We start from the raw sequence: 56,274 nt of genomic DNA, 5'->3' as shown, positions 1-56,274 counted from the left end.
CGGCGCCGCCTTGTCCGGGGTGCGGTTCCACGCCGCGACCCGGTAGCCGGCGCCGACGATGCGCCGCGCCATCGGCGAGCCCATGATGCCCGTGCCGATGAAGCCTACCGCGAGGCCGGCGCGCATCATGCAAACTCGCGCCAGCCGAAACGCACCGGGCGCTCCGTCACGATCAGCGCCGGAAAGCCGGCACGGAAGCGGTCGAGGTGCGGCGTCCGCAAGTGCGCATCGAACGCGGCGCGATCGTCGTAGACCTCGTAGAACATGACGCGCTCCGGCGTTTCCTCGATCTGCACGATGTCGAACTGCCGGCAACCGGGCTCGTCGGCGAGCGAGTGCCGCGCGTCGTCGCGTGCGAGCGCGAGGAAGTCGCGAACGCACTCGGCCTTCACTTCGAACTCCGCGACGACCACGAAGGCTTGCGTTGCGCTATGCATGCTGAAATGCTCCATCCGATGCCATGACGTGTGTCCTTCACGCCGCCTTTGCGGGCTTGCCGAGCGCACTTTGCTCCATCTCGCGACGCAGCGCGACCACATCGAGATCGCGTTCGAGCTCGACATCCTCGAAGCGTACGATGGTGTCCTTGGCGACCGGGCGCTTGAGCCTGACGTTATGCGCGAGCCCGATCGGCAAGCCGCCTATGGCAAGGCTCTTCGATGCCGGGATCGCATTGGCCCAGACCGCGTAACCGCCTTCGCCGTCGAGCATCTCGCCTGGCTTGAGGTCGCGCTTGGCGGTCGCCACGGCGTCGCCGCGGAATTCCTTCGACGAACCCGTCGCCTCGCCGCGAAGCACGGCCGACAGCACGCTCACGCTGGTTTCGAGGCCGATCATGTGGAACGGGCGCCACATCGAGCCATACCAGCCGGTCGGATCGACGAGCAGGCCGTACTGCTTGAAGCAGGCACGCGCGTATTCGTTTGGCGCCTTGAACGTGACGAACACGCCGTAGCGGATGTTGTTGAACACTTCGCGTCCGTCCGGTTCCTGGCTCGCGGCGATGTCCACGAGACCACTGCGCGAAAGACGTCCGCCATCTTCCGCTGGCCGGAAGACGCGCGCCAGATCATGCAGGCCGGCAGGAGGGAAGGCGAGGCCATTGTCCGGGCAATCGAGGCCCGTGCCGTTCGCGACCGCCGCCATTTCGATTGCGGCTTTGGTGCCGTCGGTGAACGAGTTGTACATCTTCGGGTTGAAGTCGCCCTTGGCCACTTCTTCCTCGGTCCAGCCGAAGAAGCCCCATACCGTGTCCGGTGTCGAATAGCGATAGCGCGGCTCGAAATTCATGCCCTTGCCGGCCGAGGTCAGCTCGAAGCCGCAAGAGCGCACCCAGTCCACCAGTTCGCAGATGATCGCGGGCTGGTCGCCGTATGCCATGCTGTAGACGAGACCGCGCTCGCGAGCGCGGGCGGCGAGCAGCGGGCCGCACATCGCGTCGGCCTCGACGTTGACCATCACCACATGCTTGTTGCCTTCGATCGCAGCGAGTGCGTGACGCACGCCGGCGATCGGATGGCCCGTCGCCTCGATGATGCATTCGATCTCATCGCAGGCGGCGAGTGCGGCGGCATCGTCGAGAACGCAGGTGGCGCCGGTCTTCATGGCATCGGCGAGCGTGCGCGCGCCATATTGCTCGGCCGACCAGCCGACTCGCGCGAGCGATGCACGTGCCTTGCCGACATCGAGATCGGCGACGCCCACCACGTGCAGCCCTTCGATATGACGTGCCTGCGACAGCACCATCGAGCCGAACTTGCCGGCGCCGATCAGGCCGACGCGTACGGGGCGCCCGGAAGCGTTGCGTGCCTGGAGCAGACTGGAGAGATTCATTTGCAATCCTTTGTGGTCGAGACTATGGATCGTGGCCGCGAGCGCGGCGCGCGGTGAGTGGCCGGGGAGGCGTGATCGAAGGCATGACAGCGGTGCGCCTTACTTGCGAGCAAGTGTAGTCAGGGGGTTCAGCCAGAACAATTAACATTTCCGAGGCGATTTGTTAGCCAGGCTTCAACGTCAGCGGGCGGCGGCAAGCTGAGAAGCGGCTTGCCAGGCGGCACGCTCGGCGCGCAGCCAATCGAGGAACAGGATCACTTTCTTCTTGTGCAGATGCTCGAACGGACAGACGATCCACTGCGTCGTCAGCCGGATCTCCGGAGGCTCGCGCACAGGGCAGATCAACGTGCCGTCGCGCAGCTCGCGCCACATCATGAGCGTGCTTTCTAGGGCGATGCCCATGCCGTCGACGGCGGCATCGATCGCCATATGGCTGCGGTCAAACAACACGCGCTGCCCCGGATCGAGCGGGTCTGCGTGCGCCACCGAGAACCAGTGCGGCCACTGGACCTGCGACTTGATCGAATAGATGAGCCGATTACGCCGCAGGTCGGCGGCATCGAGACTCGACGGTGCGCAGTACGCGGGCGAGCAGACCGGCAGAAACGATTCCTCGGTCAGCGGCTCGACATACAAGCCCGGCCATTGCCCGGTGCCATGACGGATCTCGATATCGACGGATTCCTGTGCGAAGTCGGTCATTTCATTGGTGCCGTTGAGACGCACTTCGAGATCGGGATGACCGTCGAGGAACGAGCGCAGGCGCGGCAGGAGAAACTTGGTGGACAGCGTTGGCGTCGCGCGCACGGTCAGGAGCGTGACGGAGCGCAACCCGCGTATACGCTGAGTCGCGTCGGCGATGCGGTCGATCTCTTCTGAAATCATCGCGAAGTAGCGTTCGCCTGCTTCGGTCAATGCCACACCACGTCCGACCTTCGTCATCAACGCCGTGCCCAGATGTGTCTCCAGAGACTGGATTTGCTGGCTGACGGCCGATGGTGTGACGTTCAGCTCCGCGGCCGCGCGAGAGATGCTCCCCGAACTCGCCGCAGCATGAAAAACACTGATGGCCCGCAATGGCAGATACATGATCACCCTTTAGATTGGCTACACCTTTGCGCAAAATAATTGAATTGTCCTTCACCAACAAGCCTCTTATATTTTGCACACGCAGGACCGGCGGCGCCTCGACAAGAGTCGAACAAGTGTCACCACGTGCCCGCGACGCCATGCAGACAAGTGGCGCGTGAACACGGAAGTTCATATAACAGGAGACAGCATCATGAGCACGTCGAACTCGCCGCGACGCATTTCGCGACGCGCGGTGTTGAAGGCTGCGGCAGCCCTTCCGCTGGTAACGATATGGACCCGGCCCGCACGCGCCGCCGAATTCACCTACAAGCTCGCTACCGGGCAATCCCTTAATCAGCCGATCAATACGCGTCTCAAGGAAGCCATCGACCGCATACGCGAGGCGAGCAGCGGCAGGCTCGAGATCCGCTTCTTCCCTGCATCGCAACTCGGCTCGGACACCGACCTGCTATCGCAGACGCGCTCGGGCGCTGTCGAGTTCCTCAACATCTCGGGCTCGGTCGCGTCGACGGTGATCCCGCTCGCGGCCATCACCAATCTCGGCTTCGCGTTCTCGGACTACGATCAGGTCTGGCGCGGCGTCGATGGCGATCTCGGCAAGATCATTCGCGCGCAGATCGACAAGAGCGGGTTCGTGTCGGTTTCGAAGGCGGCGGACAACGGCTTCCGGCAGATCACGTCCACCACGAAACCCATCAAGGCACCCGACGACTTGCGCGGATACCGCATTCGCGTGCCGGTCTCGCCGATGTTCACGTCGCTCTTCCAGACGCTTGGGGCGAACCCTACGTCGATCAACTTCAACGAGCTCTACACCGCGTTGCAGACGCATCTCGTGGACGGCCAGGAAAACGGCCTCGTCACGATCGAAGCGGGCAAGCTCTATGAAGTGCAAAAGTACGTGGCCGAGACCAATCACATCTGGGATCCGTTCTGGCTGCTCGGCAACCCGCGTGCATTCAACGCACTGCCCGACGATCTCAAGACGATCGTGAGGCGCGAATTCGACCGTGCGAGTGTCGAGCAGCGTGCGGATGTCGCGCGCTTGAACACGTCGCTGAAGTCGCAGCTCTCCGGTAAAGGCCTGACCTTCGTTCCTGCGGACAGGGACGCGTTTCGCGCAGCGCTCACGAAATCCGGCTTCTATGCGCAGTGGCGCGACAAGTTCGGCGCCGGTCCCTGGAGCGCCCTCGAAGCGGTAACGGGGAAAATATCATGAGCGCGGCACACAATCTGGAGGTGCCTGGGCCATCGCTCGTACGCGATCATCACGGCGAGAGCGGCATCGAACGGTGGTTGCGCCGTGGCATCGAGGTGCTCGCGGCAGCGGCGGTCGTCGGCGAGGTGGCGCTGTTGTTCGTCGGCATCGTGGCGCGTGCGGTGTTTCATCACCCGCTCATCTGGTCGGACGAACTCGCGTCCATCCTGTTCCTGTGGCTTGCAATGCTGGGCAGTGCGCTCGCGGTGCAGCGTTCATGTCACATGCGCCTGACCTTCTTCGTATCGCACATGACGCCGCGCGCGCAAGCGTGGGCCGAGACACTGGCGGTCGCTGCGGCGGCGGCTTTCTTCGCGCTCGTGATGCATCCCGCGTTCGACTATGTGCAGGATCAGGCATTCGTCGAAACACCGGCACTCGGCTGGTCGGGCTCGGTGAGAGCACTGGCGATTCCATTCGGCTGCGCGGCGGCATTGATCAGTTGCGGCCTGCGTCTTGCACGGCATGACCGGCGGCATATCCTCGGTGCGCTGGGGCTCATCCTGCTGATCGCGCTCGGCTGCTATCTCGCCAAGGCGCCATTGACGAACATGGGGCAGGGCGCGCTGCTCGTGTTCTTTGTCGGCGTGCTCGGCACGGCGGTGATGGCCGGCGTGCCGATCGCCTTCGCGTTCTCGCTCGCGACGAGCGCCTATTTACTGACGACCACGTCGACGCCGCTCAGCGTCGTGGTCGGGCGCATGGATGAAGGCATGAGCACGCTGATCCTGCTCGCCGTGCCGATGTTCGTGCTGCTCGGGCAACTCGTGCATGTGACGGGCGTGGCGCGCGTGATGGTCGCATTTCTCGCTTCGCTGCTCGGTCATGTTCGGGGCGGCATGTCGTATGTGCTGCTCGGGGCGATGCTGCTGATCTCGGGTATCTCCGGATCGAAGACGGCCGACATGGCGGCGGTTGCGCCCGTGCTTTTCCCCGAGATGCGCAAGCGCGGGATGAAGGACGGCGAGCTGGTATCGCTGCTCGCGGCGTCCGGTGCGATGAGCGAAACGATTCCGCCGTCGCTCGTGCTGATCGCGATCGCGTCGGTGACGGGTATTTCGATTGCGGCGCTTTTTACCGCGGGCATTCTGCCCGCGATCGTACTTGCTCTCGTGCTCGGTGTCGTCGCGTGGTGGCGTGCGGGACGCGACGAAAAAACGGACGCGAGCCGCGCGGGCGCGGTGAGGGCGCCGTGGTCGCAAGTGCGCCGCACGTTCGTCATCGCGCTGCCGGCGCTACTGCTGCCGTTTCTGATTCGCAGCGCGGTTGTCGAAGGCATCGCGACGGCGACGGAAGTATCGACGATCGGCATCGCGTATTCGCTCGTGATCGGCCTTCTGATCTATCGCGGCGGCCTCAAGTGGAAAGCGATCATGCCGATGCTGCTGCAGACGGCGGCATTGTCCGGCGCGATTCTGTTCATCGTCGGGGCGGCGAGTGCGATGGGCTGGGCGCTGACGCAATCCGGCTTCTCGCACGATCTTGCGAACATGATGACGAGGGTTCCGGGCGGTGCTGCCGGCTTCATGCTGGTATCGATCGTTGCGTTCATCGTGCTCGGCAGCGTGCTGGAGGGCATTCCGGCCATCGTCCTGTTCGGGCCGCTGCTGTTTCCGGTCGCACATCAGCTTGGCATCCACGAGGTGCACTATGCGATGGTCGTCGTGCTCGCGATGGGACTCGGCGTCTTCGCGCCGCCGTTCGGCTTGTGTTATTACGCGGCGTGCATCATCGGAGAGGTATCGCCGGAAGCGGGGCTCAGGCGGATCTGGATCTATCTGGGCATGCTGCTTCTCGGGCTGATAGCCATTGCTTTTATTCCCTGGATCTCGACGGCCTTTCTTTAAACAGCCTCGATCAACGAGAGCGCAGAGTCCGCCATTGCCTGCAGATCATCGACGTCGCGGAAGAGGCGCAGCCGCTGTTCTTCGTCTTCGATGAACTCGCCTCGCAAGCGGATTTTGGTCAGAGGCGTCCGCAAGATCGTGCGAAATGGCGGCGAGCATCGGCGTGCGGTCATCGACGAAATTTCGGCGTTGCGCCTGCAGCGCGTTGAATGCGTTGTTCTGCACGCAACTCTTTTGGACCCGCTTCACGCACGGGCCCGGCTCGCAGATCGCCTCCTCTCCGACGAAGCTCTTCGGCGAATTGCCTGATCGGCCTTGCCAGAAGATAAGTGGCAAGCATCGACGCCGCGAAGATCAACGACGCCACGGACGCCAGCGTCGTTGCCAGCCTGGCGGGAAGTAGATTCCCTCCGGGGTACGCTGGGTTTTCGCACGCTCGATCATTGCGAATCGTTGTCTTCGCCATCTGTTTTATTTATCGATGTTTCTAGCCGGGTTCGCGGACATTGACGCTCCGGATGTTCGCAATACGGCTTCGGAGCCTTATCGAGACTCGGTCTTCAGCGATGCGAGCAGCCTGGATCGCGACAGAAAACTCCGCTTCGAGTTCCAATATCTGGTTAACCCCGTCTTCAGCCTGTGCGGAGCTCTTTCTAGCATGACGAGAGTTCTGGATTAATCTGCGCAGCCAAGGAGATGGAACATGAGCAGTAACATTGATGTAAGAGGCAAGGAACTGGACCGACGTTCGCAAAATAACGCGGCGGCCAGGCCACCGCTTTCTCGCATCATCCACGCCGGTGCGGCGGGTGGATTGGCGGGCGCGATTGTTATCTGGATCTACGAAGCGCTGATCTGGGTGGGCGTGCAGCACCTCATGCCGCTCGCCGGCATTCCCCGGAACGCGACAGGGCTAGTTTTTGGTAAGGCTTTTCAAGAATCGATCGGCATCTGGGCCTACGTCATCGGCACCGCGATTCATTTTGTCTTCGCAATCGGTTGGGGCGTGTTGTTCGCCGCGATATGGCCGTACTTCCGTCGACGTGGCTATGAGGCCACTTTCGTCGCGCTCTTTTACGCAATCTTCGCCTGGATTGTGATGCACGTCGCCATCGCGATCGCGTCGGACAATCACCCGAACTATCTGGACCCGATCGTCATCATTGGCGGCTTCATGTCTCATTTCTGTTTCACTGTTCCGCTTGCGCTTATCGTCAAGCGAATGCTCGTGTCGGGTGCAGTTGAAAGCGCCAGCTAAAGACTGCATTTTGCTTTGGAGACGCTATGGGTGAGTTGACACAGAGTTCGCTCGCGCAGGAACTCGTTGTCGACGCCGGCCGTTATGCGCTTGCCATGACGCTTCCGATGTCGCCCGCGGTCGCTGTACTGTATGAGTGCCGTGCGGTCGGGAAGATAGAGATGACGCGCGCCCGATATGAACGGAACGTTCAAGAGGAGTATCGCTTCGTCTCGTTGTCCAGCCATGCTTCGATAGACTCGGCGGCACGCGCAAGTTCAATACTGACCGACTCATCGAGCGTGGCAGGTGGGTCAGTGAGAATCGCGGCCAGAATGGTGTCGGTGCGTTGCAGTTCCGTACATTGAATGCGTGCCGGTTCGATTTCGCGCATTTGCACGAGCCACGCCGCACCGGAAATCAGATACGCCAGTTCTTGCGCGCGCATGACAACGGATTCGATCTCCGGATGCACGTCCAGCGCGATCATTACCGAGAATGCTTCGTCCTGCAAACTTTGGCGCGAACGCAAGGCTTCGTCGCTTGTAACTGTTGCTGTCTGAAGGTAGCCCAGCACGGGACGCATGCATGCAATCAGCGAAAGCATCGCGGCGAGCGATGATCGCGTACGCCCTCCGATGTTTGACGCAGCACACACGAGTAGACCCACTGCACAACCGACCAGAGTATCGACGCCGCGCGCGATCAACAGTGCTTCAGGGTTTTTGATCGCATGACCGCCCGTCGCGATCGTGAGGGCTATCGCGGTCACGAATATGACGGCAAAAGCATACTTGCGCACCACTAGCAGTTCGACGATGAACTGCAGCGCCATGAGCGTCGCAATGAGCGACAGCCCGGTGGGATGCAGGACGAGCACGAGTGCCGCAAGGCCGATACCGACGAGCGTGCCTACGGTTCGATCGATGCTTCTTCGCAAAGACGCCTGAAGATTCAACCCCTGATGCAGTACTAGCGTGGCGGCGGCCATTGCCCAATAAGCGCGCGTGAGCCCGAGCATTTCGCCCAGCGAGCCTGCAATCGCCACTGCAATGCCGACCCGCAACGCGATGTTCCATGCCCTCGTTCCAAAGCGCGCGTCCCTTGCGATTCGCTCCACCGCGCGAAGCTGTCCTAGTGGAAGGCGTGACATGGTGGTATCGAGGGTCGTTTGCGTGCACGCCAGGGAAGCGATCTGTCGGACACGGTCTTGCTCGGCGGTTCCGTCACGCGAGCAGTTGCAACGGGCAAAGATCAGATGCAACTCGAGCCCGAGAGCACGGAGCGTAGTTATTGTCCCGTCGTCTGGAACATCCCTGGGTTGACGGTTCACCAGTGCAATCCACATTTCATGCAAGGCAAGTGCAGCCGAGTGGCGTGCGATCTCCCGCGCGGGTTCATCGGCCGTCGCGAGCAGGTGCGCAGTGGCATTCGCTGCATTCACGAGCGCGGCGCGTTCCGGACCTCTCGGCGCGACCAACGCGCCGGCCATGTGGGTTAGCCATGAGATCGCGCCTCCGGCGAGAATGAGAAGAAAAACATGGCTCAGGGGAAGACTGGTCACGGGCATCGCGGTCGCGGCGGCGCAGGCGAGAACGATCATATAGGCGCCTGGGGGACCGATCTTCAACGAAGCCGAGAAAAAGCTTGCAAGCATCGCGATGCCGACGACCAACGGAACCGCTGCATGCGGCAGACCTTGTACCGCGACGCCGGCCGTCACCGCTGCGGCGAAAGTTATCGCGATACCGGCAAGCACGAGCGCACGATTACGATAGGGCCGATCCGATGCATAGAGCGACGTGAATGAACCCAGCGTCGCAACAAGCCCGGCGGAGAGGTCGCCATTGATCAGCCACGAAAGCAATAGCGGGATGCCGAGGCTCAATGCTGCGCGGAAGGCGATCGGCCATCTCGGGTTGGCGAGGCTCAGCAGCGCAACGGTATTGGACTTGGCAGGGCGCATATCGGAACTCTCCCGTCGTGCGGCTAAGCTCGGCACGCTTGAGCAGTCGTCCGTCTCAGTGTGTCTATGTGAAGCGCTGGTCGCGCGTTTGGATAGCGAACGCCAGTCTTGAAGCTTTGCTCGCGCGACAAGCACCACAGCCATGTGTAGCTTCAGATACCACAACGTACCTTCCGTTGCCGATCCATCGCGGACCGCGACGGGGAAAATCGACGCTCCCACGGCCTTTTCACTAAGGACTTTGCTCTTCGCGCCGTAAACCAAGCAAGCGCCGAAGCGAATCGCTCGTCGCCTGTCGCTTCATCTTCCTGAGGCGCAAATCAATCCGACTCCGCCCGGTCGCGCACTTGTCATTCGAGGGAATTTTTCATGGCCTCGACTCGCTCCGATATTCCCAGCGCGATGCGTCGCAAATTCCTTTCGACGCTCGTCTTCGGCGCTGGCTCCCTTGCGCTGTCCGCTTGTGGAGGCGGCGGCGCGAATTCGTCGAATGCGGCCGATTCGTCGACCAAGACGAGCCCGAACACGAGCACGAGCACGAGCACCGGCTCGCAAGACACGAGCGAACCCACGCCAAGTACGGCCGCCGGTTCGCAGAGCGCGAGCGATGCCAGTCCAGGCATGGCCAGCGGCACTCACGGCGTAAGCGACACCGGCCCGAACGGCGTCCTCATCGACACGTCCTTCGGCGTGAAGGGCGACGGAACCACGAACGATCGCGTTGCACTGCAGGCCGCGATCGACGGATCGGTCGGGCAGATTCTCCTGATCACCGGGCAAAGCCGGATCGATACCACGGGCCTCACGCTGCGCTCGAACACCCACATACGCTTCGCGCAGGGCGCTTCGATCAAGCTGCTGGCTCACAATACCGATTCGTATCAGATGATGCGCATTTGGGACGTGAGCAACGTGAACATCGAGTCGCCGTACCTCGACGGCAGCAAGTCGCTCAATGCGGCTACGTCGGGGGAGTGGGGTATGGGCATCTCGATCGCCGGCAGCTCGAATGTCACGATTACGTCGCCGACGACCATCGACTGCTGGGGCGACGGCATTTACATCGCGAACAGCTATATCGAGGATGGTGTGACGAGCAAGGCCGTGACGATCACCAATCATCTCGCGGACGGCTGTCGTCGCCAGGGTGTGACGATCATTTCGGGCGACACCATCACCTTCGACCATCCTGTCTGGCAGAACATAGGCGGAACGGCGCCGCAGGCGGGGCTCGATATCGAGCCGAATGACAACACGGCGGTGTTCCGGGCGATCAGGATCGTCAGCCCGAAGACGCTGGGCTGCGCGGGCCCGGGCATCCAGATCGATCTGGGATCGCTCGCGGGACCGGTCGCCAAGACCGTCGATATTCAGATCACGAACCATATCGACAACAGTCAGACCGATGGTCCGTTCAGTGTCGGCGGCCTGGAACCGAGCGGCTACATCGTGACGGGCGCGATCACGAGCACGAATCCGGTGTGGAAGGAGAACTGGTATCTGGGCGACTGGATGCCGTCAGGCCCGAACGTCTCGGTGGTGAATCCGACAATCGGCTAAGGTCGCGATGCGGGAGTTAGAAAGGACGTCGGCGAGGGACGAGCCATAAGCAGCCAATCGACATAGGCGCGTAAATCGTCAACAATTGCCCTTGGCATAAGCAATCGACGTTAAACATGACCGCCAAAAAACTCTTCTATTACCCCAGCAACGCAAGCATGGCCCCCCACATCGTTCTGGAAGAAATCGGCCAGCCTTTCGAGTTAGTACTTGTAGATCGCACGCAGGATGAGCATAAGTCGGCAGACTATCTAAGACTGAATCCCAACGGATTGATTCCCGTATTGGTTGATGGCGACATGGTGCTGTACGAGACGGCTGCCATTTGCCTGCATCTGGCCGACACGCATCCAGGAAGCGGCATGGCGCCCGCACTGGCAACGACAGAGCGGGCCGAGTTTTACAAGTGGCTCATGTGGTTGACGAACACACTGCAAGCAGCGTTGATCGTCTATTTTTATCCCGAGCGTTGGGTGGATGCCGGCAACGCGCCGAGCGCGAAGCAAGTGCAGACTCATGCTGAATTGAAGATCGGCATATTGCTTGAACAACTGGAGTCGCAACTTCAATCGAGCGAAGGCCCCTGGTTACTGGGGAGCCAATATACGATGCTCGATCCCTACGCATTCATGCTCTGCCGGTGGACGAGGGGTTTCACGAAACCCGCGCGCGAATGGCCACTGCTCGGTCAGTATTTGCAACGGATGCTAGCGCGAGCTGCGATCCAGCGCGTGATCGAAACGGAAGGGCTTGCGGCTCCATTGGTGTAATACGATGTGGCCTCGCCGCCGGTGATCGATCGAGAAGCAATGGACATCGATACCCGGATCGCCGAAAATCGGCGCACGTGCATCGACGATCTGACCGAGCCTGGATTACGTAAGTTGTCCAAGAAAGGAGCGCATCATGCCGACCCTATCCCTTTCGAGCGGTACAACCATCGACGAGATTGCGGAACGCATCTATCGCATCTCCACGCCGGTCGAGATCCCCGGTGGCGGTGGCTTTTCGTTCAACCAGTATCTGATCGACGACGACGAGCCCCTGCTATTCCATACCGGTCTGCGCAGGCTGTTTCCGGTCGTGCGTGAAGCAGTCGAACGCATCATATCGATCGATCGTCTGCGCTATATCGGCTTCTCTCATTTCGAGTCCGACGAATGCGGCGCGCTCAACGAGTTTCTCGCGGCCGCGCCGCATGCGGAGCCGTTGTGCGGCCAGGTCGCGGCCATGGTCTCGGTCAGCGATTATGCCGACCGGCCGCCACGCGCGATGGATGATGACGAGACGATTTCGCTCGGGCGGCACAGCGTGCGCTGGCTCGATACGCCGCATCTACCGCACGCGTGGGAATGCGGCTTTCTCATGGAGACCGCGTCGGCGACGCTGCTCTGTGGCGACTTGTTCACCCAAGGCGGTTCGCACCTCCCGCCGCTTACCGAGGGCGATATCCTCGAACCCAGCGAGGCGTTCCGTCACGAGATGGATTACTTCTCACACACCAGGAACGCCCGCTCAATGCTTGAACGCCTTGCTGCATTGCAGCCGACAACGCTGGCCTGCATGCACGGCAGCGCCTGGCACGGCGATGGCGCGGCCTTGTTGCGCGCGCTCGCCGACAGCGTCGAACGCGTCTAGCGCGACGCACCCGGCGCCACCAGACCGCGACGCGGAATGGGGGTGGAGAAGACGATCGAGGTCCGCGTCTCACCGTAGCTGTTGATGGTGGCGAGAAAGCGCTCCAGCTGTTCGAGGCTCGGAGATACCACGGTCACGATGTAGGAATCGGCGCCGGCGACGTGATGGCATTCCAGCACCTCGGGCGCGCGGCGCAGCTTGTCGAGAAACGTCTTTTTGCCGGGCTGCTGCACGGTGATGCCGACAATGGCGCGTACGGCATAGCCGAGCTGCACGGGATCCAGGTCGGCGCCTACAGAGCGCACCACGCCGGCGTCCTTCAGGCGCTTGAGTCGTTCCACCGTTGCAGGCACCGACAAACCCGCGGCAAGGGCCAGGGCCTTCAAGGGCGCGCGCCCATCCTCCTGTAGCGCCATCAGAAGCGCCCAGGCTTTGGCGTCGAGTTGAAGTGCTTCGGTCATGACGGGCTTCCACCTGAAAAATCGAAGATGAACTGGATTTTCGGTTGGTGTTTTATTCTGTGCAAGCCTTCGATGCCGTCGGATAATCTTCGACATGGATCTCATTCTGTCGTCACCCATCCCCGTGCTGTTCGGCCAATCGCTACTGATCGGGCTGTCGATCGCTGCGCCGGTCGGGCAGATTGGATTGCTGGCCATCCAGCGCACGCTGGATCATGGCCGCCCTGCGGGGCTCGCCACTGGATTGGGGGCGGCACTCGCCGACGCGGTATACGGCGCCATCGGCGCGTTTGGCGTCACCGGATTGATCGGCTGGTTGCTGAGCCTGAGGCTATGGCTCGGCCTGTTCGGTGGCGGCTTTCTGCTGTGGCTTGCCTGGCGCATCGCCACGAAGCCGGCAGTGCGCAGCATGAATGCCTCGCAGCCGACCAGCACGCTACTGCGCTATATGGCCGGCACGTTCGTGCTGACGATGTCGAACCCGACAACCATCCTTTCGTTCATGGCCGTGTTCGGTGCACTGGCAGGCCGTTCGCCCTCGGCATCGCCTTGGGTGATGGTCGTCGGCGTGCTGGTGGGCTCGGCGCTATGGTGGTTGATCCTGTCGGCCGGTGTGGGTCGGTTGCGCAACCGCTTCGACGAACGTTGGCAACGCGCCGTCAATCTGTGCTCTGCCGCGCTGCTGGCTGGACTCGGGTTATGGCAGCTTGGCCAGCTCATCGTATGACCATCGGAGGATCAAGCCATGACGCACCGGCTGAACGCCAGCCACAGGATCGTGGTCGACGCTGCGATCGACCAGGCCTTCATGTTCTTCACGCCGGCCGGCGAGGAGCTTTGGGTCGACGGTTGGACGCCAGTCTACGTCTATCCCCGCGACGGCCGCACAGAGTCCGGTATGGTGTTCACCACCGGTCACGGCGATGAGCTGACCATCTGGACCCTGACTGACTTCGACCGCAAGGCACACCGATCATGCTATTCGCGCTGCACGCCGGCCTCGCGCACCGGTCTTGTCGAGGTGCGTTGTGTCGCACTCGACGAGGCGCGCACCGAAGTATGGGTAAGCTACGAGCTCACAGCGCTGAACGCTGCGGGCGAACAGGCGCTCGAAGGTTACGAAGGCGAGCGCTTCGCCGCAATGATCGACGACTGGGCACGCAAGATCGCAGCTTGTCGCGAGTTGCTGCTGGCAGCTTCAATCTGCTGAAGGGCTCGGCACGTGGCTGTAGCAGCTTCACGGCTTCGTTGATATCGACGTACACCGCCAATTATGCGAAGTGCCTGTCGAATCCGAGGACTGTTCTCCGTGCCTGAGCAGTCGATATCATTTGAGTGTCGCTGAGTCGCTGTTCATCGAACCACTTTTCTACCGACGACAATGGCCGATCTTCACACGCGAATTGCCAACAGCTTCAACGCGCAGGGCTTAATGCTGACACTCGGCGCACAGCTTCTCCTCGTTGAAGACGGGGAAGTGCACATCGGCCTGCCATTTTCAAGTCATCTATCTCAGCAACAAGGCTATCTTCATGCGGGCGCTACGTCGAGCATTCTAGACAGCGCATGCGGATATGCAGCGCTGACGAAGTTAGCGCCTGATTTTGATGTGGTCACAGCAGAGTTCAAGATTAATCTCTTGCGGCCAGCTGTTGGCGAGCGCTTTCTGGCTATCGGACGAGTACAGAACGCGGGCAAGACCCTTACCGTGTGCACGGGTGAAGTCCGTGCGTTTTCCGGAGTCGGGGACGAGCATAGGGTGATTGCGATCATGCAGGCGACAATGGCTAACCTTCGCCAGTAGCGGTTATGCCGCTTGCCGCGCGGCCTGAAGGCGAGTTGAAGTGCGTGAACTGACGCCTGGCTCGCAATCTCATTTGCGGATAAGCTGGCCGATGCGCCGCGTGTGTCGCCGCGAAGCCCCTATTGGCGCGGTGGAACCATCGTGGGCGGAACGACCCAGGCTGCGGTCGGCACCATGTAGTAGGGCGGTGCGCTGCGTCGCATCAGCGTGCCGGTGACCGAGAGCGTCACGCCGGTCGGAAGCGGTGGCCCGATGATGAGTACCCGGGGGACCATGACCCGACCTTGCGCGTCTTGAGAATAACGCTTGTCGATCACGCACAGCGGTGGGTCCATCGCCAGCAGCGATACGGGTTGTCGGGAGCCGCCGTCCGTTTCCATGACGTCCTGCACGGGCGTGCCGCGAAGCGTCATGGTCGTCCCGACCGGGAAGCAGAGAGGAGCGGCGGCGCAGGCCGCGCTAGCCCACATGAAGGACAGCACGCAGAGAAGGCAGTTCTTCACGAAACAACTCTCCTGTTCGGCGTTCGATTTCGAACCGTGCGCTTCGTGCCGATCAGCGCCCGCGCTTTCCTCCTTACCTTTCCACGGCAAGGGGAAACCGCTTCTAGAACCTGAGTCTAGCAAGGTCGATGGTAATGGCGAAGTTCGTCCCTGCCTGATGCGTACGCTCGCGTCACCGAAAAATTTCCGAACAATCGAGCGGCCTATAATGGTCTCACGATCTTCGACAACGTCTCTGGAATATCGAGGTAACGGGAGAAGCGACAGGCCGCCTTGGCTCCCGAACACCGGTGCCGACCTCAACTGGATTGTCAGCCGGTACTTGCGTGGCAAATCGAACAGTAACGTCCGTGTAGGGCCAGGAGCAGCCTGGAGCAGGTGTCGTTCCTTCGATCGATGACAACCAAGGAGAAGTTCAATGGGAGACGCGTATATCGGTGAAATCCGCATGTTCAGCTTCGGCTGGGCACCCAAGGGCTGGATGCTGTGTCAGGGCCAGACGCTGCACATCGCGCAATTCCAGGCGCTGTTTGCATTGATTGGCAATTTCTACGGTGGGGATGGGGCAACGACGTTCCAGTTGCCCAATATAACGCCAATGCCGGTGGCCGGTGGCGACGCAAACGGAAAGCCTTATCCGCCGATGAACTTTGCAATCTGCATAAACGGCATCTTCCCAAGCAGGGACTGAGCGCAGCCGGCGCGGCGATTCGTGTTCCCAGTCACCGCGCCGAGGCTGAGTCCGTCAGTGGTTCCGGGTGCCGTTTTTCAGAAGCGTTTAAAAACTTAAGGATGACTGAGAATCGCCGCTGTACGGATGAGCGCTTCCTCGATTCGCACGGCCAGTCGACGCAAGCCGGAACGTTCACCGCGATTCCCGGCGACATCGGATCGGAGTCATGGATTCGTCTCTGCAACGGATGCTCGAAGCGATCGATGCCGACAAAGCGAAACTGGACGCGGTGCGTCCGCTTTCGCCTCCGGCTCTGGCTTCGCTGCGTAAAAGGCTGAGACTGGAATGGACGCCTGATGCGCGTGCAATCGAGCACCACACACGCTCGCAGCACGAGACTCAGATCGTGCTCGACAGCATGACGATGGACGGCAAATCGCTGCCGCAGCACTGCGAAACGATGGGCCGTCGCGGCGCGATGCGTTATCTCGATACGATCGTCGCGAAGAATGAGCCCTTGTCCGCGTGGCAGATCCGGAACATCCACAACGTGGTGTTGAAAGGCCGCGTCGGTGAGGAAGCCTGCCGCTATCGACATGTGAATGTAACGATAGCCGGCGCGCGTACGACTCCGCCGGATTTTCTGGATCTGCCGGCCGAATTGGCCGCGCTCATCGAGTGGCATGCGAGCGGGGAGCATATGCATCCTGTCGCGCGGGCCGCCGAGCTTCATACGCGGTTCGTCAAGATCCATCCATTTATGGACGGAAACGGCAGAACGGGGCGCCTGCTCTTAAATGTCGAGTTGATGAAATCCGGTTATCCCCCGGCCGTTATCCGGAACGAAGATCGCGCGGCGTATTGCGGTTCGCTGGACGAGGCTTGCGTGAGCAACGACTATGCGGGCATTTCCCGGTTGATCGCCGAATCGGTCCAGCGGTCGATGGGCATCTATCTCGACGCGCTCGGATTGCGTGTCGATCACCGGCCTGGCGATGCGCCGTGATCGTCCGTATCGCGTTTGCACCGAGCTTTATGGAATTTTATAAATTGACATAATCTTTATGATCACACTTTTTGACACGACAATAATCGTCGATTCACGAACTCCCGCACAAGCCGTGCCCTTCATCGTCAGACACGCACGGACCCGCGACGCATCCGGTAGCGCCGCCAGAGTTTCAATATGACCTTGTAAGCGATGATGGCCACCATCAGATCGATTGCCGTCATCGACAATATATAGAGCATCTCCACATCCTCGACGCCAAAGGCATCGGAAATTACGAAGAGCACATGCTGCTGCGGTTCAGTCATTGGCAGCGGGTACGTATGCACGTAACGCACCGCCAGGAAGAACAGGCCGATGAACAGCGCTATCTTGAATAACTTACGGACAAGTGTCGCCAACCGTGATCACCTCAATCCAGCCATACGCGCGAAGGCCGGACGTACCCGCCGCGATTGTTGCTGTCTGTAAAAGCATCTGTCGAAGTCTTTGAAAATCCGCCACGCTCTTCAACGTGATGCACCCGAATGAAACGCCCTGCCCACCAATCGGATGAAGACGGAAGTTACCTCGCTCGACTCCATCTATCCAAGTCCAATCGTCGATTAGTCCGTCGTCGCGGTAAAGGGCGAACCATTCGTAGTGGTGAGATGGATTGCCAGTTGCAGAATTCCAAGAGTCCTTTAGCCACGCTTGCATTTGAGATTTGATCCCGCCAGTCGGACGGTCCACAATCCAGTATTTGCCGGCCGGGATCGGCCCTGCTCCGGCCACTGCGGTGCAGCCTCCACGGTTCCGGTAACTATCATTGCCGGAAAACGCGAGAAATGCACCGACACCCGCCATCACAAGGGTCAACGTCGGCGCATTGTCAACCACGAATCTACCCTGCAGAGCCATTTTCGTTCTCCCGCGCTTAGCGCTCTGTCCACGCGTCGGAGAATCGGATGTTGCCGTCCAGGTAGTGCCAGGTGATGTTGTCATACATGAGCGACACTGATTCCGTGTGATTCAGTTGGCTCAGGCTTGCGATCTTCGTGTTTGCGAAACCGGAATTGACACCCGCGACCTTCACGCCCTCAAGCAGTATCGTGAAGTAATTCTCTTCGCGCCCGGCGTCGTTGATGCGATAGAACTTGATTTCGGCACTTTCAAGCGTCTGCCCTTTAGCAACGGCTTGATAGAGATACGGACTGGCGGCATCGAACTCCTTCTCGATTGCCATCGGCGCGTGAATGCGCGTGCCGGTGATCTTGCCGGCGTTGCCGTCGACTGGAAGCGTTAGTCCGTGACCGAAGCCAATAATCTCGACACTCCCCTCTCGTCCCTGCACCGTAACGCTGCCTTTAATGGCTGAACCACCGTCGTCCTTGAGCCACATATAAGCCGGAATCGGCATCACTCACATCCTTCTCGAATGAACAGGTTTAATTCGGCTAACTTATTGTTATCCGCCGAGGAAATGAGAATGCCAAAGGTGAAGTGATAAGCCAACGAGGTTTGTCTGAAAGCGGCATTTCCAAAATCCATTCAAAAATCAAATACCCCACATTCAAACATTTAATTTGTCGATATCACCCGTCTCCGATATTTTGTACAGGTCCACCCCACCGAGGACCCACAACCCAACGCCGCAACCGGTTCAGGACGCGTTGAAAAGGTCCCGAATCACTGAGGCACAAGCATGTTCGACCGCGTCTTCGTCAATGCCATCGACGCCGATGGCAATCCATTGAATCTCGCGGTAAAAGACGGCCGCTTCGCCAGCATCGGCTCGCAACGCATCGAAGCGCGCGCCGAAGAAGTCATCGATCTCAAAGGCCATCTCGTCCTGCCCGGCTTCGTCGATGGCCACATCCATCTCGACAAGAGCTTCGTGGGCGATGGCTGGCGCCCTCATCGCTCCGCCGCGAGCCTGCGCGAGCGTCTCGCCATCGAAAAACAGGAACTCGCGCGCGCACGTCCCATCGCCGAGCGCGCGGACGCGCTGATTCGTCAGGCCGCATCGTTCGGCACCATTGCCATGCGCAGTCATGTCGATGTCGACGCCACCACGGGTCTCACGAATCTCCACGCCGTCATGGAAGCGCGCGAAAAATGGCGCGGCCTCGTCGATATCGAACTCGTCGCGTTTCCCCAGGCGGGCGTCGTGTCCTGTCCGGGCACCGCGGACATTCTCGATGCAGCGGCGCGTGAAGGCGCTCAGGTCGTCGGCGGCATCGATCCGACGACACTCGACGGCGACGCCGACGGCCAGCTCGATATCGTCTTCGGCATCGCCGAAAAGCGTGGCGTGAAAATCGATATCCATCTGCACGAAGCCGATCAGCAAGGGATCGACCAATTGCACCGGATCGCCGCGCGCACGAAGGCATCCGGACTGCATGGCCGCGTGACCGTCAGCCACGCCTACGCTTTGGGCGATGTCGCGCCCGACGTGGTCGACCGTGTCGCGTCGGCGCTCGCGGATGCAGGCGTATCGATCATGACCAACGCCCCCGGCGATCGCGCGTTCCCGCCGATCCTGCGATTGCGCGCGGCAGGCGTGCGCGTCTTCACCGGCAACGACAACATCCAGGATGCATGGTGGCCGTACGGCAATGGCGACATGCTGCAACGCGCGATGCTGATCGGTTATCGCTCAGGTTTCTATACTGATGATGAACTGCGCGTCGCGCTGCACATGTCGACCGACGCCGGCGCCGCGGTGCTCGGGCACGACGCTTACGGTTTGAAGGCCGGTCACGACGCGACGTTCGTCATCATGAAGGCGGCCAATGCGGCCGCAGCCGTCGCGGCCGTGCCGGCGGAGCGCACGATCGTGCGCAGCGGAAAGTTCTGGGGCGATACGTCCCGACTGCAATTCGAGTCCGGTCTAGCCGGACACCACCACGGCGTCGCGATCAGCACGGCGGCGTGAACATCAACGGAGACTTACGTATGTCAACGAATACCTACTACGCGCCTCACGGCGGTCATCCACCGCAGACAGAGCTGCTGACCGATCGCGCGATGTTCACCGAAGCGTATGCCGTCATCCCCAAAGGCGTGATGCGCGATATCGTCACGAGTCATCTGCCGTTCTGGGACAAGACGCGTCTCTGGGTGCTGGCGCGGCCTCTGACCGGGTTTGCCGAGACGTTCTCGCAATACATCATGGAAGTGGCGTCCGGCGGCGGCAGCGAAAAGCCTGAACAGGACCCGAACGCGGAAGGCGTGCTGTTCGTCGTCGAAGGCGAAATCGAAGTGACGCTGCAAGGCAAGTTGCACGTGCTGAAGACCGGCGGCTATGCGTTCATTCCGCCTGGCACGAACTGGCAGTTGCGCAATCGTCATAAGGATACTGCCCGCTTCCACTGGGTCCGCAAGCACTATGAAGCCGTGGATGGCGTGCCGCTTCCCGAAGCCTTCGTGACGAACGAGCAGGACATCGAGCCGATCGCCATGCCCGGCACCGAAGGACGCTGGGTGACGACGCGCTTCGTCGATTCCAGCGACATGCGTCACGACATGCACGTGAACATCGTCACGTTCCAGCCCGGCGGCGTCATCCCGTTCGCGGAAACGCACGTGATGGAACACGGTCTCTACGTGCTGGAAGGCAAGGCGGTGTATCGGCTGAATCAGGACTGGGTCGAAGTGGAAGCAGGCGACTTCATGTGGCTGCGCGCATTCTGTCCGCAAGCGTGTTATGCGGGCGGGCCGAGCCGCTTCCGCTATCTGCTGTACAAGGACGTCAACCGGCACATGAAGCTGACGCTCAACGCGCCGCGTTGATCGTCGCGATGCGGCACGCCCTGCTGCTCAGGCGTGCCGCAAGGGTCCGGCTTCAGTAGTGGCTGTGCCCCCACAACGTGCGCGGCGCGTCGAGCAGATGACGCAAGCCCGCGCGCTCGAACGTGCTATCCGCAACCTGCGAGACGCGGTCGAGTATCTCCCCTTCATCGACCGACAGCACCCGGTAATCCTCCATCAGGACCTTCCCGCCGACCATCGTCATGCACACGTCGCCCGCATTCGCGAAGCACGTGACGCGATAGACCGGCATGTTCATCGGCATCAGATGCGGCTTGAACAGGTCGACGAGAATGATGTCGGCCTGCTTGCCCGCTTCGAGCGAACCCAGTTCATGGTCGAGTGACAAGGCGCGAGCCGCGTCGATGGTGACCATCTCGAGCACCTTGCCATGCGGAAGCACATCCGGATCGCGGAAGTGCCGCCGATGGTAATGCATGCACTGCCACATATGGCGGAACATATCATAGCCTCTATCGGGCGCAGCGCCGTCGGAGCCGATCGCCACCGTCACGCCCGCATCGATCAGTTCGGGCACCGGGCAGCGTCCGATGATCGACATGATCGCGCTCGGGTTATGCACGATCGAAGCGCCCGTCTCCACGCACGCCGCGATGTCCGCCTCCGTCAGATCGATCGCGTGCGACATGAACGACTTCGCGTTCAGCAATCCTAGCTCGCGATGCGCGAAATCGAGCGTGCCCGCGCGATGACCATCCTGCGTGAAGCTCAGGTTCCGTTCGCGCGCCATCGACATGTAGCGCTGCGCTTCACGCCGATAGTCGCCTTCATATTGCGCGACCTCGGGATAATGCTCCGGCGCGAACACGGGCAACATCAACGCGATCTGAATGCGGCCATCGGCATCGCCGTGACATGCATCGACGATGTCCTTGCATACGTCGAACATGCGTTCGAAATCTACGTCGTATGTTTCGCTGTTTCCGCCCGCGCCGTGCCGCGTATAAGGACGAGGCGCGGGCGGACGCGACGGACCGACCGCGACGATCGATCGCGTGCCCGTCCTGACCACCGCATCGCAATGACGCCGTGCATACACGGGATCATCGACACGCATGATCGAATCGCCGCCTCCCAGTAGCGAGACGCCTGTCGTCACGCCCGCCTTCAGACGTTCGAGCGCCGCGAGATGCGACTCCGTTTCCCAGAAGGCTTCGTCGGAAGCGCGTGTGTAGATCGCCTCGCATGCCGCCGTCCATGCATCGCCGTCCGCGCCGCCGATCGTTCTGAGCATCGCGTGCCCTGCATGGGCGTGCGCATCGATCAGGCCGGGCAATACGGCCTTGCGGCGTGCATCGATCACACGCGCTGCCCGGTATCGCCGCGCGAGCTCGCTCGTTTCGCCGACAGCGACGATGCGATCGCCCTTCACCGCCACCGCGCCGTCATCGATGACACGGCGCGACGGATCCATCGTGATGACGCAGCCGTGCTCGATCAGTATGTCGACGTGTTCATGTTCGTTCATCACGTGAGCGCTCCGTCACGCGCCACGATGCGGCCGTTGGCCACGACGAGCTTGCGCACCGGCCGCGACGCCACCGCATGCGCGACGGTCTGCGCATCGACCAGCACGAGGTCCGCGCGCGCGCCCGCGTGCAGGCCGTAGTCGGTGAAACCGCAACCGCGCGCAGCAGCCTCGCTGACGCAATCGAACGCGATCATGAGATCGTCGTCGCGACGCAGGTCGTAGCGCATGCCGATCAGCATCGCGCGTTCGAGCATGTCGGGAACGCCGTATGGCGACCAGGTGTCGCGAATGCCGTCGTTGCCGCCGAACATCGTGATGCCCTTCTCGCGACAAAGCTTGAGCGGCGGAACCGTGCGCGAAGGCGGCGCGCTCGTCAGCAGCGCCACGCGCAACCGTGCGATTCGATCCAGCAGCGCATCGCGTTCGCGCTCCGGCAACGCGCCAAGACAAAAGCCGTGACTGACGACCACCCTGCCCTGCATGCCCATCGTCTCGACGCGGTCGAGCAGCAGTCTCAGCGTGAATGCGCCGACTTCGCCGGGCTCGTGCAGATGGATATCGATCGGCTTGCCATGACGTTCCGCGAGCGCGAAAGTCGCATCGAGCGATGCAACGGGATCGCCGTCGATCAACGCGGGATCGAGCGCACCGAGAACATCCGCGCCTTCCGCGAGCGCGCTGCCGAGCAATTCGACCGTGCCGGGACGAATCAGCATGCCCGACTGCGGAAACGCGACGATCTGCATCTCCAGCGTGTCGCGCATCGTCTGCCGCGTCGCGAGCACGCCTTCGAGGTAGCGCAGGCGCGCATCGGTGTCGATATCGACATGCGTGCGCAGACGCGTGGTGCCCGCCTGCACGAATGCGCGCGACAGCGCGAGCGATTGCGCGGCGGCATCGTGTCCCGATGTCCTGCGCCACTCGCGTTCGTTGCTGATGCGATCGGTGAGCAGCGGGCCGACTTCATTGCGATACCACGGACGGCCCCAGTTGCTCTTGTCGATGTGCGTGTGGCCTTCGACGAAACCCGGCAGCAGCAGCGCGCCGCCGACATCTTCGACATGCGCGCCGGGGGGCGCCGAGACATTCGCGCCGAGCGCTTCGATACGGCCATCGACGACCGAGACGGAGACGGTCTGGCCATCGGCCAGCCGGACATTGGAAAGATAGAGAGAGCGAGTCATGTTTGTCATGCCGATCCTACGGCAGTATCGATACGCGCCCGCAGCAAACGTTGTGCGGCGCTGATTGCAACGAAGACCACGGCGTTCGCGAACAGCGCGACGAGCCCCATGTTGATCGACGTGAACGCGAGCGGCGCGCCGGGAAAGGCGGTCGCAAGCGTCATGCCGCCCCAACTCGACAGCCCGAGCACGACGCCGCCTGCCGCGATGCCGCCGAACGCCGCTTCGCGCGTGCCGAAAGGCCGCTTGAGAAAACTCGACGCGAGCATCGGCACCAGTTGCGTGAGCAGGCTCGACGAGAAGATCGCGAGTGCCACGAAGGTCGCACCGCCGCGCAACACGAAAAAGACGACGACCAGCGTGAACAGCGGCAGCGCGATACGGGCGACGCGGGCCACTTCCCTGTCGGTCGCCTGCGGCGCGAAGCCTTCGCGATAGATGTTACGCGCGATCGTCGTCGATGCATTGAGCATGATGAGCGAGCCCGGCACCAGCGCGGTGAGCAGCCCCGCCCCGCCGACGATGCCCACGAACCACGCCGGGAAAGTCTGCTTGACGAGCCGCAGCAGCGCGAGATCGGTTTGCGCGCCTTCGAGCCCGTGCACGGTGAGCACGGCAGCGAAGCCGACGAGGAACAGGAATGCGATGAGCACCTGATAGATCGGCATCAGGACGACGTTCTTGCGCAGCGCCGATGCATCGCGCGCCACATAGACCGCCGTGAAGCCGTGCGGATACAGGTAGTAGCCGAGCGACGTGAGCAGCAGCGTCGAGTTGTACCAGCTCAGATTGAAGCCATGCTCGGGCATGCGCAGCAGTTCCGGATGCACGGCATCGATGCGCGCGAACATTTCGCCGAAGCCGCCGAAGTAATGCAGCGGCAGATAGGTGCCGAGAAAGATCGCGAGGCCGAGAATCAGCACATCCTTGAAGATCGCGATGCTAGCCGAGCCGTGAATGCCCGAGACCGTCATGTACGCGACCATCAGCACCGCGCTGATCCAGATAGCGGTGTTCTGCGAGATCAGTCCATACGACATCTCGGAGACGATGATCCCGAGCCCGCGCAACTGGATGATCAGGAGCGACACCATCGCGAGCACGGCCACGATCGAAACCAGCACGCCGATCGCGCGGCTGTCGTACTTCGATGCGAAGTAATCGGCGAACGATACGAGGTTGCGGTCCTTCGCATAGCGCCAGATGGCGGGCAGCATCCAGTAGCCGAGCACATACGCGAGGCACCCGTACGACAGGATATAGAACGCCGGCACGCCCTTGCTATAGGTCCAGCCGCTCGCGCCGAGGAACGAGAATGTCGAGAAGGCCTCGCCCGCCATCAGCAGGAAGGTCAGCAGCGAACCGAAGCCGCGTCCGCCGACCGCCCATTGCTCCAGGCTGAGCTGCTTTTTTCCGCGACGCGCGTACAGGCCCACGGCCAGCGCGAAGATCGCGAACAGAACGATGATGATCAGCGACGCGTTCATTGCGATCCTCCCGCGCGTGCGCTCGAATCCGCCGCTTCGTCGCGGCTGTCGAGGCAATAGATGAGCGCAAGGATCGCAGCCGTCGCCGCCATCCAGAAGAGATTCCACACCAGCAGAAAAGGCACGCCGAAGAGAAGCGGCGTATGCGCGGCGAGCGAGCCGCCCGAGTAGAGGCCGATGAACGGCAGCGCGGCAAGAAGAATGCGGAGTTTCATGAGGTTCCTCGCATGACCTGTCAGAACTTCTGACGCAGACCGGCGACGAACGCCAGTTGTGAAGTCGTCGACGACGGCGCGGCGATTCCATCGATCCATGCATGACCGATGCCAGCCGTCGCCTTCTGATAAAAGCCGTTCACATAGACGTCCGTGCGCTTGGACAACAGATACTGCAGACCGCCCGAGACCTGATGATAGTGCCCGCTCGTATCGCCTTGCGACGCCTGCGTGTAGGTATAGCCGACAGCCGCGATCAGCGCCGGCGACAGCGAATAGCGTACGCTGCCTTCGTAGTTCCCGAAGCGCAGCGCGCCGCCCGAGGCCATGTTGAAGTCCGAGCCCGTGTAGAGCAGCCCGAGCGTCGCGGGACCGAATGTGTAGGTGCCGCCCGCGCCCCAGATCTGCTGACGGGTCGCGTCGACGAGACGTGTTCCGAAGACCGCGGCGCTCGGCGCGTAGTAGTTGTCGGATGCGACCGCGCCCACGGCACTGCTCGCGGGCTGATTCATGCGCGCGTAGGCCGCGCCGAGATTGACCGGCCCGCTCGTGTAACTGAGACCCGCGCTCCAGCTATTGTTGGCCGCGAAGCCGGTGGAATTCGAAAAGCCGTACATCGCGTTCGCCTGCAATCCCGCGATGATCGGCGAGACATACTTGACGGCGTTGTTCGTGCGGAACGTGTTGTTGATGTCGTCGTTGTCGAACGGATGGGTCGAATACTGAGCGAGCGTATTGCTGATCTGGATCGAACCGAGAATGTCCTGGACCGTGTTGTACTGGCGGCCCAGCGTGAGCGCGCCGAGCTTCTCGCTGCTCATGCCGACCCAGGCCTGCCGGCCGAACATCCGGCCGGCCTGCATCGCCGTGCCGTTCATGACGTTGAAGCCGTTCTCCAGCTTGAAATTCGCTTTCAGGCCGCCGCCCAGATCTTCCGATCCGAGCAGGCCCCAGCGCGGTCCCGACTCGTTACCGCCCGTCGCCTGCCATGCCGAATGGCCTTGCTGGTTATTCGTGTACGTGATGCCGCCATCGACGATGCCGTACAGCACGACGCTCGATTGCGCGCCCGCCGTGCCTGCCAGCACCATGCCGGTACCGGCCGCCACGAGCGATATCCTCCAGGTGTTCACTTGCGCTTTCTTCATCCTTGTCTCCGGGCATATGCTCGTCACGCGGTTTTTCGCCTGCGTTCGAGCCTTTTTGTCTGACGTCGAAGGGTGATGGCTAGCCATTCGCATCAACGTCGGCTGATGTTATCCATCTCGCCTTGTATTCAAAAATTAAATGTTCTAATGGGTGTCAGTTGAAAAACGAATACCGCACGACACGCGGCGGCTGCGCGATTGCCAGTGCCGGTCACGCGTGATAGAAGTCAGAGTCCGAATTCAACGATCAACTGGGTCGATGAAACACGTTCCCCAAGCACGCACCCCGCTCTTCGATCTGGATCTGCTGAAAGCCATCGTCATGGTGGCGGATTGCGGCACCTTCACCGCGGCGTCCGCACGGCTTCATTCGACGCAATCGACCGTGAGCCAGAAGGTGCGTCGACTGGAGGAGTTGGCGGGACACAAGCTGCTCGAACGCGGCAGCCGCGACGTTCGTCCGACCGACGCCGGAGAAACCCTGCTTGCGTACGCACGCCGGATGCTCGCGCTCAACGATGAAATGATCGAGGCGCTATCGGGCGCGAACGTGGGCCTGACAGTGCGTCTCGGCGTGCCGGAAGACTTCGTCGGCGGGCCGACCACGCATATGCTGGCCGCGTTCAATCGCAAGCATCCGCAGGTGAAGCTCGAAGTGACGAGCGGGCTGAGCCGCGACATCAGCGCCAGCTACGATCGCGGCGACCTCGACCTGGTTCTCGTGAAGCAGCGCCGCAATAGCCGCGAGGCGGTCGCGAGCTGGCCGGAGCAGCTTCGATGGATCGACAGCGCGAAGAATCCCTCGTTCGGCCTGAACCCGATTCCGCTCGTCGCGTTTCCGCCGCGCGGGCTTTATCGCGACGACATGACCAACGCGATCGAAAGCATCGGGCGACGCTGGCGGCTGAGCTTCATCAGTTCGAGTCTGAGCGGCATTCAGGCGGCCGTCGCCGATGGTCTGGGGATCAGCCTGCTTCCGGCGCGGGCCGTTTCGCCGGATCACGTCGTGCTGACGGCGAAGAACGGGCTGCCGGCCATCGAGACGATGGATATCGCGTTGCTGCATCGTCCGACCGCGGATACCGTCGTCAAGGAACTCGCGCGGGCGTTGTCGCGGATGTTCGGCCCGCAGCGGCGATAGCCGCCGGGTTTATAGGTTCTTGGAGCGGCAGACGATTAGTTGCGTTGCTATTTCACCCATCCGCGCTCGATGAGCGGCACGTCCCACACCGGCTCCGGGCCCAGCCGCTCGGCGAGAAACTCGACCAGCGCCTTCACCTTCAGGCCCTGACGTTGCGTCGCCGGATAGACGGCGGCGAAGTTCATCGGCGAGAGCGCGTAGTCCGCGAGAATCGGCACGAGCGAGCCATCGAGCAGCGACGCGCTCGCCACCAGCGTCGGCAGGCACACGACTCCGCCGCCCGTCAGCGCGTAGTCATGGAGCAAATGGACGGAATTGGAACGGATGATGCCGGGCAATTCGATTTCCACGACCTCGTCGCCGCGTGTCATCGTCCAGCGATTGCGCGACGGATAGCCCGAGTAGAGCGCCGTCCTGTGATCCAGCAGTTCGCGCGGATGGCGCGGCGCGCCGTGCTCCTGGAGATACGAAGGCGCGGCGCAGAACAATCGCCGGACGGTGAAGAGACGCCGCTCGATCAGCGATTCGGAGATCGCCGGAAAAATCTGGAACGCGACGTCGAAGCCCTCCTCGATCGGATCGACGACACGATCATTGACGATCACGTCGAGCTGGATGCCGGGATAACGTCGATTGAATTCTGCAAGCGACGCGCCGAAGTGACCGAGCGCGAAGCCCGGCAGCATCTGAATCCGCAGGCGCCCGGTCGGGGTCGCGCGCAACTCGCGCATCTGGTCGGTCAGTTCGTTGACGCGCCCCACGACCTCCGCGCAGTCCCGATAGAACGCCTCGCCGACATCGGAAAGCCGCACGTGCCGCGTGCTGCGGTGAAACAGCGGCACGTTGAGAAACTTCTCCAGTTGCTGGATGCGCGTGGTGACCACCGAACTGGCCACTCCGAGCTGGCGCGCCGCCTCCGCGAAGCTGCTGGTCTCCGCAACCCGCACGAAGGCCTCGATGCTGAGAAAACGATCCATGCCGGTCCCTTTCGGTCGTGTCCAGCATGTCAGTGTATCCAAAGCGCGCGACGCTCCGAAACAGCTGTTTTACTCCGGCTGCTCGACGCCGGTGAACTCCACCGTCCCCGAATTCCGGCGCACTTTCGCGGGCGCGGTTTCTTCGAGCAGCAGGCTCACGCCGATACCGAGCAGCACCGCGCAGATCGGCAGCCAGAGAATATTCTGGATACCGAAGCGTGTCGCGACGAACCCCGCGAGCGCCGGCGCCACGCCGCCGCCGAAAATCTCGCCCGCGCCGACGACGATCCCGATGGCAGTCGACACCATGCCCACGGGCGCCGCCTCCGTCGCGACCGGCCCGGAAAGCAGCGCGACGAGACCCAGCGTGAAGAAGGACGCGACGAACAGCACGATGAACAGGATCAGCGGCTGCGCGCCGAGTCCGCGAAACACGTACAGCATGACCGCCGTTCCCGTGAAACCGGCGATGCTCGCGAGCCGCCGGCCGACGAGATCGGACAGCCCCGGCAAACCGAACTGCCCGACGAAGCCGCCGAAGCCGATCGCCGACACCACGATGCCCATGCGCTGCGTGTCCAGCGCGAGGTAGTCGGTGAGATAAAGCGGCAGCATCGCGCCGAGCACGAAGACGCCCGTCATCGCACAGAACAGCGCGACCATGGCGACAGGAATGTTGCGACGCTTCAGCACGTCGCGCCAGTTGCCCTGTGCGGCCGGCGTCTTCTGTTCCACGGCCGGCAACTCGGTGGATCGCGGCTCGCGAATCACGAAGAACATCAGCAGCCCGAGAATCAGGCCGGGAATCGAGACGAGCGCGAAGACCCAGCGCCACGAGACCACGCCGAGCAATTGCGTCGCGATGATCGGCGAAAGCGCGAGCCCAAAAAGCGCGAATCCACTTTGCTGAAGCCCGAGATTGAAACCGCGCCGCTTCGGATGAGAAGCGTCCGCGGTCGCGGCGAAGCTCGTCGGACAGAACGAGCCTTCGGCGACGCCCATCAGCGCGCGCACGGCGAGCAGACTGGCTAGACCGCCCGCGACGCCGGAGAAACCGGATAGCAGCGAGAAAGCGATGATCGCGGGAATCAGCACCTTGCGCCGCCCGATCTTGTCGGAGATGCCGCCCATCAGCGCGGCGAACACGCCCCACGAGAGACCCAGTATGCCGATGCAGTTGCCGACGTCCTGCGCGGTGAGATGCAGGTCCTTCATGATCGCCGGGAAGAGCGGCGCGATCAGCCACCGGTCGAGGCCGACGAGGCCGAATCCGAGCGCAAGCAGCGTCACGGCTTTCCATTCGTAGGACGTATCCCACCGTTTCGAGGTCATCTCTGTCTCCTGAGTCAGAATCGCCGGCGGGTTCGTCGCAGTGCGGCCTCGCCGACGGAACAGAGAGTGACCCAGACGCCGTTTGAAAAGAACTGCCGAAAGGGCGAACGCGTCATTTGCGAAATGCAAACAATGGCGGAAGTGCAGTCGTCGCCGGGTTCGGACGAGACGGACCGAGCGGATTTCGCTCCAACTAGGGATACTTCGAATGGACGCCCCGCGCATGCAGTAATGTTCAGCCACGGGCAGAAGGAGGACGCGACATGAGAAAGCCACTGAAAATCCGCTCGATGGTCCCGGCGCTGGCGATCACGCTGGCCGGATGCGCCGCGAGCGGCATGCAGCAAAGCGCAACGAACCTGAGCGCAGCGCAATGCCGCGACCTCACCGCGCTCAGAAACCACGCGCCGCCCACGCGCGAGCGCAACATGAGCGAGCTGGCGGCGCTGGAGCGGGCGGGCTACGACCCGTCGAAGTTCTACGATCCGTACTATCCCGACGATCTCCACGCGGCGCAGCGCCAGGTCGATCGCTGGTATCGGGCGGAGTGTCCAGAGGCGCGGGCGGATTGACGCGCAAAGGCTCCCGATATAATCGGCGTTCCGTCCAACGAGGTTATCGCATGAAATCAGTCATCGCTTTGCTTGCAGCATCGGCCATCGCATCGAGCGCATTCGCCGCCAACGCCGTCGACAAATTGCCGTCGGGTGTCGTCGTCGAGCACCTCACACAGGGCACGGGCCCGCAACCGAAAGCCGACGACGTGGTGAGCGTCAACTATCGCGGCACGCTCGCCAACGGCACCGAATTCGACAGTTCGGGCAAGCACGGCGGCCCCGCGACCTTCCCGCTCAACCGGGTGATTCCGTGCTGGACGCAGGGCGTGCAGAAGATCAAGGTCGGCGGCAAGGCGAAGCTGACATGCCCCGCCGCAACCGCTTACGGCGATCGCGGCGTGGGCGCGATCCCGCCGAACAGCGACCTGACGTTCGAAGTCGAACTGCTCGGCATCCAGAAGTAAGCCCGCTGGCGAAGGCGCGTTCGATTCACTCGCCGCCTTCGCCCCGCAATTGCGCGAGCGATGCGCGTTGCTTGCCGTTCGCGTCGAAGTTGTCGTCGGCGAGCCAGCGCTCGAAGGCGTGTCGAATGCGCGGCCAGTCCTTGTCGATGATCGCGTACCAGGCCGTATCGCGATTGCGTCCCTTGTAGACGATCGCCTGCCTGAAAATCCCCTCGAATTCGAAGCCGAGCCGCAGCGCGGTCTTGCGCGAAGGCGCGTTCAGGCTGTCGCACTTCCATTCGTAGCGCCGATAACCCAGGTCGTCGAAGACATGGCGCATCAACAGATATTGCGCTTCCGTCGATATGCGCGTCTGCTTGAGCAGCGGCGAAAAGGTGACGCTGCCCATCTCGATGACGCCATGAACCGGCTCGATACGCATCAGCGCCAGCGTCCCGACCGCCTTCCCGCTCGCGGAATCGACGACGGTGTAGTGCAGCGGATCGGTGGACGCAGCGGCCTTGGTCAGATAGTCGCGGAAGGCGTCGAAGTCGGTGAACGGTCCGACGAAGAGATACGTCCAGTCGCTGCCATCCGGAGCCTGTCCATAGGCGTCGAAAAGATCCGCCGCGTGGCGCTCCACGTCGAGCGGCTCGATGCGGCAATGCCTGCCGTCGATGCCGATGCGCGCGGGCCGCTCGCGCGCCGTCCAATCCGCCACCGCTTCGCCGATGGGCTGCCCATACTCGTTGGTTCTCGTCATGCGTGAAGGAACTCCGGTTGCATTGAAAAGAATGAGCTCACAGTCTAAAACCTCAGCCATCAAAACGGCCCGATTCTGAAATTTCAGAACGCCGCGCGGCCGTCCGCTGTCGTCTCAAAAAAATCCACATCAAATCAGTGGCTTGGCATGTCGCATCCGCGCGTGTTCGTTGGCACGGGCCTTGCCTTGTCATAGGCATAGACCCCGCCGCGAACGCGCTTCGCCGCTCAGGGCCAGCCAACAACGGAGACGACATCTTGACCCTGCCATTGCCCCGGCGCGCACGCGCATTCTTCCGGTAACCGGCCGCCCCCGCTTTCCCCGACACATCCCGAATCATCCGCCACACGCGGCGTGGGACACACACGCCCGCCGTTCGGATTGCAGCACATGCATCGCCCAAACAGCAAGGAGACATACGTGCAGATCACATCTCAAAGCGCGCAGCACGACGACGCGCAGCCGGCATCGACGAACAAGGAACGCTTCTGGCCCGAGGGCTGGTGGAAGCTGATGGAAACGCGCATCGGCATCATTCCGCTGCCGGTGTACCTGCTGCTGCTCGGGCTGATCACGGGATTCGCGGTGACGGGCAAGGTGCCCGGCGAAATCTCGATGGCGATCGCCGTGCTCGCCTTCTTCGGCTTCACGTGCGCCGAGATCGGCAAGCGCATGCCGCTCGTGCGCAACATCGGCGCGGCGGCGATCTTCGCGACCTTCATTCCGTCGGCGCTCACCTACTATCACCTGCTGCCGAAGCCGATCCTGAATCTCACGACCGAGTTCACCAAGCAGACGAACTTCCTGTATCTCTTCATCGCGTCGATCATCGTCGGCAGCATTCTGAGCATGGACCGGCGCGTGCTGATCAAGGGCTTCATCAAGATCTTCATTCCGCTCGCGGTCGGCTCGATCGCGGCGGCGATCGTCGGCACGCTGGTCGGTACGGCGCTCGGGCTCGGCGCGCGTCACACGCTGCTCTATATCGTCGTGCCGATCATGGCGGGCGGCGTCGGCGAAGGCGCCATTCCGCTTTCGATCGGCTATTCGGAGATCATGCATCTGCCGCAGGGCGAACTTTTCGCGCAGGTCTTGCCGCCCGTGATGCTCGGCAGTCTCACCGCGATCGTGCTGTCCGGCGTGCTCGACATGATCGGCCGCCGCTTTCCGCATCTGACGGGCCAGGGTCGTTTGCAGGTCGGCGAGCAGGACGAGATGGACCCGGTGAAGGAAGAAATCACCGCACATATCGACGTGACGCACATCGCGGCGGCGGGCATCACGGCGATCACGCTGTATCTGCTCGGCCTGATGTGCAGAAACATCTTCGGCCTGCCGGCGCCGGTGGCGATGCTGTTTCTGGCGGTGCTGGTGAAGCTCGCGCGGGCGGTGTCGCCGCAGCTTCAGGAAGGCGCGTTCGTGGTGTACAAGTTCTTCTCGACGGCGGTGACCTATCCGCTGCTGTTCGCGATCGGCGTGGCGATGACGCCGTGGGACAAGCTGATGGCGGCGTTCACGGTGGCGAACATCGTGACGATCGTGATCACGGTCGCGACCCTGATGGGCACGGGCTTCGTGGTCGGACGGCTGATGAAGATGTACCCTATCGACACCGCGATCGTGAACGCATGCCACAGCGGCCAGGGCGGCACGGGCGACGTGGCGATCCTGACGGCCGCCAACCGGATGACGCTGATGCCCTTTGCGCAGATCGCGACGCGCATCGGCGGTGCGATCGTCGTCACGCTGACCTTGCTGGTGCTGGCGCATTTCGGATGACCGTGTATGACGATGTTGGGCGTTCCTCTGTGGGCAGTGGCGGCAAGCGCGGTGCTCTATCTCGCCGCGGCCGCCGCCGCCGTGGAAGTGGCCTGGCATCGCGGACTCGACGCACTGACCGAAGCGGGCGCGCACCGGCTGGATCTGTACGCCGCGAGCCTCAAGAGCGAACTGGGCCGCTATGAGATCCTTCCCGCGATCGCGGCGCGCCAGGACAGCATCAAGACCTTGCTCGAAGCGCCGCCCGACGCGCGGCGCGCGCTGCTCCCCGCCGTCGACGATTATCTCGAAGCGGTCAACAAGGACGCGGGCAGCGTCGCGGTGGATGTCATCGACCTGAACGGCGACGTCATCGCCGCGAGCAACTGGAATCAGCGGGTGAGCTTCGTCGGCACGAACGTCGCGTATCGCCCGTACTTCACCGATTCGATCTCGGGCGGCAGCGGCCGCTTCTTCGGCATCGGCACGAACACGGGCGAGCCGGGCCTGTATTTCGCGAGCGCGGTGCGCGGCGCGGGCAAGGTGCTCGGCGCGACGGCCGTCAAGCTGAGCGTCGATCCGCTCGAAGCCGCGTGGCGCGTGCCGAACGAAGCCGCGATGGTCGTCGATGGCAACGGCGTGGTCGTGATCTCGACCGTGCCCGCGTGGAAGTTCACCGCGCTCGCGCCCATCGCCGCGCACAAGCAGGAGCAGATTCAGGCATCGCGCCAGTATGCGGGCCGCAAGGTCGATAACCTCGGCTACGAACGGCTCGACGACTGGCGCAACGGCGCGTGGTTCGCGCGCCTGCCCGACTGGTCGCATCCCGGCCGCACGCGGCGCTATCTCGTGATGTCGCGCAGCGCGCCGCAAGCGGGCGACGCGATCATGGTGGCGCTCGATCTCTCGACCGCGCGGCGCCAGCAACAACTCGCCTTCGCGTTCGTGACGCTCGCGTTTCTGATCGCGGGACTCTATGGTCTCTACGCCGTGCAGCGACGTCGCGTGATCGTCGAGCGGCTCAGGGCGCAGGACGCCTTGCAGCGCGCGAACGACCGTCTCGAAGAAACCGTGCAGCAGCGCACGGCGGCGTTGCAACAGGAGATCGAGGAACGCGTGCTCACCGAACACAAGCTGCGCGATTCGCAACAGGAAGTCGTCCATGCGGGCAAGCTCGCCGTGCTCGGCCAGATGGCGGCCGGCCTGACGCACGAAATCAATCAGCCGCTCGTCGCCATCCGCACGCTGTGCGACAACGCGCGCACGTTCTTCGAGCGCGGCCAGCCCGCGCAGGCCATCGCCAATCTGGAGCGCGTGGGCAAACTCGTCGAGAACATGGCGCAGCTCACGGCGGAACTGAAGGCCTTCGCGAGAAAGCCCGAGGCGAACACCGTGCCGGTCGCGCTCGGCGATGCGCTTGCGCATGCGCGGCTCATGTACGACGCGCGCATACGCGACGAACGCGTCCAGCTCGATATCGACATCGCGCCGGACGCTATCGTGGAAGCCGAGCCGGGACGTCTGCAACAGGTGATCGTCAACCTGCTGGGTAACGCGCTCGATGCGCTCGCCGGATGTGAAGCGGCGCGCATCCGCATCGGCGCAAGCCGGGGCGATGATCCCGCTCGCGTGATCTTCTACATCGCCGACAACGGGCCCGGCATCGATCCGCACGTGCTCGCGCATCTGTTCGAGCCGTTCGTGACGACCAAGCCGCGCGGTCATGGCCTGGGCCTCGGGCTCGCGATCACGTCGCGCATCGTCGAGGGCTTCGGCGCACGGATCGCGGCTGTCAATCTCGAAGGCGGTGGCGCACAATTCACCATCGAATTCGTAGCGGCGAACGGCAGGAGCGCTGACAGTGACTAAAAGCCCGATCCGGCAGGCAAGCGATGACATCCGCGTGGTGATCGTCGAGGACGACGAGAACGTGCGCCTCGGCGTCGAACAGGCGGTAGCGCTCGCGGGCTTTCCGGTGGAATCGCACGCATCGGCGGCGAGTGCGCTGGCAGCGGCCGTGCCCGGCTCGCCTGTGGTGTTCGTTTCCGACCTGCGCATGCCGGGCATGGACGGCATGCAACTGCTCCAGCACGTGCTCGCCGTCGATGCGCAGATTCCCGTGGTGCTCATCAGCGGCCATGCGGACATCTCGACGGCCGTCGGTGCGATGCGCGTCGGCGCCTACGATTTCATCGAGAAACCGTTCTCGTCGGAGCACATTGCCGGGTGCGTCGCGCGGGCTGTCGAGAAGCGCCGGCTCACGCTGGAGGTCGAAGGCCTGCGCGCCGCGCTGCAAAACGGACGCGGCATCGAGGCGCTCGTGCTCGGCAAGTCGCCCGCCATCGCGGATGTGCGCAAGAAGATTTTGCGGCTCGCGGATACATCGGTGTCGGTGCTCATCACGGGCGAGACGGGCACCGGCAAGGAACTCATCGCGAGGGCGCTGCATGACTATGGCCGCCGGCGCGAGCATCACTTCGTCGCGCTCAATTGCGGCGGCCTGCCCGAGCAGCTTTTCGAGAGCGAGCTTTTCGGGCACGAGGCCGGCGCGTTCACCGGGGCGACGAAGAACCGCATCGGCAAGATCGAATGGAGCGACGGCGGCACGCTCTTTCTCGACGAGATCGAAACCATGCCGGTCGCGTTGCAGATCAAGCTGTTGCGCGTGTTGCAGGAGCGGCGCATCGAGCGGCTCGGCACGAATGAATCGATTGCCGTCGATTGCCGTGTGGTCGCGGCGTCCAAGGCCGATCTCGCCCTGCTCTCGTCCGAGGGACGCTTTCGCGCCGACCTGCTGTATCGGCTGAACGTCGCGCTGATCGATCTTCCGCCCTTGCGGGAGCGTCGCGAAGATGTGCCGCTGCTGTTCGAGCATTTCGTGCTCGCGGCGGCGCAGCGCTTCGGCCAGGATGCGCCGATGGTCACCGCTGCGCAGGTGTCGGAGCTGACTGCTCATCAATGGCCGGGGAATGTGCGCGAACTGCAGAACGTGGCCGATCGTTTTGTGCTGGGCCTTTCCGGCGATCAGTTGATTCCTTCCGATGATCGGCCGCGCGGCGGGGCGCCGCTCAACGAGCAACTCGCGTATATCGAGCGCGTGCTGATCGAGGATATGCTGCGCCGGCACAATGGCAATGTCGGGGCGGCGAGTGACGCGCTCGGTATGCCGCGGAAGACGCTTTATCACAAGCTGCGGCAGTTCAATATCTCAGCGAGGGATGTTCAGGCGGAGCGGGAGGATTGATTGATTGCTTTCGGGCTTTTATGGCTCCGCCGGATCCCGTTAGCGTGTCGGTCTATTGGCTCTGCCCCTGTGCGGGGCGGCAGTCACTTTCTTTGCTGCTGCAAAGAAAGTAACCAAAGAAAGCAGCTCGTTCAAGCCCGCGGTCACACGTAGTTTGGCCATGCTTGCCAGCCGCCCGTGGCACTCGCCTAAGAAGCTGTTGCCGAGATTAAGTTCAAGGCTTTTTAAGTCTGTGATTTACAGATCGTTCGCAATCACCCCCTCGCGTTGACGATCTTCTCAAGTATGCTGGTCATCTTTTCTTCAAGCGTTGCGGCCGTGAATGGCTTGACTACGTAACCATTTGCGCCTGCCTGCGCCGCCGCAATAACATTTTCCCGCTTGGCTTCGGCCGTGACCATCAACACGGGCAGACGCGACAGACTCGCGTCAGCGCGGATTTCCTGGAGCATCGACAGACCATCCAGAATCGGCATGTTCCAATCGGAAATGACAAAATCGTAGCGACCGGCTCGCAGGCGCGCGAGCGCCGCTGCCCCGTCTTCCGCCTCATCGATGTTCACGTAGCCGCTTTCCTTCAGCAAATTGCGTACGATACGGCGCATCGTCGAAAAGTCGTCGACTACCAGAATCTTCATGTTTCGATCCATCTTGCCCACTCCTGTCTCTCGATTGTTTGCGCTTCGCCCGTCGAACCCAACGTCGTTGCGCGCATCACTCGACGATGCGCATCAGTGCCTCGACGCGCTCGACTAACTCCATGTCACGGCCCTTCATGAGTTTTTCGATTATCAAACGGCCTTTGCGATGAGGGCCTTTCGCATCACGGAGGCAAGTTCGCTCGGTTCGAACTTCGCGACATAACCATTCGCGCCGACTTTGCGCACGTGTTCCACGTTAGCGGAACCGGACAAGGACGAGTGGATCACGACCGGAATGTGGCGCAGCGAAGCGGTGTCTTTAATGCGGCGAGTGAGCGTGAAACCATCCATCTCGGGCATCTCCAGATCGGTCAAGACCATCCCGATCTGGTCGTCGACGGACGCGCCAGTGGATTGCGCTTCGCGATCGAGCCGCTCCAGCATCTCCCACGCCTCTCGGCCCGTTTTGGTCATCACGTAGGGGACGCCCATCGCCGTCAGACTCTGCTCAATCAGGCTGCGCGCGACGCCAGAGTCGTCCGCGGCAAGTACTTTCGCGCCCGGTTTCAATAGAAGCTGTCCGGTTTTCTCCGCACTGATTTCCTGGGTGCTCCCCGGCAGCACGTCTCGCAAAATCTGCTCGACGTCCAGCACCTGCGCGAGGCTCGATCCATCGAAGTTTCCGTCCAGCCGTGCAAAGCTCGTGACCGTGTTGCCGCGCGTGCACGACTCGGCAGAGAGGATCTGATTCCACTCCAGCCGCACGATGTCGTCCACTTCTTCGACGGCAAAGCCCTGCGTCGTGCGGGCGAACTCGGTCACCAGCAGGATTTTCGAGCCACTCCTTGCTTGACATCCGATCACACGGGCGAGGTCGATCACGGGAATGATCTGGCCGCGGATATCCACCACACCGAGAATTTCCGGCTTCGCACCTGCCACGCACGTGATCGTTGGCATTTCGACAATCTCACGCACCTTGAATACGTTGATGCCGTAGCGCTCGCGCTCCCCGGAATCTCGCGCGTGGCCCACCTTGAAAAGCAGAAGCTCAAACATGTTGCTGCCCGCGAGCTGGACTCGCTGCTCGATATCGTCCTGTGCATGGTTCACGGTGTACGGCTCCTCGTTTGAATAACAGTGGAAGATCTCTTCTTTTACGGTAGAGGCATTTGCTTTATGAAGGTTACCTAACTATTTTTTTCGGTGGATCCAACGCCGCAATAGGCGGAAATATCAAATCTTGTCAAAGGATCCAGGCCGTCCTTTCCGTCCGCAGCCGCGGGCCTGCCAAAATGAAAACCCTGCATCACCTCGCAGCCCAACTGCCGAAGCACTTCGACCTGCGCGGGCGTTTCCACGCCCTCGATGACGCACGCCAGGCTCAGACTGCGGCACAGATCAACAATACTGCGCACGATATCGCGCGCGCCTACGTTGGTTTCAATGTCCGCGATGAAACTGCGGTCGACCTTGATCTTGTCCAGCGGTAATCGGTGGATGCAGTTCAGGCTCGAAAATCCCGTTCCGAAATCGTCGAGCGAGATGTGCGCCCCCAGCGTTTTAAGCGCTTTCAACGCCTGTTGCGCCTGCTCGAAATCGTTGATGACAGCCGTTTCGGTGACTTCAAACGTGAGGCGATCGGGTGCAACACCACTTTTGCGAATCATGCTGATGAGTCGCTCGAGGGCATCGGGCGACGCCAGATCGAGCGCGGAGAGATTGAAGGACACGCGCGCTTCGACAGCACCGGCTTTCATGATCCTCAGTGCTTTTCCCAGCAGCACTTCGGTGAGCGTGTGAATCAGATGGCTGCGCTCGGCCACCTTGATGAAAAGAGAGGGCGGAACCGCGCCGAGAATGGGACTCTGCCACCGCGCCAAGGCCTCGAAGGAGATGATGCGTGCAGTCGTCACATCAACGATAGGCTGGAAATGGAGTGACATTTCCAGCTCGAGATCAGCGTGGCGCAAAGCCTGCTCGATCTCGCCGAACTTGCGAATCTGGCTCTCATGTTCGTGCGAGAAAATGGTAATGCCCCCGCGCCGATGAGTCTTTGCAAAATAGAGCGCATAGTCCGCATGCTCGAACAACTGGTCGGGCGTCTCCCCTCCTTCCGGAAAGATCGCGAGACCGATCGAACCGGACAGCGATAACGTGGCTCCGAGCCAGACGTAGGGTCTGCGAAGCGCTTCACAGATCGCCGTGCCCAACAGCACGAGTTCCTGTACGTCCGTCAGATCGCGTATCAGAAGACCAAACTCGTCGCCGCCCAGGCGGGCCAGGGTAATGTGTGGTCCCGACAGCGCCAGCAAACGGCAGCCCGCTTCCTCAAGGACGCGATCGCCCGCCGCGTGGCCGTACAGATCGTTTATCTGTTTGAATCCGTCCAGATCGATTACCCCGACGGCATATCTCAGCGAGCCGGGATTGTCGCGAGGCACGAGCGCGTTGAGCTCACCGAAAAAGCGTCGCCGATTCGGCAAGCCAGTCAGACTGTCGAGATTCGCCAGCGAGGAGTTCTCCTCACTGAGGCGCAGCAGTTCGGCCTGGCGAGCTCGCAATGATCGCCGTGACTCGACCAGGCGCGCAAAATCCCGGTAGTAGGACAGCAGGATGAGCACCATCGCAACCGCAACGAGCAACATGTTGGCCGCGATCGCCATCAGAACCACGTTGTGCGTCAAAGCGAAAAACAGCGAAAACGGTACGACCACGATAGCCGTCAGCAATAGCGCTGCCGCTCGCGTGTGCATCAGACAAAATACGCACCCGATGACGGTAATCGACATGTAGAACGCAACGTGGACGCGGGCGTAAGCGTCACCATAAGGATAAAGCGCCAGGCCCCAGGTTGTGAACAACACCCCCAGCACGCCGATCAACACGAGCGTGGTGCGCATACGTGCGGCAATCTGGGCATCCGTGAGCGTATGCCGGCGCTTCTGCCGTCTTAGCCACGTCGCGAGCCGCATCAGACAAACCGCGCACAGCGAGATCGGAACGTCACGAGCTAACCAGGCCGGGGCAGTTCCGATATGCGTAATTGCCACCGCGACAGTGTTGATGATCAGAATGACGTGTAACAGCGGCAATTGCCTCGCGAAAGCTTCGAACTGACAGCGCGAGAGTTCGTCACTCGGGTTCGACTCACCGCTCAACGATAAAAGCCGTCGCAATAAAGGGATGCGCAATAAATTCATGTCTGAATACCGATACCTGGCCGGTGATGGTCTGCTGTCCATCGGTCGATCCATCGCTCGGCGCTCATCTGCAGCTCGGCAAGCGTCGATCGCTCGAGCGATGGCCACCGCTCGATCGTTTGCTTGAGCACGGCCTCATCCTGAATCTCGATTGCTTCGGCCGCAGCGAGCAGCGTACCGAGCGGACCGTCATGGCTTTCGATGGCGGCCTGGATCAAGGGATGAACATGCAGTTGTTCCATCAGTTCGGAAAACGGCAACTCGAATATGACATTCATCAGCGAGAGCATGCCGGTGAGCGACGCCATGTCCGCGAAATCATCCGGCACCGTTTGATGCTCGGCGATGCGCTGCGCCATCAACTCCATGAATCTGGCGCGGACCCCTACAAGTTGGACCATCGGACTAACGTCCAGCGCGGTAGACGGATTGATTCCGTTCGCGTAAGTCAGCAAATGAATCCATCGGGTCATGCGCGCGACGCCGACCACGAGGATGGCCTCACGTACCGAGGTAATCTCGCGCTGCCAGTCTGCCATCCTGTTTGCATTGGCTAGCCGCAAGAGATGCACCACGATGTCGGCATTGGCCTTCAGTGCTTCTTCGAGTTGCTTCGGATCGGGGTCGGTCGATAGCACGCCCAGCAGTCGGAGAAGCGTTGCCGGGCAATGGTTGGCCTTGCGCTGACGCAGTACCTGCGCGCGTGCGAAGAAATAGCCCTGGAAGAGTTGGCAACCTGCGCGCGACGCGACATCGAAGTCGTCATGGGTTTCCACTTTTTCTGCGAGCACGGTCTTCCCCGCCTCGAGGAAATAGCCGACAACGTTGGCGAACTGTTCGCCCGAGGTGCTCCGCATGTCGACCTTGACGATATCGATCGCCGCGAGCAGTTGCGGGGGAACGTGCAGCTCTGTCGATACATCATCCAGTGCGAGCCGGTAGCCGGCCGCGTGCAGCGAGTGACATCGTGCAATGACGGCCCCATCAAATTCGATATCCTCAAGGATTTCGAGTACGAAGCGCTCGAACGGAATGGTCTCGATTGCATCACTCATCAAAAAGCTCCGACTGACGTTGACAAAGCCCGTGCGGTTTCGCAGCACTTTCCCGACGCCAAAGTCGCCAAGTGCGCCGCACAGTACATGTGCGGTCGCCCGGTCTGCATCTCCCACGGACGCGCTGTTCTCCGCGCTGTCGCGAAACAGCAACTCATAGGCGCTCAAGGTGCCGTCGCGCGTGAAGATCGGTTGTCGTCCAAGGTAGATCTCGGACCCTGCATATGCGTCGTCAGCACTGGTATCGCAATCCATGTCTTGCACGGCCCCTCCTGCTTAGAATCCTGTAACTTGTTTATCTGAGACCGGGAGGCGGCACCCACTGCCCATCCTCCGGTCACCCCTCGCGCATGGAAATAAGCCCGCTCAGAATTGCTCCCAGCCTCCGGCAGCCGCGACTACCTTCTTCGGTCCGAACGCATCGGATCGCGGCTTCGCGACAGCAGGGGCACCGTTGGCGACGCCTGACCGCGCCGGACTCGCGACCGCCCTTATCGTCCTTGCTTCGGTCCTCGCTTCGGTCCTCGACGGATGCTCGTCGAGGCGAAAGGTTTCGACCGTACGCTGAAGTTCGAACGCCTGTTCTTCGAGGCTGGCCGCCGCCGCTGCTGCCTGCTCGACGAGCGCGGCGTTCTGTTGCGTCACTTCGTCCATCTGTGTGATGGCGACATTCACCTGCTCGATACCGGCGCTTTGCTCCTGGCTCGCCGAGGTGATCTCGGCCATGATGTCCGTGACCCGCTTGACGCTGCTCACCACTTCTCCCATGGTTTGGCCAGCCTGGTCGACGAGCTTCGAGCCCGCTTCCACCTTGGCCACCGAATTTTCGATCAGCGTCTTGATCTCCTTGGCAGCCCCGGCTGATCGTTGTGCGAGATTGCGGACTTCCGTCGCCACCACGGCAAAGCCTCGCCCTTGTTCTCCCGCGCGTGCCGCTTCGACGGCCGCGTTCAACGCCAGGATATTGGTCTGGAACGCGATCCCGTCAATGACGCTGATGATGTCGGCGATCTTCTTCGAGCTTGCATTGATCTCGCCCATTGTCGTGACCACCTTGCCAACGACATCGCCCCCTTTGATCGCAATATCTGTGGCGCAGGCCGAAAGTTGATTGGCTTGACGGGCGTTTTCGGCGTTCTGACGCACGGTGCTCGTCAGTTCTTCCATCGAACTCGCGGTCTCCTGTAGCGAAGACGCCTGTTGCTCCGTGCGGCTGGACAAATCGGTGTTGCCCGCGGCGATTTGCCTGGATGCCGTGCTGATCGACTCCGTCGCTTCCTTGATCTGGCCCACTACGGAGGCCATGTTATCGAGCAACGCATTGACGCCGGAACAAAGGGCTTCGACCGAACCATGCTTGCCTTCGAGCGGCACACGCGGCGTCAGGTCACCCTCCTTGGCAGCCGCGGTGACGGCCTGCGTTTGTTCCACTGCCAGCTCGAGCACCTTCGCCGCGCGCACCTGCTCGGTGACATCGGATGCGTACTTCACGACTTTGAACGGCTTGCCGTTCATATCCATGATCGGGTTATAGGAGGCCTGGATCCATACCTCACGACCGCCCTTGCCGATGCGCTTGTAGCGGCCCGAGTCGTACTCGCCCCGTGCGAGCTTCTCCCAGAACATCCGGTACTCGATCGTGGCGCGTTGATCGGGATCGACGAACAGGCTGTGATGTTGGCCCTTTATCTCGTCGAGCATGTATCCCAACGCTCTCAGGAAGTTTTCGTTCGCGTTGAGAATCCGCCCGTCCAGTGCGAATTCGATCACAGCCTGCGCCTTGCCGATCGCGGCCAGTTGCCCCTCGAAGTCGGCCGCCTTCAGCTTCGCCTCGGTAATGTCGGTGGCGTACTTGACGACTTTGAACGGCTTCCCGCCCGTGTCCATGATCGGGTTGTAGGACGCTTGAATCCATACTTCCTTGCCGCCCTTGCAGATACGTTTGTACTGACCGGCGTCGTATTCACCTCGGGCGAGCTTCTCCCAGAACAATCGATACTCGACGTCGGCGCGATGCGCGGGATCGACAAACAGACTGTGGTGCTGCCCTTTGATCTCGTCGAGCGAATAGCCCAGTGTCCTCAGAAAATTGTCATTGGCGGTCAGCACCCGCCCATCGAGCGTGAACTCGATGACCGCCTGAGCCTTACTGATTGCAGCCAGTTGCCCTTTCATGTCCGCCCACTCTCGCGCCTCGTCCTGGGCATGGGTATTCCCGGTCGTGCTGATTTGGGACGATGCATCGGCGGTTAATGCCCTGCGTCTGCTGGCAAAATAAAACTTCATTTGACTCTCCTCAACTTCACGGTGACAACTGGAATGCACGGCATGCAGCGACACGCCGTTCGGGGGTACGCGAAACTGGAGCGCATCTCACTTCCGATGAGGGAGGGGAGCCTGAGCGCGAGATCGCCTGTAGGGCATTGCGGGATCCTTATGGCGCGCTTGGGTAATCGACCAGGCATCGTGGCGGCCGAAGCGATCTGAAACAATGCGCCGTGTTGATTCAAAAATCATAAGCATGACTAACCCATCCTGCGATCCGGACATTTGTACTTCACACTACTCTAAGAAGGGTAACGACAGAGGTAATTTCTACTTGAGAGAGGGTAAACCGGCAGCAAACGATTGGCATGCGGTTAAGCCGGTTTGCTTTTTATTGAATTTATCTATCAACTGCCACTTCCGATCTTTAACAGGTCTATTTCTTTAAATCGCACACTCAATCAATTCGCTACACAACGCTAAATATATTAGGAATTCTTTATTAGTAGTCGATACTATCGACAGAAGCGAAATGATCTTTGACTAAAACGTGTTTGTTCGAAGCGAGCCCCGCGCGAAATGGCGGGCTCGTTTGACTCTACTTTTTGCATTGCGTTTCTAATTCGCTCCGCTCGCACGCGCCGCAAAACGAAAAAGTTGGACAAAGCGCGACCTGTCGTTCATATTGCACGACTCGGGGAATTTTGGACTCTTGACTAGCGCTATCAGCTCCTGCTCAAATCACGCCTGGTGATTTGAGCGGCCGCAATAGTACGAACGGACCCTCGCCGCCTCGCTTGTGCGAAGCGGACTCTCCTCTTTAATTGTTCTTCGCAAGAGCGCCTTGGTGCGCCTTGCTTCACAACGTTGCGCCTTTTTTCGTCGACGCCGAGGACTCGTGTGGTCTTTCCTCGTGCGAACGAACCGTTCTTTTTATTTGAGCAATATATGAGGACGTTTCACGCTCAGACGCGATGTAGACATCGAAATAGATCCACTATTTAGGATTGCATAGCGAATCATAATCGCTGATTCATTCCTACATAATAAGCATGAACAAGGGTATTCACAAACTCGTCTTTAGCCGTGTGCGGCATCAGCGGCCGCGTGACGGGAACGGGCGACGGCTGCGGCGGCAGCAGTTCCTTCGCCATATTCGGCTGGGTTCTCAGCAGCGTCCTATGCTGCTACGGTTGTGGAAATTGCAGCAGATGCGGTGGCGCAGATCGTGAAGCCGGATGTGGGCCAATATTGGACCAGTAGCGGCAGTGCGATGATTTCGGATCGTTTCGCAACAGCGAATCCGCTTGCTAGTCCCGTGATAAATGAGGCGACGAATAAGTTCAACAGCAGTAGCTTTTCGCAGTCTGTTCAAGACTTCATAAACTCTTCGTGGAATCGCATCAGTAACCAACCGACAAAGAAATGAAGTATATCGAAGATGGCATCTTTACCGGTTGGGTGTGTACCGCCTTAATTGTGGTGGGTATTGGGATATCGTATGCAACGCTCAAATACGCGCCTCCTTCGATCTGGAGCGTGTTTCTATCGCTGTTCGGGTTCTCGCTTATCGCTATCGGTGGTTTGAGCAGCCGTGCTCGCCTACTGAAAATAAAACCCTTCGACAACAGCTATAAAAAAGCACGCAAGAGCTACGAAGTGAAGGACGAGGAGCAAGACAAATCCTGAAACAACAAACCCGGCCGTAGTCGAGTTTGTCGTCCGTGCAGCAGTTCAAGCCGGCGTGATGACGAGCCCGCCGTGTTCGCCCTGCACTCTGACGCGCTATCGTGGTTCAAATCCGGCGCGCTCAAGCCATCGCCTGGCAAGGGTGAACTGCGGGAAGTGCGGCTAAGGCGTCGAGCGTCGGATGCGCGAGGAAGGGCGCACGCGTATACCTTCCTGAACGACGTGCATCAGCGAAGTTGCCAAAGGCTAGTTCTTCGGGCATTGATCGCATATTCAAGGGCAATCGCATTTGTATGGATAACGTATCAAATTATTGAATAATTATCGGCATTGAATAAGAAAGGACGGACTCAAAATGACAAACAGATCACCAGCCCTGCGCGATGATCCTTTCGCGGTCGCTCAGGTGGCACTTTACATATTTGCCGGACAGAGCGCCTTATCTGCGCTCTTGTTCCTCACGGGCGCGATACCTTTACCCATTGACGTGCAAGCATCGCTCATGCAGCGCGTTTCCTTCATTGCGTCAGCGGCGGCGACCTCGCTGTGTTTGGCGCTAGGTTATTTGTTACTCGCGCGATGCCTGGATCGTTGTACCAAGCTCGTTTGGCGCGTGGCGCTGGGGATGTTCCTGTTGAGCGCACTATTGAGCGCCCTCGCATTTTTCGCAAGCCCGTCGACTTTCCCGATACTTACGGGCGGTCTATCAATCGCAGGCGCATGGTCAATCTTTAAAGGGCGGAAGACGTTTGATGACCAGTCCGACGAGGTGTGTGGTTCTGCGAATGGTGGCATATGAAAAGAGTAAAGCTAGCGGCCCTGCCACTCTCAACCGCCTTAACGCTCGCCGCTCACGCACAGCCAGCACCGACAATCGCCGACGAAGCCGCCGCCGCTCGCGCCAACGCGCTACGAAATCAACAGGTACAACAGCAACGCGACGCCGGGCAGCGCGAGGCGACTGTACAAGCACCCGTCGTGCGCTCGACGGTGCCGACCGATGGCACTTTTCCGGCGCTGCCAAACGAGCAGCCATGTTTCCGCGTCGACACCTTCGCGCTTACTGTCCCGGCGACGCTGCCCAACGCGATCCGCGAGCAAGGCACCTCGGCGCTGCCGCTCGATCGCTTCGCCTTCGCTAGCGAATGGCTCGATCACTATCGCGGGCAATGCATCGGCCGCGAAGGCGTCGCGATACTCGCCAAAGGCATCCAGCAAGCCGTGCTAAGTCGCGGCTACGTGACGACGCGCGTCCTCGTGCCCGAGCAGGACATCGCGAGCGGTACGCTCTCGTTCGCGCTCGTGCCCGGCGTGATTCGCGATGTCCGCTTCGCCGAGCCCGTGACGTGGGCATCGTGGCGCTCTGCCTTTCCGACGCGGCCCGGCGACGTGCTCAACCTGCGCGACCTCGAGCAAGGCATCGAACAAATGAAGCGGCCCTCAAGCCAGGACGCCGACATGAAGATCGAGCCGACCGGCGCACCGGGCGAGAGCGATGTCGTCGTCTCGCTCAAGCGCGCGAAGCCTTGGACGCTCGTCGCCTCGGTCGACAACTCGGGTAGCCGCGCGACGGGCAAGCTACAAGGGAGCCTAAGCCTCGGCCTCGACAATCCGCTCGGCCTGAATGACGTGTTGAGCCTCGGCGCCAATCAGGATCTGTATTTCGACGACAAGGGGCTCGGCTCGCACGGCTTCAACGGCTCTTACGCGGTACCGTGGGGCTACTGGACGGGCTCGCTCTTCGGCTACACGAGCACGTACTATCAGCAGATCGCGGGGGTCAATCAAACGTTCGCGTCGAGCGGTAACACGCAGACGGCGGGCGTCAAGCTCGCGCGCGTGCTACGCCGCAGTCAGAGCGACGTGCTCAGCGCCTATGTGCAACTCTCGAAACGGTTCGGGGCGAGCTTTATCGACGATACCGAGATCGAGATTCAGCGGCGCAACAACACTTTTATCGAGGCGGGGCTCACGGATCGGCACTACATCGGCGGCGCGCAGATCGACGGCACGCTCGGCTTTCGGCAAGGGATCGGCGGCCTCGGCGCGACGCCCGACCCGTCGCCCGGACCCTATCCGCCCACGCCGATGCCCACGACCAGGCCGACCTATCGCTATCGTATGGCGGTGGCCGATTTCAACCTCTCGGCGCCGTTCGCCGTGGCGCGTCAGCCGTTCCGGTACGTGTCGACGTTTCATGGCCAGTATTCGCCCGATACGCTCTTCTACGTCGACGATCTCACGATCGGCAGCCGATACACGGTGCGCGGCTTCGACGGCGAGCAAATGCTCGCGGGCGAGCGCGGATTTTACTGGCGCAACGAGTTGCAAGCGCCGCTCGGGCAGTCACGCCAATCGCTCTATGCGGGCATCGACTACGGACGCGTGTTCGGCCCGAGCACGGCATTTCTCGCGGGCACGCAACTCGTCGGCGCGGTGATCGGTCTGCGCGGCGGCATCGCCTCGAAGTATGGCGGACTGAGTTATGAGTTCTTCGCGGGCACGCCGCTCTACAAACCATCGGCGATGTCGACCTCGCGCGTGACGCTCGGTTTTCAGGTCATGGCGCAGCTCTGACGGAACGGGCTTCGGATGTCGCGGGCTCGTACCGCGTCAGGAAATTTCTTCATGCACACTAGGGCGCCCCCGCGCCCGACTTAACAGTGCCATCAGGCTGCGGAACCTCGATCGGCTTGACCTCGACCGGCGCCGTGCCATCCTTCTTGAGCCCGAGCTTATCGGCCGTCTTAGGCGAAACATCGACGATCCTGTCCTTCACATACGGCCCGCGATCGCGAATCTGCACCACTTCGCTGTTGCCATTCTCGAGATTCGTGACCCGTGCTTTGGTGCCGAGCGGAAGCGTCTTGCTCGCGGCGGAATCGGACTGCGGATTCATCGGCGTGCCGTCCGCCATCTTCTTCTTGTAGAACTTGTGGCCGTAGTACGAAGCCTTGCCCTTGCGCGGCTTCCCGGAGCGATCGAGATTGCGTTCATGAGCGGACGTGGTCTTCGCGTGATGCTCGCTCGCGGAAGCCGCATACGCCGTGCTCAGACTGCACGACAGGATCACGCATACGAATGCCCGAAGCCGCTTCATGTTCCTTTCCTCTCGAACTCGACGTCCCGACTGCTTCGTAGTAGCACGGATCGCTCCATTTCCCTCTGCTCAATACGCTGGCCCTCCGATCTCCACACACACCGGACGACAGCTTGTATAGTGCGAGAGCCTAAGAACTGTGGATCTCGGGAACCCTATGAACCAGAAGAAGAAAAGGCGTCTCTTGTTGGCCGGCGGCATTGCAGCGGCAGCGCTGGCGTTGAGCGGATGCACGACCACAGGACCATCGTCCGGTGAGACAGCGGCCGGCACGGCCGATCGCGATCGCGCCATCGACGCCGCCGTCGATGCGACGCTCCAGCGGCTCTATGCCTCCGTGAACGGCTCGCGCGAACTCGTGAACAAGGCGCGCGGCGTGCTCGTCTTTCCACGCGTGATATCGGCGGGCTTCTGGCTCGGCGCACAGTACGGCGAAGGCGCGCTGCGCGTGGATGGCCGAACCGACGGCTACTACAGCACGGCAGGCGGTTCGTTCGGCTTGCAGATCGGCGCTCAGTCGAAAGCGCTCATCTACGTGTTCCTGACCGACGACGCGCTCGCCCAATTCCGCAAGCGCGACGGCTGGGCGGTCGGCACCGACGCGACCGTCGCGGTCATGAGGCTCGGCGCCAACGGCCAGCTCGATACGACGACAGCCACCAACCCTGTCGAAGTCTTCGTGCTGACGAATGCCGGACTCATGGCCGGCGTGTCGCTCGAAGGCACCAAGGTCAGCCGGTTGAGCGACTGAGCGCTACTGCTCCGGGCCGGACAACGGCCTGGTCGCCATCGCGCGCGTGAGACCGTGGACCGGGCGACGCACGGCCACATCGAACGGATTGATCTGCGGACCGATCGTCGCGGCCTGACGCTTCAGCAACTCGACCACCATGGGCAGACGGTCTTCGCCGAGACGCGTCGATAGCGTGCCGACGCTCAACGCGCCGACCGCAAGCCCCCCACGATCGAGTATCGGCACCGCGACGCCCGCCATGCCATCGATCAATCCGCTGTTGCGCCCCGCGTAGCCTTGCGCGCGCACGCGCTCGATCTCGGTGCGCAGATAGACCTCGTCGAACACGCCATAGTTATGCAGCCGCGGCACGTTGAAGCGGATGATCTCCTCGCGCTCTTCCTCGGGTTGAAACGCGAGAATCGCGAGGCTGCCCTGCCCGACGCCCAGCGCCACGCGCCCGCCCACATCGCCGGTGAACGAGCGGATCGGGAACGGGCCTTCGCACATGTCGAGACACACTGCATCGAAGCTGCTCTTCACGAGCAGGAAGATGGTGTCGCCGAGACTCGCGCATAGCCGCAGCAACGCGGGCCGGCACAGCGTGCGCATGCGGCTCGGGTTGCCCGCCTGCGCCGCCAGCGAAAAGAAATCCACGCTCAGCCGATAACGCTTGCTCCCCTCGTCCTGTTCGACGACCCCTTCCGCGATCAGCGCATGCAGGATGCGATGCACGGTGGCCTGCGTCAGTCCCACCGCCTTCGCGAGCGCGGTGACACGGCTGCCTTCGGCCTGGTCCTCGCCGAGCGCGCGAATCACGGCGAACGCACGCTGGAGCATGCCGACGCCCGGCGCGTCCGGCGGCTGCGTTCCGTTTTCTTCGTCAGAAGCCTTCATCTTCGCCTCGTGTATTCCATTCAACGGAATGTCCGCGCTACGCAATTCTCCGCCCCTATTCGACCCGATTCAGCCGCATAGCGCAATCTAAGGGATAACCCAAATCACGCTCATCGAAATAAATTCTCCGTGCAAGCGAGATAAATTCCATTGTTCGAAATCCATAAGCAAGTTTCACTCATTCACTGGAATTTCAAATTGACGCACCGAAATTTGGCTAGCTAGAGTCGGTCCATCGGAATCAGTCGCACACAGGCGGCGCGCGACGCGCCGAAGGGGCAGGCCATGTCGTTCCTCACATTGACCGATCTGTCGAAATCGTTCGGCGATCTGCACGCCGTCGCCGACGTCAATCTGTCGGTCGAGAAAGGCGAATTCGTCTCGCTGCTCGGACCATCGGGCTGCGGCAAGACCACGACCTTGCAGATGATCGCGGGCTTCATCGAAGCGACGCGCGGGCGCATCATGCTCGACGGCCGCGACATCACGCACATGCGCCCGAACCGGCGCGGCCTCGGCATCGTGTTTCAGAGCTACGCGCTCTTTCCGCACATGAGCGTCGAGCAGAACGTGAGCTTCGGGCTGGAGATGCGCAACATCGACAAGAGCGAGCGCCGCGAGCGCGTGCGCGACGCGCTGTCGCTCGTGCGGCTCGACAAGTTCGCGCATCGCTTTCCGCGCGAGTTGTCGGGCGGGCAACGTCAGCGCGTGGCGCTCGCGCGCGCGATCGTCATCGCGCCGCCCGTGCTGCTGCTCGACGAGCCGATGTCCAACCTCGACGCGAAGCTGCGCGAGGACATGCAGTTCGAGTTGCGCGGCATTCAGCGCAAGATCGGCACGACGACGATCATGGTCACGCACGATCAGTCCGAAGCGCTGTCGATCAGCGATCGCGTCGTCGTGATGGAAGCGGGCCGCATCACGCAGGTCGATACGCCCTATCGCGCGTATGAGCGTCCCGAGACGAGCTTCGTGTCGCAGTTCATCGGCAAGGCCAACATGCTGCGCGGCACGATCGTCGCGCGTGACGGCGACGCCATTCGCATCGATCTCGGCCACGATCTCGCGGAGACGGGCTCGACCTCGCAGCTTCCGGAGCGCGAGCGCGCGATCGGCGTCGGCGATGCGGTCACCGTGTGCATCCGCCCGGAGAAACTGAGGCTCGGCGCGGCGGGCAGCGGACGTCTGCCGGGCCGCGTGACGAGCCGCTTCTTTCTCGGCAGCCAGTGGCTTTACCGGCTCGACAGCCGCGCGGGCGAAATGCTCGTGTGCTGCCAGAATCACGGCGACGAGCCGCTCGAAGAAGGCGCGCAAGTCGGCATCGACTGGAACACGGAATCGATCCGCTTCATCCAGCAGGAGGCCGCCCGTGGATAGCACGCTGCGTTCTTCCGAGCCTGCTTCGGCGGCGGCATCGAACAGCGCCCGGCGCGCGCCGTGGCATGCGTATCTGCCGCTCTGGATGATGAGCGCGCCCGCGCTGCTGCTTTTTGCGGTGCTCGTGATCGTGCCGCTCGCGATGACGCTCGCGCTCACCTTCTACCGATTCGATCCCGCGATCGGCTCCGTCGCCGCGTTCGATCTGCATAACTACGCCGAAGTGCTCGGCTCGTCGTACTTCCACACGATCTTCGCGCGCACGTTCGGCATCGCCGCGCTGGTGACGTTGCTCTGTGTCGTGATCGGCACGCCCGAGGCGTACATCCTGTCGCGCATGGGCGATCCGTGGCGCTCCATCTTCCTGCTGGTGATTCTCGCTCCGCTGCTCGTCTCGGTCGTCGTGCGCGCGTTCGGCTGGAGCATGCTGCTCAACGTGAACGGGCTCGTGAACCAGTTGCTCGGCGCGTTCGGCTTCGGTCCGTACAAGCTGCTCTATACGACGTTCGCGATCGTCATCGCGCTGGTTCACGTGATGCTGCCGTTCATGGTGATTCCGGTGTGGACCGCGCTGCAACGTATCGATCCGCAGACGGAAAACGCCGCGCTCTCGCTGATGGCCTCGCCCGCCGTCACGCTGCGGCGCATCGTATTGCCGCAACTCGTGCCGGGGATTTTGTCGGGCAGTCTGATGGTGTTCGGTCTGTCCGCGAGCGCCTTCGCGATTCCGGGACTGCTCGGCGGACGCCGCCTGAAGGTCGCGGCCACCACCGTCTACGACCAGTTCCTCAGTTCGATGAACTGGCCGCTCGGCGCCACCATCGCGGTGCTGCTGCTCATCGCCAATCTGGTGGTGATGCTCACTTATTATCGCGTGCTCGAGCGGCGCTATACGCGCAGCATGGGCTGAACGAGGCGATCCATCATGCGCAAAAACGGTCCCGTCGCGCTGGCGTTCCATACGATCGTGATCCTGTTCGTGCTGGCGCCGCTCGTCATCGTCATGCTCGTCGCGTTCACGCCCGAAGAAACGCTGACGCTTCCCACGCACGGCCTCTCGCTGCGCTGGTTCCGCGCGATTCTCGATTATCCCGACTTCATCTCGGCGTTCTTCAACAGCGTGAAGCTCGCATTCGCATCGGCGACGCTGTCGCTCGTGATCGCGTTGCCCGCCGGACTCGCGATCGGCCGCGCGCGCTTTCCGGGACGCGGCTTCCTGAACGGGCTGCTGCTCTCGCCGCTCGTGATTCCCGGCCTCGTGCTCGGCATCGCGATGCTGCGCTTCTTCGCGCTGATCGGCGCAACCGGCTCGTTCGCGTGGCTGATCCTCGCGCACATGGTCATCATCACGCCGTTCGTGATGCGGCTCGTGCTCGCGTCGGTGAGCGGCATGGACCGCAGCATCGAGCACGCCGCATCGTCGCTCGGCGCAAGTTCGTGGACGACCTTCCGCCGCGTCACGCTGCCGATGATCCTGCCCGGCATCACCGGCGGCTGGCTGCTCGCGTTCATCAACAGCTTCGACGAGCTGACGATGTCGGTCTTCGTCACGTCGCCGCAAACGGTGACGCTGCCGGTGCGCATGTACATGTACGCGACCGAATCGATCGATCCGATGATGGCGTCCGTCTCGGCGCTCGTCATCTTCATCACCGCGGGCGCGATGCTGATTCTCGACCGCGTGTACGGGCTCAACCGCATTCTGATCGGCCAGCACTGAACCCACTCTCATGAGCACCGCAACGATTCATCATGCGCCGCAGTTCGTTCGTCTCAATGAGACCGAGCGCGCACGCATTCCCTTCGTTCTCGATGGCGTGCCGGCCGAAGCGCTCGCGGGCGATACGCTTTTGACCGCCATCCTCATGCATCAAAGGCATGTGCGGCACAGCGAATTCAGCGGCAAGCCGCGCGCGGGCTTCTGCCTGATCGGCGCGTGTCAGGACTGCTGGGTGCGCGGCGAGGACGGCAAGCGCATGCGCGCATGTTCGACGCGCATCGAAGCGGGCATGCGTGTCGTCACGGAGGACGTGCGATGAACGGCGCGCATCGTGTGGTGATCGTCGGTGCCGGACCGGCCGGCATTCGCGCGGCGGAGACGCTCGTCGCGGCGGGATTGCGACCGGTCGTCATCGATGAAAACGCGCGCTGGGGCGGACAGATCTATCGGCAGCCGCCCGCCGACGCGGGCTTCAAACGCAGCGCGGCGACGCTCTACGGCTTCGAGGCGAAGAAGGCCGAAGCCGTGCACGGCGCGATGGCGAAGCTGCTGCCGAAGATCGACTATCGCCCCGACACGCTCGCGTGGGCGTGCGAGCAGAGCCGCCTCGACACGCTTCACGCGGGACGCGAGGCGAGCGTGCCGTTCACGCATCTGATCATCGCGAGCGGCGCGACGGATCGCATCGTGCCGCTGCTCGGCTGGACGCTCGCGGGCGTCTTCACGCTCGGCGGCGCGCAGGTCGCGTTGAAAGCGCAAGGCTGCGCGATCGGTTCGCGCGTCGTGTTCGCGGGCACCGGGCCGCTCCTGTATCTCGTCGCCTATCAATACGCGAAAGCAGGCGCGCGGGTCGCTGCCGTGCTCGACACCAGCCCGTTCTCGCGTCAGGCCGCCGCCGCGCCGCGCCTCTTGAACCAGCCTGCGACGTTCGCCAAGGGCCTGTATTACGTCGCATGGCTGCAGGCGCATGGCGTGCGTATCGAACGTGGCGTGACGCTCGATAACATCGACGGCGACGATGCCGTGCGCGGCATCCGCTGGCGCACGCATCGCGGCGAGCCACGCACGCTCGACTGCGATGCCGTCGGCATGGGCTTCGGCCTGCGCCCCGAAACGCAACTCGCGGATCTCGCCGGATGCCGCTTCCGCTTCGACGCGCTCAATCGCTGCTGGCTTCCCGAGCGCGACGCAGCGGGCCGCAGCTCGGAACGCAACGTGTATCTCGCCGGCGACGGCGCGGGCATCGCCGGTGCGGACGCCGCCGAGCTCGCGGGACGGCGCGCCGCGCTCGCGCTGATCGAAGACATCGGCATCATGGCGCACGAACGCGCTCAGCCCGATGCAGCGAAGCTCGAACGCGAACTCGAACGCATCGCCGTTTTCCGCGCGGGCATCGAGCATGCGTTCGCGCCGCCCGCGAACGCCGCGCAGGACTGGCCCGACGACATGATCGTGTGCCGCTGCGAGGAAGTCACCGCCGGCACGATGCGCGCGTGCATCCGCAGCGGCCTCGCCACGGAAGTCAACCGGCTGAAGGCGCTCACGCGCATCGGCATGGGCCGCTGTCAGGGCCGCATGTGCGGCGAATCCGCCATTGCGCTCCTCGCCGCCGAAACCGGCAAGCCGCTCGCCGAGGTCGGCCGTCTGCGCAGCCAGGCGCCCATCAAACCCATCCCGATCACACCGATGCTCTACGACGACGGCGTGCAGGTGCAGCCCGAGGAAGCCCACGATGAGTGACGCGCGTCCGGGTGTGAGTCATTACGATGTGGTGATCGCGGGCGGCGGGCTCGTCGGCTCGTCGACGGCGCTTGCGCTCGCCAAAGCGGGCATGCGCGTCGCGCTGATCGAACGGCGCTTCTGCGGCGCGCAGGCGAGCGGCGTGAACTACGGCGGCGTGCGCACGCAGGGACGCACGGAAGAACAGTTGCCGCTCGCCGTGCGCGCGCGGCGCGTGTATGGCCGCCTGCCCGAGCTGATCGGCATCGACGGCGAGATGGTCATGTCGGGTCATCTGCGTCTCGCGCGCTACGAAGCCGATCTCGACGTGCTCGATCGATGGTCCGCGATGGCGCGCGAACACGGCGTTCAATCGCAGGTGATGAGCGGCGCCGCATTCCGCAAGCGCTATCCGTGGCTCGGAACGGCGGCGATCGGCGGCTCGCTCTGCCCGAGCGACGGCCACGCGAATCCGCGTCTCGTCTCGCCGGGTTTCGCGCATGCCGCCCGGCGCGCGGGCGCCGACGTGCGCGAGCAGACCGAGCTCGCCGACATCACCTTCGACGGCACGCGCTTTCAGATGCGCGCGGGCAACGAGCGCATCAGTTCCGACTGGCTCGTCAACAGCGCGGGCGCGTGGGCGAACCGCATCGCGGGCAGCTTCGGCGAAAGCGCGCCGATGAAGCCCATCTATCCGAACATGTGGGTGACCGAGCCGCTGCCGCTTTTTATCGGGCACAGTCTCGGCGTGGTCGGCGGCGGCATCTACGCGCGTCAGGTCGAACGCGGCAACTGCGTGATCGGCGGCGGACGCGGACATGGCGATGGCGAGTACGCGCAGCCATCGACGGCCACGACGCGCGCCGTGATGCGCGACGCCTGCGCGCTGTTGCCCGCCCTGCGCGATGCGCTCCTGATCCGCACATGGAGCGGCGTGGAAGGCGAGACGCCCGACAGCAATCCGATCATTGGGCCGAGCCGCACCACGCCGCGTCTTCTGCATGCCTTCGGTTTTTCGGGCGGCGGCTTTCTGCTCGCGCCCGGCGTCGGCGAAGTGCTCGCCGAACTGGTCACGCAGGGCGCGACCAGCACGCCGATCGACGCCTTCTCGATCGGACGGTTCAGTTCGATGCCTCTACCCGTCACTCACTAAATCAGAACAAGGAAAACTCACGATGAAGCTGCCCCGCACACTCGTTTCGCTCGCCGCGCTCGTCGCGCTCGGTGTCACGTCGTCCGCCTGGTCGCAGAGCAAGACGATCTATATCGGCATGAACGGCGGACCGATGGAAAAGGCCTACACCAGCCAGGTCCTCCCCGAGTTCGAGAAAGCCAACAACGTGAAGGTCGTCGTGGTGCCGGGCACGTCGTCCGACGTGCTCGCGAAACTGCTCGCGAACCGCAACAGTCCGCAGATCCACGTCGCGTTCCTCGATGACGGCGTGATGGCGCGCGCCG

At 62.0% G+C, this 56,274-nt stretch carries 55 protein-coding genes and 1 pseudogene (2 of these 56 running past the window's edge); 30 read left to right on the top strand and 26 right to left on the bottom strand.

Translation table 11 applies throughout. The annotated features are described in order from the left end of the window. From IAG25_RS21945 to IAG25_RS21930, 4 genes are all read right to left on the bottom strand, one after another. Window positions 1-129, bottom strand: partial view of an NAD(P)-dependent oxidoreductase gene (locus IAG25_RS21945; RefSeq protein ID WP_222946603.1) — the start only. The gene continues 765 nt to the left of window position 1, outside the view; 129 of the gene's 894 nt are visible here — the first part of the coding sequence; the start codon lies at window positions 127-129; its stop codon lies beyond the left edge, outside the window. Continuing rightward, entirely contained in the window at window positions 126-437 is a 312-nt protein-coding gene (locus IAG25_RS21940) for a putative quinol monooxygenase (RefSeq protein WP_187606725.1), read from the bottom strand. The genes IAG25_RS21945 and IAG25_RS21940 overlap by 4 nt, the downstream gene beginning before the upstream one ends. Before the next feature lie 37 nt (window positions 438-474). Continuing rightward, on the bottom strand, window positions 475-1,833 hold the full coding sequence (locus tag IAG25_RS21935; protein ID WP_187606724.1) for an NAD(P)H-dependent oxidoreductase: 1,359 nt from the start codon (window positions 1,831-1,833) through the stop codon (window positions 475-477). Between the two features lie 180 nt (window positions 1,834-2,013). Further along, window positions 2,014-2,922, bottom strand: coding sequence for a LysR substrate-binding domain-containing protein (locus tag IAG25_RS21930; RefSeq protein WP_187606723.1), 909 nt, complete (start codon window positions 2,920-2,922; stop codon window positions 2,014-2,016). Between the two features lie 193 nt (window positions 2,923-3,115). On the opposite strand from IAG25_RS21930, the gene IAG25_RS21925 reads away from it, so the two are divergent. The 3 genes from IAG25_RS21925 (at window position 3,116) to IAG25_RS21915 (ending at window position 7,288) form a co-directional block, all read left to right on the top strand. Beyond that, window positions 3,116-4,144: a TRAP transporter substrate-binding protein gene (locus IAG25_RS21925; RefSeq protein WP_187606722.1), complete on the top strand. Its 1,029-nt coding sequence runs from the start codon at window positions 3,116-3,118 to the stop codon at window positions 4,142-4,144. Further along, window positions 4,141-6,030 (top strand): TRAP transporter large permease, encoded by a 1,890-nt coding sequence (locus IAG25_RS21920; protein WP_187606721.1) that lies wholly within the window; start codon window positions 4,141-4,143, stop codon window positions 6,028-6,030. Before IAG25_RS21925 ends, IAG25_RS21920 begins: the two co-directional genes overlap by 4 nt. Before the next feature lie 703 nt (window positions 6,031-6,733). Continuing rightward, window positions 6,734-7,288, top strand: a complete 555-nt coding sequence (locus IAG25_RS21915; protein WP_187606720.1) for a hypothetical protein — start codon at window positions 6,734-6,736, stop codon at window positions 7,286-7,288. 190 nt (window positions 7,289-7,478) lie between these two features. Here the strand turns inward: IAG25_RS21915 and IAG25_RS21910 are convergent, their stop codons facing one another. Continuing rightward, on the bottom strand, window positions 7,479-9,233 hold the full coding sequence (locus IAG25_RS21910) for an FUSC family protein (protein WP_187606719.1): 1,755 nt from the start codon (window positions 9,231-9,233) through the stop codon (window positions 7,479-7,481). Window positions 9,234-9,602: 369 nt separating this feature from the next. Between IAG25_RS21910 and IAG25_RS21905 the strand changes: the two genes are divergently transcribed. The 3 genes from IAG25_RS21905 (at window position 9,603) to IAG25_RS21895 (ending at window position 12,431) form a co-directional block, all read left to right on the top strand. Then, window positions 9,603-10,793, top strand: coding sequence for a right-handed parallel beta-helix repeat-containing protein (locus IAG25_RS21905; protein WP_187606718.1), 1,191 nt, complete (start codon window positions 9,603-9,605; stop codon window positions 10,791-10,793). A gap of 116 nt (window positions 10,794-10,909) precedes the next feature. Further along, window positions 10,910-11,563: a glutathione S-transferase family protein gene (locus IAG25_RS21900; protein WP_187606717.1), complete on the top strand. Its 654-nt coding sequence runs from the start codon at window positions 10,910-10,912 to the stop codon at window positions 11,561-11,563. 136 nt (window positions 11,564-11,699) lie between these two features. Beyond that, window positions 11,700-12,431 (top strand): MBL fold metallo-hydrolase, encoded by a 732-nt coding sequence (locus tag IAG25_RS21895; protein ID WP_187606716.1) that lies wholly within the window; start codon window positions 11,700-11,702, stop codon window positions 12,429-12,431. Here IAG25_RS21895 and IAG25_RS21890 read toward each other — a convergent pair. Next, on the bottom strand, window positions 12,428-12,892 hold the full coding sequence (locus IAG25_RS21890) for an Lrp/AsnC family transcriptional regulator (protein ID WP_187606715.1): 465 nt from the start codon (window positions 12,890-12,892) through the stop codon (window positions 12,428-12,430). The genes IAG25_RS21895 and IAG25_RS21890 overlap by 4 nt on opposite strands. Before the next feature lie 94 nt (window positions 12,893-12,986). On the opposite strand from IAG25_RS21890, the gene IAG25_RS21885 reads away from it, so the two are divergent. The 3 genes from IAG25_RS21885 to IAG25_RS21875 all read left to right on the top strand — a co-directional run bounded on the left by IAG25_RS21885 (window position 12,987) and on the right by IAG25_RS21875 (window position 14,696). After that, on the top strand, window positions 12,987-13,619 hold the full coding sequence (locus IAG25_RS21885; RefSeq protein ID WP_187606714.1) for a LysE/ArgO family amino acid transporter: 633 nt from the start codon (window positions 12,987-12,989) through the stop codon (window positions 13,617-13,619). An 18-nt stretch (window positions 13,620-13,637) separates the two neighbouring features. Continuing rightward, a complete protein-coding gene (locus IAG25_RS21880) occupies window positions 13,638-14,102 on the top strand; it encodes an SRPBCC family protein (RefSeq protein ID WP_187606713.1) in 465 nt (154 codons plus the stop codon). 171 nt (window positions 14,103-14,273) lie between these two features. Further along, entirely contained in the window at window positions 14,274-14,696 is a 423-nt protein-coding gene (locus tag IAG25_RS21875) for a PaaI family thioesterase (protein WP_029672537.1), read from the top strand. Window positions 14,697-14,815: 119 nt separating this feature from the next. On the opposite strand, the gene IAG25_RS21870 is transcribed toward IAG25_RS21875, so the two are convergent. Further along, entirely contained in the window at window positions 14,816-15,199 is a 384-nt protein-coding gene (locus IAG25_RS21870) for a hypothetical protein (protein ID WP_309243954.1), read from the bottom strand. A 418-nt stretch (window positions 15,200-15,617) separates the two neighbouring features. Here IAG25_RS21870 and IAG25_RS21865 point away from each other — a divergent pair, with 418 nt between their 5' ends. Further along, window positions 15,618-15,890, top strand: coding sequence for a phage tail protein (locus IAG25_RS21865; protein ID WP_029672539.1), 273 nt, complete (start codon window positions 15,618-15,620; stop codon window positions 15,888-15,890). Window positions 15,891-16,119: 229 nt separating this feature from the next. Next, on the top strand, window positions 16,120-16,878 hold the full coding sequence (locus IAG25_RS21860) for a Fic family protein (protein ID WP_255503847.1): 759 nt from the start codon (window positions 16,120-16,122) through the stop codon (window positions 16,876-16,878). Between the two features lie 128 nt (window positions 16,879-17,006). On the opposite strand, the gene IAG25_RS21855 is transcribed toward IAG25_RS21860, so the two are convergent. From IAG25_RS21855 to tssD, 3 genes are read right to left on the bottom strand one after another with little or no spacing between them, the layout of a single operon-like run. Beyond that, window positions 17,007-17,282: a hypothetical protein gene (locus IAG25_RS21855; protein WP_187606711.1), complete on the bottom strand. Its 276-nt coding sequence runs from the start codon at window positions 17,280-17,282 to the stop codon at window positions 17,007-17,009. Beyond that, window positions 17,263-17,781, bottom strand: coding sequence for a DUF2778 domain-containing protein (locus IAG25_RS21850; RefSeq protein WP_187606710.1), 519 nt, complete (start codon window positions 17,779-17,781; stop codon window positions 17,263-17,265). Before IAG25_RS21850 ends, IAG25_RS21855 begins: the two co-directional genes overlap by 20 nt. A gap of 16 nt (window positions 17,782-17,797) precedes the next feature. Continuing rightward, the gene (gene tssD, locus IAG25_RS21845; RefSeq protein WP_187606709.1) at window positions 17,798-18,280 is read right to left on the bottom strand and encodes a type VI secretion system tube protein TssD; all 483 of its coding nucleotides are present in this window, start codon (window positions 18,278-18,280) and stop codon (window positions 17,798-17,800) included. A 285-nt stretch (window positions 18,281-18,565) separates the two neighbouring features. Between tssD and IAG25_RS21840 the strand changes: the two genes are divergently transcribed. Together IAG25_RS21840 and IAG25_RS21835 are read left to right on the top strand one after the other, a co-directional pair. After that, complete coding sequence (locus tag IAG25_RS21840) at window positions 18,566-19,801, top strand: amidohydrolase family protein (RefSeq protein WP_187606708.1); 1,236 nt, start codon at window positions 18,566-18,568, stop codon at window positions 19,799-19,801. Between the two features lie 20 nt (window positions 19,802-19,821). Further along, entirely contained in the window at window positions 19,822-20,658 is an 837-nt protein-coding gene (locus tag IAG25_RS21835; protein ID WP_035503772.1) for a bifunctional allantoicase/(S)-ureidoglycine aminohydrolase, read from the top strand. 52 nt (window positions 20,659-20,710) lie between these two features. Here IAG25_RS21835 and IAG25_RS21830 read toward each other — a convergent pair whose 3' ends face one another. Genes IAG25_RS21830 through IAG25_RS21810 form a run of 5 tightly spaced genes read right to left on the bottom strand, consistent with a single transcriptional unit; the run spans window position 20,711 to window position 26,202 of the window. Then, entirely contained in the window at window positions 20,711-22,165 is a 1,455-nt protein-coding gene (locus tag IAG25_RS21830) for an amidohydrolase family protein (protein ID WP_187607108.1), read from the bottom strand. After that, the gene (locus IAG25_RS21825; RefSeq protein ID WP_187607107.1) at window positions 22,165-23,352 is read right to left on the bottom strand and encodes an amidohydrolase family protein; all 1,188 of its coding nucleotides are present in this window, start codon (window positions 23,350-23,352) and stop codon (window positions 22,165-22,167) included. Before IAG25_RS21825 ends, IAG25_RS21830 begins: the two co-directional genes overlap by 1 nt. Before the next feature lie 5 nt (window positions 23,353-23,357). Next, a complete protein-coding gene (locus IAG25_RS21820) occupies window positions 23,358-24,839 on the bottom strand; it encodes a sodium:solute symporter family protein (protein WP_035503774.1) in 1,482 nt (493 codons plus the stop codon). Beyond that, window positions 24,836-25,054 (bottom strand): DUF3311 domain-containing protein, encoded by a 219-nt coding sequence (locus IAG25_RS21815; protein WP_035503775.1) that lies wholly within the window; start codon window positions 25,052-25,054, stop codon window positions 24,836-24,838. The genes IAG25_RS21820 and IAG25_RS21815 overlap by 4 nt, the downstream gene beginning before the upstream one ends. A 20-nt stretch (window positions 25,055-25,074) precedes the next feature. Next, window positions 25,075-26,202, bottom strand: coding sequence for a porin (locus IAG25_RS21810; protein ID WP_187606707.1), 1,128 nt, complete (start codon window positions 26,200-26,202; stop codon window positions 25,075-25,077). Window positions 26,203-26,461: 259 nt separating this feature from the next. Here IAG25_RS21810 and IAG25_RS21805 point away from each other — a divergent pair, with 259 nt between their 5' ends. Next, the gene (locus IAG25_RS21805; RefSeq protein ID WP_187606706.1) at window positions 26,462-27,343 is read left to right on the top strand and encodes a LysR substrate-binding domain-containing protein; all 882 of its coding nucleotides are present in this window, start codon (window positions 26,462-26,464) and stop codon (window positions 27,341-27,343) included. A gap of 47 nt (window positions 27,344-27,390) precedes the next feature. On the opposite strand, the gene IAG25_RS21800 is transcribed toward IAG25_RS21805, so the two are convergent. Together IAG25_RS21800 and IAG25_RS21795 are read right to left on the bottom strand one after the other, a co-directional pair. Continuing rightward, window positions 27,391-28,320 carry a LysR family transcriptional regulator gene (locus IAG25_RS21800; protein ID WP_187606705.1) on the bottom strand — a complete coding sequence of 310 codons (930 nt, stop codon included), beginning with the start codon at window positions 28,318-28,320 and terminating at the stop codon, window positions 27,391-27,393. 69 nt (window positions 28,321-28,389) lie between these two features. Further along, complete coding sequence (locus tag IAG25_RS21795; RefSeq protein WP_187606704.1) at window positions 28,390-29,652, bottom strand: MFS transporter; 1,263 nt, start codon at window positions 29,650-29,652, stop codon at window positions 28,390-28,392. A 263-nt stretch (window positions 29,653-29,915) separates the two neighbouring features. On the opposite strand from IAG25_RS21795, the gene IAG25_RS21790 reads away from it, so the two are divergent. Together IAG25_RS21790 and IAG25_RS21785 are read left to right on the top strand one after the other, a co-directional pair. Continuing rightward, window positions 29,916-30,224, top strand: coding sequence for a DUF4148 domain-containing protein (locus tag IAG25_RS21790; protein WP_187606703.1), 309 nt, complete (start codon window positions 29,916-29,918; stop codon window positions 30,222-30,224). Between the two features lie 50 nt (window positions 30,225-30,274). Continuing rightward, complete coding sequence (locus IAG25_RS21785; RefSeq protein ID WP_187606702.1) at window positions 30,275-30,673, top strand: FKBP-type peptidyl-prolyl cis-trans isomerase; 399 nt, start codon at window positions 30,275-30,277, stop codon at window positions 30,671-30,673. Between the two features lie 43 nt (window positions 30,674-30,716). Here IAG25_RS21785 and IAG25_RS21780 read toward each other — a convergent pair. After that, window positions 30,717-31,415, bottom strand: a pseudogene (locus IAG25_RS21780) (GNAT family N-acetyltransferase); the annotation flags it as partial. Window positions 31,416-31,835: 420 nt separating this feature from the next. Here IAG25_RS21780 and IAG25_RS21775 point away from each other — a divergent pair. The 3 genes from IAG25_RS21775 to IAG25_RS21765 are packed head-to-tail and all read left to right on the top strand — an operon-like array spanning window position 31,836 to window position 36,417. After that, window positions 31,836-33,194 (top strand): 2-hydroxycarboxylate transporter family protein, encoded by a 1,359-nt coding sequence (locus IAG25_RS21775; protein WP_309243953.1) that lies wholly within the window; start codon window positions 31,836-31,838, stop codon window positions 33,192-33,194. A 6-nt stretch (window positions 33,195-33,200) separates the two neighbouring features. Further along, complete coding sequence (locus IAG25_RS21770; RefSeq protein ID WP_187606699.1) at window positions 33,201-35,042, top strand: sensor histidine kinase; 1,842 nt, start codon at window positions 33,201-33,203, stop codon at window positions 35,040-35,042. Further along, window positions 35,035-36,417 (top strand): sigma-54-dependent transcriptional regulator, encoded by a 1,383-nt coding sequence (locus IAG25_RS21765; protein ID WP_309243952.1) that lies wholly within the window; start codon window positions 35,035-35,037, stop codon window positions 36,415-36,417. The genes IAG25_RS21770 and IAG25_RS21765 overlap by 8 nt, the downstream gene beginning before the upstream one ends. Before the next feature lie 254 nt (window positions 36,418-36,671). Here the strand turns inward: IAG25_RS21765 and cheY are convergent, their stop codons facing one another. The 6 genes from cheY to IAG25_RS41480 all read right to left on the bottom strand — a co-directional run bounded on the left by cheY (window position 36,672) and on the right by IAG25_RS41480 (window position 44,735). Next, the gene (gene cheY / locus IAG25_RS21760) at window positions 36,672-37,067 is read right to left on the bottom strand and encodes a chemotaxis response regulator CheY (RefSeq protein WP_187606698.1); all 396 of its coding nucleotides are present in this window, start codon (window positions 37,065-37,067) and stop codon (window positions 36,672-36,674) included. 141 nt (window positions 37,068-37,208) lie between these two features. After that, window positions 37,209-38,117, bottom strand: a complete 909-nt coding sequence (locus IAG25_RS21755) for a chemotaxis protein (RefSeq protein ID WP_222946616.1) — start codon at window positions 38,115-38,117, stop codon at window positions 37,209-37,211. 131 nt (window positions 38,118-38,248) lie between these two features. Next, window positions 38,249-40,261 (bottom strand): putative bifunctional diguanylate cyclase/phosphodiesterase, encoded by a 2,013-nt coding sequence (locus tag IAG25_RS21750; protein WP_187607105.1) that lies wholly within the window; start codon window positions 40,259-40,261, stop codon window positions 38,249-38,251. After that, window positions 40,258-41,571 carry an EAL and HDOD domain-containing protein gene (locus tag IAG25_RS21745; protein WP_255503885.1) on the bottom strand — a complete coding sequence of 438 codons (1,314 nt, stop codon included), beginning with the start codon at window positions 41,569-41,571 and terminating at the stop codon, window positions 40,258-40,260. The genes IAG25_RS21750 and IAG25_RS21745 overlap by 4 nt, the downstream gene beginning before the upstream one ends. A 111-nt stretch (window positions 41,572-41,682) precedes the next feature. Beyond that, window positions 41,683-43,602 (bottom strand): methyl-accepting chemotaxis protein, encoded by a 1,920-nt coding sequence (locus tag IAG25_RS42050; protein WP_187606695.1) that lies wholly within the window; start codon window positions 43,600-43,602, stop codon window positions 41,683-41,685. Window positions 43,603-44,600: 998 nt separating this feature from the next. Beyond that, on the bottom strand, window positions 44,601-44,735 hold the full coding sequence (locus IAG25_RS41480; protein ID WP_255503845.1) for a hypothetical protein: 135 nt from the start codon (window positions 44,733-44,735) through the stop codon (window positions 44,601-44,603). Between the two features lie 271 nt (window positions 44,736-45,006). On the opposite strand from IAG25_RS41480, the gene IAG25_RS21735 reads away from it, so the two are divergent. From IAG25_RS21735 to IAG25_RS21725, 3 genes are all read left to right on the top strand, one after another. Further along, window positions 45,007-45,270 carry a hypothetical protein gene (locus IAG25_RS21735; RefSeq protein WP_187607143.1) on the top strand — a complete coding sequence of 88 codons (264 nt, stop codon included), beginning with the start codon at window positions 45,007-45,009 and terminating at the stop codon, window positions 45,268-45,270. Between the two features lie 355 nt (window positions 45,271-45,625). Further along, window positions 45,626-46,069, top strand: coding sequence for a hypothetical protein (locus IAG25_RS21730; RefSeq protein ID WP_187606694.1), 444 nt, complete (start codon window positions 45,626-45,628; stop codon window positions 46,067-46,069). Further along, window positions 46,066-47,847 (top strand): ShlB/FhaC/HecB family hemolysin secretion/activation protein, encoded by a 1,782-nt coding sequence (locus IAG25_RS21725; RefSeq protein ID WP_187606693.1) that lies wholly within the window; start codon window positions 46,066-46,068, stop codon window positions 47,845-47,847. Before IAG25_RS21730 ends, IAG25_RS21725 begins: the two co-directional genes overlap by 4 nt. 58 nt (window positions 47,848-47,905) lie before the next feature. Here the strand turns inward: IAG25_RS21725 and IAG25_RS21720 are convergent, their stop codons facing one another. Further along, entirely contained in the window at window positions 47,906-48,370 is a 465-nt protein-coding gene (locus IAG25_RS21720; RefSeq protein ID WP_187606692.1) for a septal ring lytic transglycosylase RlpA family protein, read from the bottom strand. A 157-nt stretch (window positions 48,371-48,527) separates the two neighbouring features. On the opposite strand from IAG25_RS21720, the gene IAG25_RS21715 reads away from it, so the two are divergent. Beyond that, window positions 48,528-49,121, top strand: a complete 594-nt coding sequence (locus IAG25_RS21715; RefSeq protein ID WP_187606691.1) for a BPSL1445 family SYLF domain-containing lipoprotein — start codon at window positions 48,528-48,530, stop codon at window positions 49,119-49,121. Between the two features lie 3 nt (window positions 49,122-49,124). On the opposite strand, the gene IAG25_RS21710 is transcribed toward IAG25_RS21715, so the two are convergent. Then, window positions 49,125-50,000, bottom strand: a complete 876-nt coding sequence (locus IAG25_RS21710) for an IclR family transcriptional regulator (RefSeq protein WP_187606690.1) — start codon at window positions 49,998-50,000, stop codon at window positions 49,125-49,127. A gap of 285 nt (window positions 50,001-50,285) precedes the next feature. Here IAG25_RS21710 and IAG25_RS21705 point away from each other — a divergent pair, with 285 nt between their 5' ends. The 7 genes in view from IAG25_RS21705 to IAG25_RS21675 are tightly spaced (at most 22 nt apart) and all read left to right on the top strand, a layout consistent with a single transcriptional unit that may run on beyond the window. Next, window positions 50,286-51,377 (top strand): ABC transporter ATP-binding protein, encoded by a 1,092-nt coding sequence (locus IAG25_RS21705; RefSeq protein WP_187606689.1) that lies wholly within the window; start codon window positions 50,286-50,288, stop codon window positions 51,375-51,377. Next, complete coding sequence (locus tag IAG25_RS21700; RefSeq protein WP_187606688.1) at window positions 51,370-52,287, top strand: ABC transporter permease; 918 nt, start codon at window positions 51,370-51,372, stop codon at window positions 52,285-52,287. The genes IAG25_RS21705 and IAG25_RS21700 overlap by 8 nt, the downstream gene beginning before the upstream one ends. Before the next feature lie 15 nt (window positions 52,288-52,302). Beyond that, a complete protein-coding gene (locus IAG25_RS21695) occupies window positions 52,303-53,097 on the top strand; it encodes an ABC transporter permease (protein ID WP_187606687.1) in 795 nt (264 codons plus the stop codon). A 10-nt stretch (window positions 53,098-53,107) separates the two neighbouring features. Then, window positions 53,108-53,416 carry a (2Fe-2S)-binding protein gene (locus IAG25_RS21690; RefSeq protein WP_187606686.1) on the top strand — a complete coding sequence of 103 codons (309 nt, stop codon included), beginning with the start codon at window positions 53,108-53,110 and terminating at the stop codon, window positions 53,414-53,416. Further along, window positions 53,413-54,837, top strand: coding sequence for an FAD/NAD(P)-dependent oxidoreductase (locus IAG25_RS21685; RefSeq protein WP_187606685.1), 1,425 nt, complete (start codon window positions 53,413-53,415; stop codon window positions 54,835-54,837). The genes IAG25_RS21690 and IAG25_RS21685 overlap by 4 nt, the downstream gene beginning before the upstream one ends. Next, window positions 54,830-55,969: an NAD(P)/FAD-dependent oxidoreductase gene (locus IAG25_RS21680; RefSeq protein WP_187606684.1), complete on the top strand. Its 1,140-nt coding sequence runs from the start codon at window positions 54,830-54,832 to the stop codon at window positions 55,967-55,969. The genes IAG25_RS21685 and IAG25_RS21680 overlap by 8 nt, the downstream gene beginning before the upstream one ends. A gap of 22 nt (window positions 55,970-55,991) precedes the next feature. Next, window positions 55,992-56,274 carry the beginning of an ABC transporter substrate-binding protein gene (locus IAG25_RS21675; RefSeq protein ID WP_035503809.1) on the top strand. The gene runs 764 nt beyond the window's last position, so 283 of the gene's 1,047 nt are visible here — the first part of the coding sequence; the start codon lies at window positions 55,992-55,994; its stop codon lies off the right edge, out of view.

The organism is Caballeronia sp. EK (assembly GCF_014384845.1).
GTDB classification, from domain to species: domain Bacteria; phylum Pseudomonadota; class Gammaproteobacteria; order Burkholderiales; family Burkholderiaceae; genus Caballeronia; species Caballeronia jiangsuensis.
Note: the sequence above shows the minus strand (reverse complement) of the source record. Positions and strands in the feature narration are given on the sequence as shown.

Coding starts and splice junctions, on each gene's coding strand:
- IAG25_RS21800 (WP_187606705.1), bottom strand. CDS start 28,320: ATGGATCGTTTTCTCAGCATCGAGGCCTTCGTGCGGGTTGCGGAGACC.
- IAG25_RS21925 (WP_187606722.1), top strand. CDS start 3,116: ATGAGCACGTCGAACTCGCCGCGACGCATTTCGCGACGCGCGGTGTTG.
- IAG25_RS21805 (WP_187606706.1), top strand. CDS start 26,462: ATGAAACACGTTCCCCAAGCACGCACCCCGCTCTTCGATCTGGATCTG.
- IAG25_RS21785 (WP_187606702.1), top strand. CDS start 30,275: ATGAAATCAGTCATCGCTTTGCTTGCAGCATCGGCCATCGCATCGAGC.
- IAG25_RS21790 (WP_187606703.1), top strand. CDS start 29,916: ATGAGAAAGCCACTGAAAATCCGCTCGATGGTCCCGGCGCTGGCGATC.
- IAG25_RS21940 (WP_187606725.1), bottom strand. CDS start 437: ATGCATAGCGCAACGCAAGCCTTCGTGGTCGTCGCGGAGTTCGAAGTG.
- IAG25_RS21755 (WP_222946616.1), bottom strand. CDS start 38,117: ATGTTTGAGCTTCTGCTTTTCAAGGTGGGCCACGCGCGAGATTCCGGG.
- IAG25_RS21695 (WP_187606687.1), top strand. CDS start 52,303: ATGCGCAAAAACGGTCCCGTCGCGCTGGCGTTCCATACGATCGTGATC.
- IAG25_RS21915 (WP_187606720.1), top strand. CDS start 6,734: ATGAGCAGTAACATTGATGTAAGAGGCAAGGAACTGGACCGACGTTCG.
- IAG25_RS21750 (WP_187607105.1), bottom strand. CDS start 40,261: ATGAATTTATTGCGCATCCCTTTATTGCGACGGCTTTTATCGTTGAGC.
- IAG25_RS21770 (WP_187606699.1), top strand. CDS start 33,201: ATGACGATGTTGGGCGTTCCTCTGTGGGCAGTGGCGGCAAGCGCGGTG.
- IAG25_RS21890 (WP_187606715.1), bottom strand. CDS start 12,892: ATGACCGAAGCACTTCAACTCGACGCCAAAGCCTGGGCGCTTCTGATG.
- cheY (WP_187606698.1), bottom strand. CDS start 37,067: ATGGATCGAAACATGAAGATTCTGGTAGTCGACGACTTTTCGACGATG.
- IAG25_RS21860 (WP_255503847.1), top strand. CDS start 16,120: ATGCTCGAAGCGATCGATGCCGACAAAGCGAAACTGGACGCGGTGCGT.
- IAG25_RS21705 (WP_187606689.1), top strand. CDS start 50,286: ATGTCGTTCCTCACATTGACCGATCTGTCGAAATCGTTCGGCGATCTG.
- IAG25_RS21685 (WP_187606685.1), top strand. CDS start 53,413: ATGAACGGCGCGCATCGTGTGGTGATCGTCGGTGCCGGACCGGCCGGC.
- IAG25_RS21810 (WP_187606707.1), bottom strand. CDS start 26,202: ATGAAGAAAGCGCAAGTGAACACCTGGAGGATATCGCTCGTGGCGGCC.
- IAG25_RS21875 (WP_029672537.1), top strand. CDS start 14,274: ATGGCCGATCTTCACACGCGAATTGCCAACAGCTTCAACGCGCAGGGC.
- IAG25_RS21730 (WP_187606694.1), top strand. CDS start 45,626: ATGACAAACAGATCACCAGCCCTGCGCGATGATCCTTTCGCGGTCGCT.
- IAG25_RS21895 (WP_187606716.1), top strand. CDS start 11,700: ATGCCGACCCTATCCCTTTCGAGCGGTACAACCATCGACGAGATTGCG.
- IAG25_RS21910 (WP_187606719.1), bottom strand. CDS start 9,233: ATGCGCCCTGCCAAGTCCAATACCGTTGCGCTGCTGAGCCTCGCCAAC.
- IAG25_RS21830 (WP_187607108.1), bottom strand. CDS start 22,165: ATGAACGAACATGAACACGTCGACATACTGATCGAGCACGGCTGCGTC.
- IAG25_RS21690 (WP_187606686.1), top strand. CDS start 53,108: ATGAGCACCGCAACGATTCATCATGCGCCGCAGTTCGTTCGTCTCAAT.
- IAG25_RS21930 (WP_187606723.1), bottom strand. CDS start 2,922: ATGTATCTGCCATTGCGGGCCATCAGTGTTTTTCATGCTGCGGCGAGT.
- IAG25_RS21835 (WP_035503772.1), top strand. CDS start 19,822: ATGTCAACGAATACCTACTACGCGCCTCACGGCGGTCATCCACCGCAG.
- IAG25_RS21880 (WP_187606713.1), top strand. CDS start 13,638: ATGACGCACCGGCTGAACGCCAGCCACAGGATCGTGGTCGACGCTGCG.
- IAG25_RS21725 (WP_187606693.1), top strand. CDS start 46,066: ATGAAAAGAGTAAAGCTAGCGGCCCTGCCACTCTCAACCGCCTTAACG.
- IAG25_RS21815 (WP_035503775.1), bottom strand. CDS start 25,054: ATGAAACTCCGCATTCTTCTTGCCGCGCTGCCGTTCATCGGCCTCTAC.
- IAG25_RS21850 (WP_187606710.1), bottom strand. CDS start 17,781: ATGGCTCTGCAGGGTAGATTCGTGGTTGACAATGCGCCGACGTTGACC.
- IAG25_RS21720 (WP_187606692.1), bottom strand. CDS start 48,370: ATGAAGCGGCTTCGGGCATTCGTATGCGTGATCCTGTCGTGCAGTCTG.
- IAG25_RS21795 (WP_187606704.1), bottom strand. CDS start 29,652: ATGACCTCGAAACGGTGGGATACGTCCTACGAATGGAAAGCCGTGACG.
- IAG25_RS21745 (WP_255503885.1), bottom strand. CDS start 41,571: ATGGATTGCGATACCAGTGCTGACGACGCATATGCAGGGTCCGAGATC.
- IAG25_RS21715 (WP_187606691.1), top strand. CDS start 48,528: ATGAACCAGAAGAAGAAAAGGCGTCTCTTGTTGGCCGGCGGCATTGCA.
- IAG25_RS21825 (WP_187607107.1), bottom strand. CDS start 23,352: ATGACTCGCTCTCTCTATCTTTCCAATGTCCGGCTGGCCGATGGCCAG.
- IAG25_RS21920 (WP_187606721.1), top strand. CDS start 4,141: ATGAGCGCGGCACACAATCTGGAGGTGCCTGGGCCATCGCTCGTACGC.
- IAG25_RS21820 (WP_035503774.1), bottom strand. CDS start 24,839: ATGAACGCGTCGCTGATCATCATCGTTCTGTTCGCGATCTTCGCGCTG.
- IAG25_RS21710 (WP_187606690.1), bottom strand. CDS start 50,000: ATGAAGGCTTCTGACGAAGAAAACGGAACGCAGCCGCCGGACGCGCCG.
- IAG25_RS21735 (WP_187607143.1), top strand. CDS start 45,007: ATGAAGTATATCGAAGATGGCATCTTTACCGGTTGGGTGTGTACCGCC.
- IAG25_RS41480 (WP_255503845.1), bottom strand. CDS start 44,735: ATGGCGAAGGAACTGCTGCCGCCGCAGCCGTCGCCCGTTCCCGTCACG.
- IAG25_RS21840 (WP_187606708.1), top strand. CDS start 18,566: ATGTTCGACCGCGTCTTCGTCAATGCCATCGACGCCGATGGCAATCCA.
- IAG25_RS21900 (WP_187606717.1), top strand. CDS start 10,910: ATGACCGCCAAAAAACTCTTCTATTACCCCAGCAACGCAAGCATGGCC.
- IAG25_RS21865 (WP_029672539.1), top strand. CDS start 15,618: ATGGGAGACGCGTATATCGGTGAAATCCGCATGTTCAGCTTCGGCTGG.
- tssD (WP_187606709.1), bottom strand. CDS start 18,280: ATGCCGATTCCGGCTTATATGTGGCTCAAGGACGACGGTGGTTCAGCC.
- IAG25_RS21905 (WP_187606718.1), top strand. CDS start 9,603: ATGGCCTCGACTCGCTCCGATATTCCCAGCGCGATGCGTCGCAAATTC.
- IAG25_RS21680 (WP_187606684.1), top strand. CDS start 54,830: ATGAGTGACGCGCGTCCGGGTGTGAGTCATTACGATGTGGTGATCGCG.
- IAG25_RS21885 (WP_187606714.1), top strand. CDS start 12,987: ATGGATCTCATTCTGTCGTCACCCATCCCCGTGCTGTTCGGCCAATCG.
- IAG25_RS42050 (WP_187606695.1), bottom strand. CDS start 43,602: ATGAAGTTTTATTTTGCCAGCAGACGCAGGGCATTAACCGCCGATGCA.
- IAG25_RS21935 (WP_187606724.1), bottom strand. CDS start 1,833: ATGAATCTCTCCAGTCTGCTCCAGGCACGCAACGCTTCCGGGCGCCCC.